48 protein-coding genes, 3 tRNA genes and 1 pseudogene (2 of these 52 running past the window's edge) are annotated in these 57,203 nt (G+C 66.2%); 20 read left to right on the top strand and 32 right to left on the bottom strand.

From position 1 onward, the window contains the following. The 3 genes and pseudogenes from ABRP17_RS03075 to ABRP17_RS03065 all read left to right on the top strand — a co-directional run. Nucleotides 1-492, top strand: partial view of an efflux transporter outer membrane subunit gene (locus tag ABRP17_RS03075; protein ID WP_349984828.1) — the 3' end only. Its footprint begins 1,002 nt before the window's first position; the window shows 492 of its 1,494 coding nt (coding positions 1,003-1,494); its start codon lies off the left edge, out of view; the stop codon is at nucleotides 490-492. Between the two features lie 11 nt (nucleotides 493-503). Continuing rightward, a pseudogene (gene emrA / locus ABRP17_RS03070) lies at nucleotides 504-1,664 on the top strand (multidrug efflux MFS transporter periplasmic adaptor subunit EmrA); the annotation flags it as partial. A gap of 96 nt (nucleotides 1,665-1,760) precedes the next feature. Beyond that, nucleotides 1,761-3,344 (top strand): DHA2 family efflux MFS transporter permease subunit, encoded by a 1,584-nt coding sequence (locus ABRP17_RS03065; RefSeq protein WP_349984827.1) that lies wholly within the window; start codon nucleotides 1,761-1,763, stop codon nucleotides 3,342-3,344. Between the two features lie 111 nt (nucleotides 3,345-3,455). Here ABRP17_RS03065 and ABRP17_RS03060 read toward each other — a convergent pair. Then, nucleotides 3,456-3,542, bottom strand: a tRNA-Leu gene (locus ABRP17_RS03060). Between the two features lie 64 nt (nucleotides 3,543-3,606). After that, complete coding sequence (locus tag ABRP17_RS03055; protein WP_349984826.1) at nucleotides 3,607-4,503, bottom strand: LysR substrate-binding domain-containing protein; 897 nt, start codon at nucleotides 4,501-4,503, stop codon at nucleotides 3,607-3,609. A 92-nt stretch (nucleotides 4,504-4,595) separates the two neighbouring features. Between ABRP17_RS03055 and ABRP17_RS03050 the strand changes: the two genes are divergently transcribed. Further along, nucleotides 4,596-5,342, top strand: a complete 747-nt coding sequence (locus ABRP17_RS03050) for a sulfite exporter TauE/SafE family protein (protein ID WP_349984825.1) — start codon at nucleotides 4,596-4,598, stop codon at nucleotides 5,340-5,342. A gap of 64 nt (nucleotides 5,343-5,406) precedes the next feature. On the opposite strand, the gene ABRP17_RS03045 is transcribed toward ABRP17_RS03050, so the two are convergent. Both ABRP17_RS03045 and ABRP17_RS03040 read right to left on the bottom strand, forming a co-directional pair. After that, nucleotides 5,407-5,493, bottom strand: a tRNA-Leu gene (locus ABRP17_RS03045). Between the two features lie 142 nt (nucleotides 5,494-5,635). Continuing rightward, a tRNA-Leu gene (locus ABRP17_RS03040) sits at nucleotides 5,636-5,722 on the bottom strand. A gap of 128 nt (nucleotides 5,723-5,850) precedes the next feature. Between ABRP17_RS03040 and rnr the strand changes: the two genes are divergently transcribed. From rnr to rlmB, 3 genes are read left to right on the top strand one after another with little or no spacing between them, the layout of a single operon-like run. Further along, nucleotides 5,851-8,319 (top strand): ribonuclease R, encoded by a 2,469-nt coding sequence (gene rnr / locus ABRP17_RS03035; protein WP_188324544.1) that lies wholly within the window; start codon nucleotides 5,851-5,853, stop codon nucleotides 8,317-8,319. Between the two features lie 56 nt (nucleotides 8,320-8,375). Next, nucleotides 8,376-8,858, top strand: a complete 483-nt coding sequence (locus ABRP17_RS03030) for a GFA family protein (RefSeq protein WP_349984824.1) — start codon at nucleotides 8,376-8,378, stop codon at nucleotides 8,856-8,858. Between the two features lie 55 nt (nucleotides 8,859-8,913). Then, nucleotides 8,914-9,660, top strand: a complete 747-nt coding sequence (rlmB, locus tag ABRP17_RS03025; protein WP_101099975.1) for a 23S rRNA (guanosine(2251)-2'-O)-methyltransferase RlmB — start codon at nucleotides 8,914-8,916, stop codon at nucleotides 9,658-9,660. A gap of 103 nt (nucleotides 9,661-9,763) precedes the next feature. Here rlmB and ABRP17_RS03020 read toward each other — a convergent pair whose 3' ends face one another. The 3 genes from ABRP17_RS03020 to ABRP17_RS03010 are packed head-to-tail and all read right to left on the bottom strand — an operon-like array spanning nucleotide 9,764 to nucleotide 14,411. Next, a complete protein-coding gene (locus tag ABRP17_RS03020; protein ID WP_349984823.1) occupies nucleotides 9,764-11,200 on the bottom strand; it encodes an efflux transporter outer membrane subunit in 1,437 nt (478 codons plus the stop codon). An 8-nt stretch (nucleotides 11,201-11,208) separates the two neighbouring features. Continuing rightward, nucleotides 11,209-13,176: a MacB family efflux pump subunit gene (locus tag ABRP17_RS03015; RefSeq protein WP_197973996.1), complete on the bottom strand. Its 1,968-nt coding sequence runs from the start codon at nucleotides 13,174-13,176 to the stop codon at nucleotides 11,209-11,211. Then, on the bottom strand, nucleotides 13,173-14,411 hold the full coding sequence (locus ABRP17_RS03010; RefSeq protein WP_349984822.1) for an efflux RND transporter periplasmic adaptor subunit: 1,239 nt from the start codon (nucleotides 14,409-14,411) through the stop codon (nucleotides 13,173-13,175). Before ABRP17_RS03010 ends, ABRP17_RS03015 begins: the two co-directional genes overlap by 4 nt. A gap of 202 nt (nucleotides 14,412-14,613) precedes the next feature. Between ABRP17_RS03010 and ABRP17_RS03005 the strand changes: the two genes are divergently transcribed. From ABRP17_RS03005 to ABRP17_RS02995, 3 genes are all read left to right on the top strand, one after another. Next, nucleotides 14,614-15,342 (top strand): response regulator, encoded by a 729-nt coding sequence (locus ABRP17_RS03005; protein ID WP_349984875.1) that lies wholly within the window; start codon nucleotides 14,614-14,616, stop codon nucleotides 15,340-15,342. Further along, the gene (locus tag ABRP17_RS03000; protein WP_188324540.1) at nucleotides 15,339-16,745 is read left to right on the top strand and encodes an ATP-binding protein; all 1,407 of its coding nucleotides are present in this window, start codon (nucleotides 15,339-15,341) and stop codon (nucleotides 16,743-16,745) included. The genes ABRP17_RS03005 and ABRP17_RS03000 overlap by 4 nt, the downstream gene beginning before the upstream one ends. 152 nt (nucleotides 16,746-16,897) lie before the next feature. After that, nucleotides 16,898-19,930 (top strand): two-component regulator propeller domain-containing protein, encoded by a 3,033-nt coding sequence (locus tag ABRP17_RS02995; protein ID WP_372486873.1) that lies wholly within the window; start codon nucleotides 16,898-16,900, stop codon nucleotides 19,928-19,930. Between the two features lie 51 nt (nucleotides 19,931-19,981). Here the strand turns inward: ABRP17_RS02995 and rnt are convergent, their stop codons facing one another. From rnt to ABRP17_RS02940, 11 genes are all read right to left on the bottom strand, one after another. Beyond that, entirely contained in the window at nucleotides 19,982-20,566 is a 585-nt protein-coding gene (gene rnt / locus ABRP17_RS02990) for a ribonuclease T (protein WP_188327320.1), read from the bottom strand. 257 nt (nucleotides 20,567-20,823) lie between these two features. Then, nucleotides 20,824-21,531, bottom strand: coding sequence for a phosphate signaling complex protein PhoU (gene phoU / locus ABRP17_RS02985; RefSeq protein ID WP_188324538.1), 708 nt, complete (start codon nucleotides 21,529-21,531; stop codon nucleotides 20,824-20,826). Between the two features lie 32 nt (nucleotides 21,532-21,563). After that, complete coding sequence (pstB, locus tag ABRP17_RS02980; protein WP_188324537.1) at nucleotides 21,564-22,394, bottom strand: phosphate ABC transporter ATP-binding protein PstB; 831 nt, start codon at nucleotides 22,392-22,394, stop codon at nucleotides 21,564-21,566. 19 nt (nucleotides 22,395-22,413) lie between these two features. Beyond that, nucleotides 22,414-23,277, bottom strand: a complete 864-nt coding sequence (pstA, locus tag ABRP17_RS02975; RefSeq protein WP_188324536.1) for a phosphate ABC transporter permease PstA — start codon at nucleotides 23,275-23,277, stop codon at nucleotides 22,414-22,416. Beyond that, on the bottom strand, nucleotides 23,277-24,245 hold the full coding sequence (gene pstC / locus ABRP17_RS02970; protein WP_188324535.1) for a phosphate ABC transporter permease subunit PstC: 969 nt from the start codon (nucleotides 24,243-24,245) through the stop codon (nucleotides 23,277-23,279). Before pstC ends, pstA begins: the two co-directional genes overlap by 1 nt. An 85-nt stretch (nucleotides 24,246-24,330) precedes the next feature. Beyond that, the gene (pstS, locus tag ABRP17_RS02965; protein WP_349984820.1) at nucleotides 24,331-25,422 is read right to left on the bottom strand and encodes a phosphate ABC transporter substrate-binding protein PstS; all 1,092 of its coding nucleotides are present in this window, start codon (nucleotides 25,420-25,422) and stop codon (nucleotides 24,331-24,333) included. Nucleotides 25,423-25,705: 283 nt separating this feature from the next. Beyond that, a complete protein-coding gene (pstS, locus tag ABRP17_RS02960) occupies nucleotides 25,706-26,725 on the bottom strand; it encodes a phosphate ABC transporter substrate-binding protein PstS (protein WP_188324533.1) in 1,020 nt (339 codons plus the stop codon). A gap of 297 nt (nucleotides 26,726-27,022) precedes the next feature. Then, nucleotides 27,023-28,234: an OprO/OprP family phosphate-selective porin gene (locus ABRP17_RS02955; protein ID WP_188324532.1), complete on the bottom strand. Its 1,212-nt coding sequence runs from the start codon at nucleotides 28,232-28,234 to the stop codon at nucleotides 27,023-27,025. 183 nt (nucleotides 28,235-28,417) lie between these two features. Then, on the bottom strand, nucleotides 28,418-29,056 hold the full coding sequence (gene nth / locus ABRP17_RS02950; protein ID WP_188324531.1) for an endonuclease III: 639 nt from the start codon (nucleotides 29,054-29,056) through the stop codon (nucleotides 28,418-28,420). A 50-nt stretch (nucleotides 29,057-29,106) separates the two neighbouring features. Next, nucleotides 29,107-29,463, bottom strand: a complete 357-nt coding sequence (locus ABRP17_RS02945; protein WP_349984819.1) for a hypothetical protein — start codon at nucleotides 29,461-29,463, stop codon at nucleotides 29,107-29,109. A gap of 3 nt (nucleotides 29,464-29,466) precedes the next feature. Then, nucleotides 29,467-30,249: an enoyl-CoA hydratase-related protein gene (locus ABRP17_RS02940; RefSeq protein WP_349984818.1), complete on the bottom strand. Its 783-nt coding sequence runs from the start codon at nucleotides 30,247-30,249 to the stop codon at nucleotides 29,467-29,469. A gap of 166 nt (nucleotides 30,250-30,415) precedes the next feature. Here ABRP17_RS02940 and ABRP17_RS02935 point away from each other — a divergent pair, with 166 nt between their 5' ends. The 3 genes from ABRP17_RS02935 to ABRP17_RS02925 all read left to right on the top strand — a co-directional run bounded on the left by ABRP17_RS02935 (nucleotide 30,416) and on the right by ABRP17_RS02925 (nucleotide 32,995). Further along, complete coding sequence (locus ABRP17_RS02935; RefSeq protein WP_349984817.1) at nucleotides 30,416-31,117, top strand: FKBP-type peptidyl-prolyl cis-trans isomerase; 702 nt, start codon at nucleotides 30,416-30,418, stop codon at nucleotides 31,115-31,117. Between the two features lie 163 nt (nucleotides 31,118-31,280). Then, complete coding sequence (locus ABRP17_RS02930; protein ID WP_349984816.1) at nucleotides 31,281-32,093, top strand: CoA pyrophosphatase; 813 nt, start codon at nucleotides 31,281-31,283, stop codon at nucleotides 32,091-32,093. Next, a complete protein-coding gene (locus ABRP17_RS02925) occupies nucleotides 32,090-32,995 on the top strand; it encodes a sulfurtransferase (protein WP_349984815.1) in 906 nt (301 codons plus the stop codon). Before ABRP17_RS02930 ends, ABRP17_RS02925 begins: the two co-directional genes overlap by 4 nt. 154 nt (nucleotides 32,996-33,149) lie before the next feature. On the opposite strand, the gene ABRP17_RS02920 is transcribed toward ABRP17_RS02925, so the two are convergent. Continuing rightward, a complete protein-coding gene (locus ABRP17_RS02920) occupies nucleotides 33,150-33,731 on the bottom strand; it encodes an N-acetylmuramoyl-L-alanine amidase (protein WP_349984814.1) in 582 nt (193 codons plus the stop codon). 22 nt (nucleotides 33,732-33,753) lie between these two features. On the opposite strand from ABRP17_RS02920, the gene ABRP17_RS02915 reads away from it, so the two are divergent. Next, nucleotides 33,754-34,299 (top strand): hypothetical protein, encoded by a 546-nt coding sequence (locus tag ABRP17_RS02915; RefSeq protein ID WP_192080415.1) that lies wholly within the window; start codon nucleotides 33,754-33,756, stop codon nucleotides 34,297-34,299. Between the two features lie 206 nt (nucleotides 34,300-34,505). Next, nucleotides 34,506-36,641 carry a bifunctional 23S rRNA (guanine(2069)-N(7))-methyltransferase RlmK/23S rRNA (guanine(2445)-N(2))-methyltransferase RlmL gene (gene rlmKL / locus ABRP17_RS02910; protein ID WP_188324523.1) on the top strand — a complete coding sequence of 712 codons (2,136 nt, stop codon included), beginning with the start codon at nucleotides 34,506-34,508 and terminating at the stop codon, nucleotides 36,639-36,641. Between the two features lie 140 nt (nucleotides 36,642-36,781). Here the strand turns inward: rlmKL and ABRP17_RS02905 are convergent, their stop codons facing one another. From ABRP17_RS02905 to ABRP17_RS02860, 10 genes are all read right to left on the bottom strand, one after another. Next, nucleotides 36,782-37,111, bottom strand: coding sequence for a DUF3325 domain-containing protein (locus ABRP17_RS02905; RefSeq protein ID WP_349984813.1), 330 nt, complete (start codon nucleotides 37,109-37,111; stop codon nucleotides 36,782-36,784). Next, nucleotides 37,108-38,730 (bottom strand): PepSY domain-containing protein, encoded by a 1,623-nt coding sequence (locus ABRP17_RS02900; protein WP_192080421.1) that lies wholly within the window; start codon nucleotides 38,728-38,730, stop codon nucleotides 37,108-37,110. Before ABRP17_RS02900 ends, ABRP17_RS02905 begins: the two co-directional genes overlap by 4 nt. After that, nucleotides 38,727-39,059: a DUF3649 domain-containing protein gene (locus ABRP17_RS02895; RefSeq protein ID WP_349984812.1), complete on the bottom strand. Its 333-nt coding sequence runs from the start codon at nucleotides 39,057-39,059 to the stop codon at nucleotides 38,727-38,729. The genes ABRP17_RS02900 and ABRP17_RS02895 overlap by 4 nt, the downstream gene beginning before the upstream one ends. Before the next feature lie 55 nt (nucleotides 39,060-39,114). Further along, complete coding sequence (locus ABRP17_RS02890) at nucleotides 39,115-41,337, bottom strand: TonB-dependent siderophore receptor (protein WP_349984811.1); 2,223 nt, start codon at nucleotides 41,335-41,337, stop codon at nucleotides 39,115-39,117. Between the two features lie 283 nt (nucleotides 41,338-41,620). Continuing rightward, the gene (locus tag ABRP17_RS02885; RefSeq protein ID WP_188324518.1) at nucleotides 41,621-42,007 is read right to left on the bottom strand and encodes a DUF4124 domain-containing protein; all 387 of its coding nucleotides are present in this window, start codon (nucleotides 42,005-42,007) and stop codon (nucleotides 41,621-41,623) included. Between the two features lie 66 nt (nucleotides 42,008-42,073). Next, the gene (locus tag ABRP17_RS02880) at nucleotides 42,074-43,213 is read right to left on the bottom strand and encodes a M23 family metallopeptidase (RefSeq protein WP_349984810.1); all 1,140 of its coding nucleotides are present in this window, start codon (nucleotides 43,211-43,213) and stop codon (nucleotides 42,074-42,076) included. Between the two features lie 273 nt (nucleotides 43,214-43,486). Further along, on the bottom strand, nucleotides 43,487-44,788 hold the full coding sequence (locus tag ABRP17_RS02875) for a DUF445 family protein (RefSeq protein WP_349984809.1): 1,302 nt from the start codon (nucleotides 44,786-44,788) through the stop codon (nucleotides 43,487-43,489). 301 nt (nucleotides 44,789-45,089) lie between these two features. Beyond that, nucleotides 45,090-45,956 carry a plasmid replication/partition related protein gene (locus ABRP17_RS02870; protein ID WP_349984808.1) on the bottom strand — a complete coding sequence of 289 codons (867 nt, stop codon included), beginning with the start codon at nucleotides 45,954-45,956 and terminating at the stop codon, nucleotides 45,090-45,092. A 63-nt stretch (nucleotides 45,957-46,019) separates the two neighbouring features. Continuing rightward, entirely contained in the window at nucleotides 46,020-47,384 is a 1,365-nt protein-coding gene (locus ABRP17_RS02865) for an aspartate aminotransferase family protein (RefSeq protein ID WP_372486948.1), read from the bottom strand. Between the two features lie 128 nt (nucleotides 47,385-47,512). Beyond that, nucleotides 47,513-47,926, bottom strand: a complete 414-nt coding sequence (locus ABRP17_RS02860) for a hypothetical protein (RefSeq protein ID WP_349984806.1) — start codon at nucleotides 47,924-47,926, stop codon at nucleotides 47,513-47,515. 524 nt (nucleotides 47,927-48,450) lie between these two features. Here ABRP17_RS02860 and ABRP17_RS02855 point away from each other — a divergent pair. Beyond that, nucleotides 48,451-49,743 (top strand): MFS transporter, encoded by a 1,293-nt coding sequence (locus ABRP17_RS02855; RefSeq protein ID WP_192080433.1) that lies wholly within the window; start codon nucleotides 48,451-48,453, stop codon nucleotides 49,741-49,743. On the opposite strand, the gene ABRP17_RS02850 is transcribed toward ABRP17_RS02855, so the two are convergent. From ABRP17_RS02850 to ABRP17_RS02840, 3 genes are all read right to left on the bottom strand, one after another. Continuing rightward, a complete protein-coding gene (locus ABRP17_RS02850) occupies nucleotides 49,744-50,205 on the bottom strand; it encodes a bacteriohemerythrin (protein WP_188324511.1) in 462 nt (153 codons plus the stop codon). It lies immediately after the preceding gene. A 137-nt stretch (nucleotides 50,206-50,342) separates the two neighbouring features. Continuing rightward, nucleotides 50,343-51,668 carry a diguanylate cyclase gene (locus tag ABRP17_RS02845; protein ID WP_188324510.1) on the bottom strand — a complete coding sequence of 442 codons (1,326 nt, stop codon included), beginning with the start codon at nucleotides 51,666-51,668 and terminating at the stop codon, nucleotides 50,343-50,345. 68 nt (nucleotides 51,669-51,736) lie between these two features. Further along, complete coding sequence (locus tag ABRP17_RS02840; protein ID WP_372486871.1) at nucleotides 51,737-53,044, bottom strand: NAD(P)/FAD-dependent oxidoreductase; 1,308 nt, start codon at nucleotides 53,042-53,044, stop codon at nucleotides 51,737-51,739. A gap of 96 nt (nucleotides 53,045-53,140) precedes the next feature. Between ABRP17_RS02840 and ABRP17_RS02835 the strand changes: the two genes are divergently transcribed. From ABRP17_RS02835 to ABRP17_RS02820, 4 genes are all read left to right on the top strand, one after another. Further along, complete coding sequence (locus ABRP17_RS02835; RefSeq protein ID WP_349984804.1) at nucleotides 53,141-53,902, top strand: gamma-glutamyl-gamma-aminobutyrate hydrolase family protein; 762 nt, start codon at nucleotides 53,141-53,143, stop codon at nucleotides 53,900-53,902. Next, nucleotides 53,899-55,296, top strand: coding sequence for a glutamine synthetase family protein (locus ABRP17_RS02830; protein WP_188324507.1), 1,398 nt, complete (start codon nucleotides 53,899-53,901; stop codon nucleotides 55,294-55,296). Before ABRP17_RS02835 ends, ABRP17_RS02830 begins: the two co-directional genes overlap by 4 nt. A gap of 347 nt (nucleotides 55,297-55,643) precedes the next feature. Further along, a complete protein-coding gene (locus ABRP17_RS02825; protein ID WP_188324506.1) occupies nucleotides 55,644-56,759 on the top strand; it encodes a polyamine ABC transporter substrate-binding protein in 1,116 nt (371 codons plus the stop codon). Nucleotides 56,760-56,967: 208 nt separating this feature from the next. Continuing rightward, nucleotides 56,968-57,203 carry the 5' end (the start) of an HlyD family secretion protein gene (locus tag ABRP17_RS02820; RefSeq protein ID WP_188324505.1) on the top strand. 940 nt of this gene lie beyond the right edge of the window, so the window shows 236 of its 1,176 coding nt (coding positions 1-236); its start codon is at nucleotides 56,968-56,970; its stop codon lies off the right edge, out of view.

Below are 57,203 nucleotides of genomic sequence, written 5' to 3'. Positions count from 1 at the left end.
GGCGTCGTCGCACCGAATCTCGGCGACCTGCTGCAACGCGAATCCACGTTTGCCTACATCGGCCCGGCGCTGAGTCTGCCGATCTTCGAGGGTGGGCGTCTGCGCGCGGGCCTGGACCGCCGTGACGCCGAGTACGATCTCGCCGTTGCCACGTACAACCAAGGGCTGGTGGACGCATTGCACCAGGTGGCCGACCAGGTCAACGCGGTGCGCTCGCTGCAGCAGCAGGCGCAGTCGCAGCAGCAGGCGGTGGATACCGCGCGCGCTGCGCACGGTCTGGCTGACCAGCGGTATCGCGCCGGCATCGGCGGCTATCTGGATGTACTGACCGCACAGTCCACCCTGCTGCAGGCGCAGCAGCGGCTGGCCGGCCTGCAGTCGCAGCAGCTGTTGTCATCGGTGCGTCTCAGCCAGGCGTTGGGCGGCGGCTTCCAGCCGGCTGCCGATGACACCGTGCGTGCTGCCCCTCTTTCCGATTCCTCGCATTCCTGAAGACATCTCCCATGAGCCAGACCTCTACCCCCGCGGCGCCCGCCGCTCCCAGCCGTCGCGGCAAGCTGCTGCGCGGACTGATTGTGATCGTGCTGCTGCTGATCGCCGCAGCGGCCCTGTGGTATTTCATGTTCGGCCGCTGGTTCGAAGAAACCGACGATGCCTACGTGGGCGGCAACCAGGTGCAGATCACGCCGCTGATCACCGGCACGGTGGTCGGTATCGCGGCCGACGATGGCATGCGTGTCGAGCGCGGCCAGTTGCTGGTACAGCTGGATCCAGCCGATACCGAGGTAGCGCTGCAACAGGCAGAAGCCCAGCTTGCCGGTACGGTCCGCCAGGTGCGTGGCCTGTACCGCAGCGCCGAAGGTGCACAGGCCGAGTTGAATGCACGGCAGGTCACGTTGAAGCGCGCACGCGATGATTTCGCCCGCCGCAAGGACCTGGCCGCCACCGGCGCCATTTCCGATGAAGAGCTGTCGCATGCGCGCAACGAACTGGCCGCTGCGGAAGCCGCCGTGGCCGGTTCGCGCGAAACGTTCGAACGCAGCCGCGCACTGGTCGATGACACGGTGATCGCCACCCAGCCCGACGTGCAGGCCGCCGCTGCGCAGCTGCGCCAGGCGTGGCTCAACAATGCGCGCGCCGGCATCGTCTCGCCGGTCACCGGCTACGTGGCGCGTCGCTCGGTGCAGGTCGGCCAGCGCGTGCAGCCGGGCAATGCGCTGATGGCGGTGGTGCCTACCGATCAGATGTGGGTGGAAGCCAACTTCAAGGAAACCCAGCTGCGGCACATGCGCCTGGGCCAGGAAGTGGAGCTGCGTTCGGATCTGTATGGCGGCGATGTCAGCTACAAGGGACGCCTGACCAGCCTGGGCATGGGCACCGGCTCGGCGTTCTCGCTGCTGCCGGCACAGAACGCCAGTGGCAACTGGATCAAGATCGTGCAGCGCGTGCCGGTGCGCATCGCCATCGATGCCAAGCAGTTGGCCGAGCACCCGCTGCGCATCGGCCTGTCGATGAAGGCCGAGGTCAGCCTGCGTGACCAGAAGGGCGAAGTGCTGCCCAGCCAGGCAGCGACCGGTTCGGTGTTTGACACAGACGTGTATGCCAAGCAGCTGCATGATGCCGACGACATGATCCATACGATCATCCAGGGCAACCTGCCGCAGACGGTCGGTGCGCCGGTGATGTCGGCTGCGGGCCGACCGTCGCCCTCCACCGCGCCGGCCACGCCGCCGCGCACAGCCAAGGCAGGCTGACGGCCCATGTCTTCCCAAGCCCCTGCCGCACCCGGTACGCCGGGTGCACCGGCGGCCCCGGTCGCTGGCTTCCTGCCACCCAACATCGCCTTGTGCACGGCGGGCCTGGCGATGGCGTCGTTCATGCAGGTGCTCGACACCACCATCGCCAATGTGTCGCTGCCGACCATCGCCGGCAATCTCGGCGCCAGCTCGCAGCAGGCGACGTGGGTCATCACCTCGTTCGCGGTCAGTACCGCGATCGCGCTGCCCTTGACCGGCTGGATGAGCCGCCGCTTCGGCGAAACCAAGCTGTTTGTATGGGCCACGCTGGCCTTCACCATTGCCTCGCTGTTGTGCGGCCTTGCCCAGAGCATGGGCATGCTGGTGGTGTCGCGCGCCCTGCAGGGCTTCGTTGCCGGCCCGATGTACCCGATCACCCAGTCGCTGCTGGTGTCGATCTATCCGCGTGAGAAACGCGGCCAGGCGCTGGCCCTGTTGGCCATGATCACCGTAGTGGCGCCCATCTGCGGGCCGATCCTGGGCGGCTGGATCACCGACAACTACAGCTGGGAATGGATCTTCCTGATCAACGTGCCGTTGGGCATTTTCGCGGCGCTGGTGGTCGGCAACCAGATGAAGGGGCGGCCGGAGCAGATCGAAAAGCCGAAGATGGATTACGTTGGACTGGTCACGCTGGTGATCGGCGTCGGCGCCTTGCAGTTGGTGCTGGACCTGGGCAACGACGAAGACTGGTTCAGTTCGCCGATGATCGTGGCGCTGGCGTGCGTGTCTGTCGTGGCCTTGGCGGTGTTCCTGATCTGGGAGCTGACCGACAAGGACCCCATCGTCGACCTGCGGTTGTTCCGCCATCGCAATTTCCGCGCGGGCACGATGGCGATGGTGGTGGCGTACGCCGCGTTCTTCAGCGTGTCGTTGCTCATTCCGCAGTGGTTGCAGCGGGACATGGGCTACACCGCGATCTGGGCCGGCCTGGCGACCGCGCCGATCGGCATCCTGCCGGTGATCATGACGCCGTTCGTGGGCAAGTACGCGTCGCGCTTCGACATGCGCATGCTGGCCACGGTGGCCTTTGTGTTCCTGTCCTTCACCAGCTTCATGCGTTCGGACTTCAACCTGCAGGTGGACTTCCAGCATGTAGCGGGCGTGCAGTTGTTGATGGGCGTTGGCGTGGCGCTGTTCTTCATGCCCGTGCTGCAGATCCTGCTGTCGGACCTGGACGGGCGCGAGATCGCTGCAGGTTCCGGGCTGGCCACCTTCCTGCGTACCTTGGGCGGCAGCTTTGCCGCGTCACTCACCACGTGGCTGTGGGCGCGCCGCACGCAAGTGCATCATGCGGACATCACCGAGCACATCTCCGTGTACCGGCCGGGCATGCAGGAACAGGTCACCGCGATGGGGCAGGGCGACCTGCAGCACGGCGCGGCAGCACTGAACACGATGATCAACCATCAGGCGTCGCAGATGGGCTTCAATGACATCTTCTTCCTGCTGGGCTGGATATTCCTGGCCATCATCGCGTTCCTGTGGCTGGCCAAGCCGCCGTTCGGCGCGGGCGCAGGCAGTTCCGCCGCCGCGGGCGGTCACTGATCCCGTATCCGTAGCGCCGAGCCCCGCTCGGCGCTTTTCTCCACCGGCATGAAACCCGAATGCCGGACATGAAAAAACCCGCTTGCGCGGGTTTGATCATTTTCTGAGTCGTGGTGCCCAGGAGAGGACTCGAACCTCCACGAAGTTGCCCCCGCTAGCACCTGAAGCTAGTGCGTCTACCAATTCCGCCACCTGGGCGACTCAGGAGGAGAATTATGGGCAACGAATTAATTCATGTCAACAGGATTTCAATGCCGTCCTGCTAGTCATCCACGGCATGCCCGCCGAGGTGCAGCAGCAGGCTCTGCATCGAACGCGACAGCCCGTTCCAGCGAACGAAGCACAGGCTCAGCTGGCGGCGTGCCCAGGCATCGTCCAGTGCGATGGCGTGGAAGCCGTAGCGACGCCGATGCTGCCGGCAGATTGATCGGGGTGCGATGCCAACGCCGATGCCGTGTCCGACCATCTCGCATACGCCTTCAAAGGTCTTCATGCGGATCCGGGGCGACAGCACGCGCCCCAAAGCGCGCGCGTGGTCTTCGATATGTTCCTGCAGCGCATTGCCATCGGCCAGCGCCACGAAGTCCTCACCGAGTACGTCCACGAATGAGAGCGAGGCGCGGTGGGCGAACCGATGGGCAGGCGGCACGATCAGCATCAGCGGATCATCCGCGACCGGCTGCAGGTGCAGGGGCGTACTGTCCACTGCATTGGAGGTGATGCCCGCTTCGGCTTGGCCGCCGCGCACGGCGCGCACGATTTCCACGCTGGTGCGTTCTTTCAGGTCGACCTGCAGGCGCGGGCGCGCGGCCATCCACGGCGCCAGCCGCCCCGGCAGAAAGGTGGTCAGCGCTCCGGTATTGGCATACAGGTGCAGGGTGCCGCGCGCGCCACTGGCGAACTCCTGCAGTTCCTCGCGCAACAGGGACTGCTGGCGCAGCATCAGGCGCGCATGGTGGGCAAGCGCTTCGCCGGCCTCGGTCGTGGTGACGCCACGCGGATGGCGTACAAGCAGCGCGATGCCGGCCTCGCGTTCCATCGTCCGCAGCCGTTCGCTTGCTGATGCCAGGGCCAGGTGGGCGCGGCTGGCGCCGGCAGTGATGGTGCCGGCGTCGACCACCAGCAAGAACAGGCGCAGATCCGCCAGGTCCATCCGCATGCTGGAACCTCGTGTCTGCCTTCGGTCCAGCCGAAGGCTCGGTGGGGAATCCCGCATTGTGCCAAAGGGGCAGGGAAGGTCCTAATGGCGCCATGAACGATTCGCTGTACTTCTATGTCCTGCTCATCGGGGTGTTCGTCCTGGCCGGGGTGGTCAAGGGCGTGACGGGGATGGGCCTGCCTACCGTGGCGATGGGCCTGCTGGGCAGTACGTTGTCCCCGGTGGCGGCGGCCTCCCTGCTGTTCGTTCCCACCTTGGTGACCAATGTGTGGCAGATCATCGCCGGACCTTCGCTCGGCCGCATCCTCCGGCGGCTGTGGCCGATGATGCTCGGCGTGGTGGTGGCGACCGTCGCTGGCGCTGCGCTGCTGGTCCGTGTCGAGCCGCGATGGTCGGGCATGGCGCTGGGCGTGGCGTTGATCCTCTATGCGGTGTACTCCGCCTTTGCTCCCGCGTTCCGGGTGCCCGCCAGCAAAGAACGCTGGCTGTCGCCGCTGGTCGGCGCGGTGTCTGGCGTGGTCACCGGCGCTACCGGCGTCTTTGTCATGCCGGCGGTGCCTTACCTGCAATCACTGGGGCTGGATCGGGACGAGCTGGTGCAGGCGCTGGGGCTGGCCTTCACGGTGTCCACGATTTCCTTGACCAGTGGTCTTCTGGTGCACGGCGCCTTTGGTGTGCAGCAGTTGGGCCTGAGTGCGCTGGCCATCGCGCCGGCGCTGGCGGGAATGTGGCTGGGGCAGAAAATCCGGGGCTGCATCAGCGCGAAGGCATTCCGCCTGTGCTTTCTGGGCTTCCTGTTGCTGCTCGGGATCGAACTGGCCACGCGTCCCTTCTGGTGACGTTGCACCCGACCGGGGAAAACAGGCAAAAAAAACCCCGCGTCAGCGGGGTTCTTTTTATCGATGGTGCCCAGGAGAGGACTCGAACCTCCACGAAGTTGCCCCCGCTAGCACCTGAAGCTAGTGCGTCTACCAATTCCGCCACCTGGGCATCGAGGGGGCGAATTATGAGGACGTGGGCAGGGGCTGTCAACACGTGTGAGCGCTGATGCGCGCGATCGGACGAAAGCGCGATCCAGGCTCCCGAATCGCGGCCAACAAAAAACCCCCGCTTCCGCGAGGGTTGTTTGTTTTGGTGCCCAGAAGAGGACTCGAACCTCCACGAAGTTGCCCCCGCTAGCACCTGAAGCTAGTGCGTCTACCAATTCCGCCATCTGGGCTTGCAGAACGGGCGATTTTGAAGATGCGGCGAGCCGTTGTCAACGGTTTTCGTCAAATTGCGGCGGCCATTCATTTACGGCCGGCCATGACCCGTTCTGCACGCCCACAGCGGCTACCATGGAGGGCGATGAATACCAAAAAACCAAGCAAGGGCGGGAAGAGCTCCCGCACGACGCCGCCCTCGGGCGCCCCCGCTGGCTCGCCCAAGGGCCCGAAGAAGAAGAGTCTGCCGCCGTGGATGCCGGACAGCCTGACCGGCAATGCCGGTGCTCCGGCCCCGTCGCGAGGCAACAGCCGACGCGGTCCGGCCCCGTCCACCCCGCGTGGCCGCCGCCCGTTGCCGCCACTGGGCGCGCCGGTCGATGATCCGCACGCCGCGCGCGAAGCAGAAAAGTACGAACAGCCCATCGCCAGCCGTGAGGCGATCCTTGCCCTGCTGGAGCGCTGCGAAGGCCCGCAGACCGCCGAGGAAGTCGGTGCCCGTCTCGGCCTGAGTGCTCCGGACCGTGCCGAGGCGCTGTCGCGCCGACTGGGTGCGATGGTCCGTGATGGCCAGCTGGTGCAGAACCGGCGCGGCGGGTTCGCGCCCATCCAGGCCTTGAACCTGGTTACTGGCGTGGTGATCGCCAACCCGGAAGGGTTCGGCTTCCTGCGCCCGGTGGAGGGTGGTGAGGATCTGTTCCTGCCGCCGTATGAAATGCGCAAGGTCATGCACGGCGACAAGGTGCTGGCCAACGTGACCGGTATCGATCACCGCGGCCGCCGCGAAGGCAGCATCGCCCGCGTGCTCGAGCGCGGCATGACCCGCCTGATCGGTCGCTTCAGCGTGGAAATGGGCATCAACTATGTGGTGCCTGATGACAAGCGCATCCAGCGCAACGTGCAGGTGCCGCCGGACCAGATCGGCGGCGCGCGTGACGGCCAGCTGGTGGTGTGCGAACTGACCCAGGCGCCGGACAGCCGTCGGCCGCCGATCGGGCGCATCATTGCCGTGCTGGGCGACAAGCTGACTGCCTCGCTGGTGGTGGAGACCGCCATCCATGGCCACGAACTGCCGTTCGAGTTCCCGCAGGAGGTGCTGGATGAGGCCGCCTCGGTGCCGTTGGTGGTCGAGCCGCAGATGATCGGCCATCGGGTGGACCTGCGCACGACGCCGCTGGTCACCATCGATGGCGAGGATGCGAAGGACTTTGATGACGCGGTGTTCTGCGAGCCCAATGCCAACGGATTCCGGCTGGTGGTGGCAATCGCCGATGTGTCCAATTATGTGCGGCCTGGCACGCCATTGGACGATGAAGCACAGAAGCGTGCGACCTCGGTGTACTTCCCGGGCTTCGTCGTGCCGATGTTGCCGGAAACCCTGTCCAACGGTATCTGCTCGTTGATGCCGAAGGTCGACCGCATGTGCTTCGTCTGTGACATGCAGGTGGATCGCGATGGCCAGGTCAGCAGCTCGAAATTCTACGAAGCGGTGATGAACTCACACGCGCGACTGACCTACACCCAGGTGTGGCAGGCCGTGGGTGAGGACGATGCCGGTGCCAAGGCAGTGATCGGTCCGCTTTTGCCGCAGGTCGAGCGCCTGTACCAGCTCTATCACGTGCTGGCCAAGGCACGCAGCAAGCGTGGTGCCATCGAGTTCGAATCCAGTGAAGTCCGCTTCGTGCTGGACAATACCGGTGAGGTCACGCAGGCCGGCATGCTGATGCGCAACGATGCGCACAAGCTGATCGAAGAATGCATGATCGCCGCCAACGTGGAGGCCGCGCGCTACCTGCTGGCCAACGGCGTACCGGCCCCGTACCGCGTGCATGACAAGCCGCCGGAGACCAAGTTCGCGGACCTGCTGGAGTTCCTGAAGGAATTCAAGCTGAGCCTGCCGCCGTGGTCGAAGGTGGTGCCGGGCGACTACACCAAGCTGTTGAAGAAGATCCGTGATCGCCCCGATGCGGCGCTGCTGGAGTCGGTGTTGCTGCGCAGCCAGAGCATGGCGGTGTACCACCCCGACAACAATGGCCACTTCGGGCTGGCCCTGGAGGCGTACGCGCACTTCACCTCGCCGATCCGTCGTTACCCCGATCTGCTGGTGCACCGTGCGATCAAGCATGCACTCACCGGCGCACGCGCGGACAAGTACCTCTACACCGCGCGCGAGATGGCCGCGCTGGCACTGCAGTGCTCCGAGCGCGAGCGCCGTGCGGACGAGGCCGAGCGCGAGGTGGATGAGCGCTACCGCGCTGCCTGGATGGAAAAGCATGTCGGCGGCCAGTTCGACGGCGTGATCAGTGGTGTCACCAGCTTCGGCCTGTTCGTCGAGCTGACCGATTCCAAGGTGCAGGGTCTGGTGCATGTTACCCAGCTGCCGCATGACTATTACAAGTTCGATGCGGTGCGCAAAACGCTGGGCGGCGAGCGTCGCGGCACGAGCTACCGGTTGGGCGACAGCGTCCGCGTACTGGTGCTCAAGGCCAGCATGGAAGAACGCAAGATCGACTTCCGTCTGGTCGAGCACAAGGGCGAGGAAGAAGAGGCGCCGCGCGCGGCACCGCTGCCCGAGCACGGCAAGCCGGCCAAGCGCAGCAAGAAGAAGTACTGAAACATCGCGGGAGCGCCGAGCTACGCTCGGCGTCCGCAGCAGAGGAGACGAGAACGATGCAGGGCCAACCCGAACAAAGTGGCGGTTGCCAGTGCGGTGCCGTCCGCTTCGAAGTCCGTGGCGAGCTGACGGACAGCTCGATCTGCCATTGCCGGATGTGCCAGAAGGCCTTCGGCGCGTATTACGCGCCGTTGGTGTCGGTACGCGGCGCGCAGTTCAGCTGGACCCGGGGCCAGCCGACCCATTTCCAATCGTCCAATCTGGTCCAGCGGGGGTTCTGTGCGCTCTGCGGGACGCCGCTGACCTACGAGGCCCCGGACGGGATTGCGGTGGCCGCCGGCGCGTTCGACCAGCCGGAGCGGTTGCCGCCGACCCGCCAATACGGCATGGAGGCGCAACTGCCGTTCGTCGACACGCTGGGCGCGCTGCCGTCCACGCGGACCGAGCAGGATGGGGAAGCGCTGGATTTCCTCGCCCGCATCGTGTCACACCAGCATCCAGACCACGACACACCGCACTGGCCGCCGCAGAGCCGCTGACCCCTGTCCGCCAGATGCTCTACCATACCCACCCCCCTTACCGGTCACGCCGCGCATGAGCAGCAAGAGCAGCCAGTGGATCGTCGGCGTCAACGCCGTCGCCTCTTCCATCGAGAACGACGCCGAGAACGTCCGCGAAGTCCTGGTCGAGGCCGGGGCGAAGAATCCGCGGCTGGTCGAGATCGAGGAGAACGCGCGCCGGAAGGGTATCGACGTGCGCAAGGTGAACAGCCAGGCGCTGGACGGTGTCGGCGGATCGGTGCGGCATCAAGGCGTGGCCGCGCGTTACGCGGCAGCGCGCACGTACAACGAGAATGAGCTGGAAGCCCTCGTGGAGGCAGCCGAGGGCAAGGCGCTGCTGCTGGTGCTGGACGAAGTACAGGATCCGCACAATCTCGGCGCCTGCCTGCGCAGTGCCGCCGCTGCGGGTGCGACGGCGGTGATCATTCCGAAGGACAAGTCGGCCACGGTCAACGCGACCGTGCGCAAGACCTCGGCCGGCGCGGCTGATCGGATACCGGTGGTAGCGGTGACCAACCTGTCGCGCTGCCTGAAGGACCTGCAGAAGCAGGGTGTGTGGATTTACGGTCTGGCCGGCGAAGCAACCGCGTCGCTGTACGATCTGGACCTGAAGGGCAACATCGCGCTGGTACTGGGCGGCGAAGCCGACGGCCTGCGCCGCCTGACCCGCGAGAACTGCGACGGTCTGGTCAAGATCCCGATGCCGGGTGAGATCGAGAGCCTGAACGTGTCGGTGGCCACCGGCGTGAGCCTGTTCGAAGTAGTGCGCCAGCGCGGTTGAGTGGCTGCGCCGGTAGCGCCGAGCCATGCTCGGCGAGCGCAGCGGTAACGCAGCAACGTGCGTCATCCATCAGGGCGAGAAGCCGGACGGCCAGCGGCCGTCACTACCGGGCTGCGCTGCCGCCCAATGCCTTGAACAGGGTGACATCGTTGATCAACTGGCTTCGCCGTACGCTTGCCAGCGCCAGCTCCGCACTGCGCCGGGTCTGTTGCGCCAGCAGCCAGTCGCGCAGGGCGGTGGCGCCGACGCGGTAACGCACCTCCTCGGCCCGCTCCACCGCCACGGCCTCATCGAACGAGGCCTGCGACGCCGCGACCTGGATCGCCAACTGATCCCGCGCCGACAGCGCGTTGTCCACTTCCGACAGGGCCGTGTACAGGGTCTTGCGGAAGCGGGTCGCGGCGATCTGGTAATCGGTACCGGCCAGATCGGTGTTCAGCTGCGCCCGTTGCAGGTTGAGGAAGGGCAGGGTGAGCCCCGCACCCAGCGTCGCCACGGGATTGCGCAGCACATCCCCCAAGGTCGGCCCGCTGGTGCCCACGCCACCGTTCAAGCTCAGCGTGGGGTAGTAGCTGGCAGCGGTCACCTTGATCTGTTTCAGGCTGTTGCGCAGACGCAACTCGGCGGCGCGCAGGTCCGGGCGGCGTGCCAGCAGGTCGGCGGGCAGGCCCGCTTCAAGGGGTGGACTGGTCGCGCCCGACAGGCTCTGCGGCTCATCCGCCTGCGGCCAGGCCTGGCCATCCAGCAGCACCGTCAGCGCGTTGCGCGCTTCCACCCGCTGCTGCTCCAACGCCGACTGCGTGGCGCGCTGTGCCTCCAGACCCTGTCGCGCCTGGCGCACTTCCAGGCCGGATGCAGCCCCCGCATCGAATCGCGCCTGCACCAGCTCCAGCGTTCTCGCCAGCCGCGCCATGTCTGCGGCAGCCGAAACAATCGACTGGTTGAGATAGGCGAGATTCCAGTAGTAGTTCACCGCGTCGCTGATCGCGATCAACGCGGTGTTCTGTCGGTCTTCTTCGCTGGCCTGCGCGGACCACACTGCGATATCGCGCTGCGTGCGCAGTTTGCCCCACAGGTCGACTTCCCACTGCAGCGATACGCGGGTGGCGTAGTCACCCGAACGCCGCCAGTCGTCACTGCGGTCGATGGCGCGCGAGGTGCTGGTAGCCAGTCCGGACAGCGAAGGGTCCGGCCAGAGTGCGTTGTTCGCCAGCCCGGCCTGCAGGCGTGCGCGCTGGACGTTGAGGACGGCGACGGCGAGGTCGTTGTTGGCGGCCAGCACCTGCGTGACCAGACGGTCGAGCCGCTCATCGCCGAATGCCGTCCACCAGCGGTCGGCGCGCACGTCGGCGCGCGGCCGGTCCAGTCCACTGGTGGGCAGGGTGCTGCCTGCAGCAAGGCTGGCACTGTCGGCACCGTAGCTGGACGGTACCGCTGCAGCCTGCACCGGATAGCGGCCCGCGGTGGCGCATGCGGCCAATGAAGTGAGCAGCGCGCTGGCCAACAGCACGCGCACAGGGGTCGAGCAGGAAAACGTCATGGTGGTCCTCATTCGCGTGCAAGGGCGTCGACCGGGTCCAGCTGCGCGGCGCTGCGCGCCGGCAGGAATCCGAAGGCGACGCCGATCAGGGTGGAGCAGGCAAACGCCGCCACGATGGAGCTGGTGGAGAACACCATCAGGTACTCGCTGGAGAGACGGCCGAAGGCCCATCCCAGCCCCAGCGCCAGGCTGACGCCGATCAGGCCGCCCAGCAGGCAGACCAGTACGGCTTCGATCAGGAACTGTTGGCGGATGTCGCTCTGGCGTGCGCCCACCGCCATGCGTACCCCGATCTCGCGGGTGCGCTCGGTCACCGACACCAGCATGATGTTCATGACACCGATGCCGCCGACCAGCAGCGCGATGGCGGCGATGGCGCCGATCAGCAAGGTCATCGTGCGCGTGGTCTGTTCGATGGTCTGGCGGATCTCCGCGCTGTTGCTGAGGAACACGTCCTCGGTGCCATGGCGCAGGGTGAGCAGGTTGGTGATCGCGGCCTGCGCAGCGTCCATCGGCGTATCGTCCTTCACCCGCACGGTGATGCCGGAGATATGGTTCTGCCCGAGCATGCGCGACATCGCGGTGGTGTAGGGCACCCAGACGCTCAGGCTGGTGCTGCCACCGAAGCCGAAGCTCTGCCGCTTTGCTACGCCAACCACCCGCGCCGGCACGTTGCCGAGCAGGATTACCTGGCCGATCGGATCGCTGTCGGGGAAGAACTGGGTCTTGGTGTTTTCGTCGATGACGGCCACCTGCGCCAGCGATCTCACCGCGTCCGCATCGAAGAAGCTGCCGCTTACCAGGCTGACGCCCTTGACCCGGAAGAACTGTTCGCCGACCCCGCTCACCGATGCGGTGGCGGACAGGTTGCGGAACCGCGCTGTCACCGATGTGGAGACGTTGGGCGTGGCGCTATCTACATAGCTTTGCTCGGCCAACGCGTAGGCATCGCTTGCCTTGAGCGTCTGCACCCGTGCCGAACGCATGTCACCGAAACCACGCCCTGGATAGACATCGATCGTGTTGGTGCCCAACGAGCTGATGTTCTGCAGGATCTGCTGCTGCGACCCGTTGCCCAGCGCCACGACCGAGACCACCGACGCGATGCCGATGATGATGCCGAGCATCGTCAGAAAGGTGCGCAGGCGATGCGCGTTCATCGCCAGCAGCGCCATGCGGAAGGCTTCGGTGAAACGGTCGCGGGCCGCGCGCCAGCTGTTGCCCTTGCCGGCGTCGATGCTCGGTGCGCGCTGTGCGCGGAAACGGGGCGCGTTCTCGTTGATGCGGTCGGCGATGATTTCGCCGTCGCGGATCTCGATGATGCGCTGGGCGTGCTCGGCCACGCTCATGTCGTGGGTGACGATGATGATGGTGTGGCCTTCGGCGTGCAGTTCGCCCAAGATGCCCATCACTTCCTCACCCGAGCGGGTATCCAGTGCGCCGGTCGGTTCGTCGGCCAGGATCACCTCGCCGCCGTTCATCAGCGCACGCGCGATGGACACGCGCTGCTGCTGGCCGCCGGACAGCTGCCCGGGCTTGTGCTGCATGCGGTCGCCAAGCCCCAGGCGCTGCAGCAGCTGCACCGCGCGCGCGCTGCGTTGTTCGCTGGGGTTGCCGGCATAGATCGCAGGAACCTCCACGTTGCCCCGTGCATCCAGGTCGCCCAACAGGTGATAGCGCTGGAAGATGAAACCGAAGTGCTCTCGACGCAGTTCGGCCAAGGCGTCCGGACCCATGCTGCCGGTCTCGCGACCAGCCACCTGATAACTGCCGCGCGTCGGCCGATCCAGGCAGCCCAGGATGTTCATCAGGGTGGATTTGCCCGAGCCGGACTGGCCGACGATGGCGACCATCTCACCGGCATGGATATCCAGGTTGACGTCGCGCAGCACGGCGATGGTTTCATCGCCGGCCGGGAATTCGCGGCGCAGGTCGCGCAGCCGCAGAAGGACGCTGGAAGAGCCCACGGTATTCATCGACGCGGCCCGCCGCCCATCCCCGGACCCATGCGCATGCTGGGACCACCGCGCGCACCGCCACCGCTCGCGGCCGCGCCGCCGCCTTCGCCGACCACCACGCGGTCGCCTTCGGCGAGCCCGGACAGGATCTCCGCGTTGGCACCGTTGTTGATGCCCACCTTCACCCGCCGCGGCTGCGGTTGGCCGTCCTCACCGACCACGCGGACCACCTGCTGTCCGTCGCGCGTCTTTGCACCCAATGCGACCGACGGCACCAGGATCACGCCCTTGGCTTGTTTGAGCAGTACCGAAACCTGCGCGGTCATGTCGATGCGCAGCGTGCCGTCGGGGTTTTCTACATCGAACAGCGCGTTGTAGTAGACCGCGCTGGACGAACTGGACGAACTGCTGGAGCTGGACGCGCTGTCGCTGGAGATGGAGGCCGGTGCCGGATTGATCTGCCGGAGTTTGGCGTGATACTTCCGGTCCGGCTCACCCAGGGTGGTGAAGTACACCGGCATGCCCGCCTTGATCTTGACCACGTCGGCTTCGGAGATTTCCGCATTGACCGTGACCAGGTCGAGGCGCGCCAGCATCACGATAGTCGGGGCGGTCTGGTTGGCGTTGACCGTGCGGCCTTCTTCGGTGACCACTGCCACCACGGTGCCATCCATCGGTGCGGTGATGCGGGTGTAGGCCAAATTGGCGCGCGCGGTCGCCACCTCGGTTTCGCTGCCCTTGATCTGGGCCTGGTTCGACTGGATCTGTGCGCGGGCCGTCTTCAGCGCGGCCTCGGCAGCATCGTATTCCTGTCGCGAGGTGGCTTCGGCGGCAAGCATCTCCTGCTGACGCGCGAAGTTCAGCTCGCTCTGCCGCAGGCTGGCCTGCTGCACCGCCAGCTGGGCGCGCTGCTGCTGCAGCGTGGCTTCTGCCCGCAGTACCGTGTTCTGCTGGGTCGTCGCGTCGATTTCGGCGATCAGGTCGCCTTCTTTCACCGTGTCGCCCAACTGGACCTTCAGTGACTTCACCTGGCCGGACGCCTGCGCGCCCACACTGACCAGCTTGTAGGCATCGATCACGCCGGTCGCCTCGACGGTCTGTTCGACATCGCCACGCGTGGCTGGCGAGGTCGCCAGGGCGGGTGCCGCGGGCTTGCGCAGGAAGAACCACGCGCCGATGGCAAGCAGCACCATCACGAGGAGGGACAGCAGCAGGCGACCGCGACGGGTTCTGGGCAGCAGGTGGAAGTTCACGATCGGTGATACTCGGCAGGCCGCTCCAGCGGCGTCGCGTCCATTGTGGTGACGCTTGCGCTGCAGGCTCAATCCTCAGCGTGTGTCCATGTGTAACATTGCAGCGCCTTGTCTGTTTCAATGTGTATCACGTATGCCGCTGGATACAGTGCAACGCATTGGCCTGCGTGCGGTTCAGCTGCCGACAGGGGATGATGCCGACATGGAGACCGCCAACCCGATGCACCGCCTGCTCATCGTCGATGACGACAACGACATCCGCAGCCTGCTGGCCGAGCAGCTGGGACGTGCCGGCTATCAGGTCAGTACCGCCGCCGACGGCGCTGCCATGCGCCAGGTGCTGGAGCGGGAGCACGTCGACCTGATCGTGCTTGATCTGAACCTGCCGCGCGAAGACGGCCTGACCCTGTGCCGCGATCTGCGCGCGCGATCCTCCACGCCCGTGATCATGCTGACCGCGCGTGCCGAACCGATCGATCGCGTGCTCGGCCTGGAGATGGGCGCCGACGATTACCTGGCCAAGCCGTTCGAACCGCGCGAGCTGCTGGCGCGCATCCGCAACGTACTGCGCCGGACCGAAGCCTTGCCTGCCAACCTGGAGCCGCTGGCGATCCGCCGTGCGCGCTTTTCGCGCTGGACGTTCGATCTGGAGCACCGCCATCTGGTGGATCCCGATGGGCGGGTGGTGGTGCTGTCCGGTGCCGAGTTCCGCCTGCTGCGGGTGTTCGTCGGCCATGCCAACAAGGTGCTGTCGCGGGAGCAGCTGGTGGCGCTCAGCAGCGGCCGCAACTATGAGTCGCAGGATCGGGCGATCGATCTGCAGGTCAGCCGGCTGCGCAACAAGCTGGCCGATGATGGCAGTCCGGATGGGCTGATCAAGACCGTGCGCAACGAAGGCTACGTACTGGCGGCGGCGGTGACCCTGGAATGAACCGGTTGCGCCGCTTCCTGTCCTCGATGGTGGGGCGCCTGTTCGTGATCCTGCTGCTGGGCATGGGCGTGGCGGCGATCGGTGCGACGATGCTGGCCGGTGCGAAACGCCAACAGGAGTTCGAGCGGCAGAACCTCAACCGCATCGCCGACCGGTTGCAGGGCTATGTGAACCTGCTGGACGGCAATCCGGAGCTGCGTGAGCGGTTGCTGGATGCCGGCGGCCCCAGTGTGCGCCGCCTGCTGCCGGACGCACGGCAGGGGCGACCGGACGACGCGTTGATGGGCGTACTGGCCGCACGTCCCGGACCGGTGGCCAGCGCGCAGGTCCGCTTCACCTCGTTCCGGGCCTGCCTGCCGCGGCTGAAAGATCTGCTGCCGCCGTCCGACGGGCATCGTGGCCGACCGCCCCGCGAGCGCGACCCCGCCTTCATCCCGCCGCGCTGCCGGTCGGTGCAACTGACGTTGTCCGACGGTGCGTCGTTGGCGCTGGCGCTGGAGTCGCCTGCGGTGGCACACAATGGCGTGCTGGCGGTCGACCCCTTGTTCCTGACGCTGCTGGTGTTGGCGATCGCGGTGCTGGCCTACGTGGTGGCACGGATGGCCAGCGCGCCTTTGCGGCGGTTGGCCGGTGCCGCGCAGGAACTGGGCGTGGACCTGCACCGGGCGCCGATGGCCGTCGCCGGCCCGCTGGAGGTCCAGCACGCCGCTGAAGCCTTCAATGCCATGCAGCAGCAGTTGCAGCGGCACCTTGCCGAGCGCACGCACATGCTGGCCGCGATCACCCATGACCTGCAGACGCCGGTGACCCGGCTGCGCCTGCGCCTGGAGAACGTAGAGGACGAGGGCCTGCGCGAGCGACTGGTCGCCGACCTGGCAGCGATGCAGGCCTTGATCCGCGAGGGCCTGGAGCTGGCCCGCAGCGCCGAAAGCGCCGAGCAGCGCGCGCCCTTGGACCTGGACTCGTTGCTGGAAAGTCTGGTGGAAGACGCGGCGGAGGCCGGCGCGGACGCGCGTTTCGAAAGTGGGTGTGCGGCGGTGCTAATGCTGCGCCCGCTGGCGATGCGGCGCCTGTTTTCCAACCTGCTCGACAACGCCCTGATGTATGGCCACAGCGCCAGCGTGCGCGCCGAGCGCGATGGCAAGGGCGTGCGGGTGGTAATCAGCGACCGCGGGCCGGGCCTGGCCGAGGATGAGCTGCTGAGCGTGTTCGATCCCTTCGTGCGGCTGGAAACCTCGCGCTCGCGGCAGACCGGTGGCGCTGGCCTGGGGCTGACCATTGCCCGCGCACTGGCGGGCAAGGACGGGGCGAAGGTCAGCCTGCACAACCGGGAAGGGGGCGGGCTGGATGCCGTGGTGTACTGGGCGGCACCGGTCGTGGCCGCGGCGCGCGGGCACGGTTGACACACGGCGGCGCGGATTTGCCTATCATGCGCACATCCTCCCAGCGTCAGCCCGATGAAAAACACCCTGTCCGCCCCTGCCAGCAAGGGTGCCCGGTGCGCCACCGTGTGTGTGCGCCGGTCCTGCGGCGTGCCCGGAGACACCGTGCGGCGATGAGGTGTCGGGGGAATCCAGCCACCGCGTGGCGGCGCGGTAGGCCATCAGCGGGCGTTCTGCGCCTGGGCCTGTGCGTCCTGCTCGCCATGCTGGCGCTGCTGGCCAGTGCGCGCACAGCGGCCCAGGAAGGCGGTTCACCGCCCCTGCGTGACTACGCCATCGACGTGTGGACCTCGCGCAACGGGCTGCCGCACAACTCACTGCGCGACATCGCGCAGACGCCGGAAGGCCATCTGTGGTTCGCCACCTGGGAAGGCCTGGTGCGCTACAACGGACTGGACTTCACCGTGTTCGACCGCAGCACGCGGCCGGGGCTGCTCGACAATGGCGTGGGTGCGCTGCTGGTCGATCGGCAGGGCGGGCTGTGGATCAGCGATTCACGCGGCAACATCACCCGTCGTTCCGCGGATGGCCGCTGGCAGGTATGGAAGCGCCAGGATGACACCCCCCAGGTGCTCGTGCAGGCCATGCAGATGGACAGCCACGGGCGCCTGTGGCTGTTGTACGAAGGCAAGGGCGTGGGGTATCTCGGCCCCGATGGGCAGATGGTCTACCAGCCGCCTCCTCCCGATCTGCCGCTGGCCCTCAATTTCACCAAGCTGGTCGTCGACGCGCAGGACAGGGTCTGGATCGGCACGCTGGACGGCCTGGTGCTGCGCGAGGCCGATGGCGAACTGAAGCGCGCGCCTGCGGCATGGGATCTGGGCCGCGGACTGGTCTGGCCGTATCGCGCGCCAGACGGCGTGATGTGGATCGTCGGCGGCGAGCGGATCTACCGGATGCAGGATGACGTGCCGCAGCTGATGCACCGCTTGCCCGGGCAGATCCACCTGACCGCCATGCTGCAGGATCGCCATGGCGACTTGTGGCTTGGCACGGAGAACCAGGGCCTGTTGCGGATTTCACGGCACGGACTCGAACGCCTGCCGGCGGGGCTCAACCTGCCGGGCGGCCGCGTGGTCAGCCTGCGCGAAGACGCCGAGGGCAGCATCTGGGTGGGCGCCAACGGCGGTCTGTACCGGCTGCGCGAGACCCTGTTTGCCAGTTACACCGAGCGCGACGGACTGAGCGGTGATTACATCCGCACGGTGCTGGAAGACCATGCGCGCGGCCTGTGGGTGGGCAGCGCCAGCGGCTTGGACCGGCGTGCGCCGGACGGTCACTTCGCGCCGGTGATCCTGCACAACCGCGGTGGCAAGGCCCCTTCGGTACTGAGCCTGGCGCAGGGTCGCGACGGTGACGTCTGGGTCGGCACGTTCGGTGACGGCGTGTTCCGTCTCGACGCGCAGGGCAGGCCAAAGCACACCTTCGATACCAGCGACGGCATGCCGGGGGGCAATGTGCGCGCCATCAGCATCGACGCGCAGGGCGAGGTATGGGCCGGTACCCAGAAAGGCGTCGTGCGGATCGATGCGCAGGGCGTCAGCGTGCCGCGGGTGCCGGGCATGCCGGGCGGCCTGGTGACCGCCTTGGCGCACGACAGGCAGGGCAACCTGTGGATCGGCACGATCGAAGGCGTCAAGGTATTGCGGGGGGATCACGTGCAGTCCATCGACCTGGCCCCATTGGGCGGCGGTCGCAGCGTGTTCGGCTTCCAGCAGATCGGCGATGCGATGTGGATCAGCAGCGATCGCGGCCTGTACCGCTATCAGGACGGAAAGCTGTCGCGGGTCGGCCTGGAGCAGGGCATGCCGGTGGACACCGTATTCCAGCTGGTCCCTGATCGGGTCGGCAACGTCTGGATCAGCAGCAACCGCGGCGTGCTGCGCACCGACATGGGCATGCTCAACGAGGTCGCCGACGGTCGCGCGCCGCGCGTGGACGTAGAGCGTTACAACGAAATCGACGGCATGGCCAATTCGCAGGCCAACGGCAGCTCGGGCCCCGCCGCCCTGTTACGTCAGGACGGGACGTTCTGGGTCGTCACCGCCGGCGGACTCAGTACGGTGGATCCCCTGCGCCTGCAGCGGTTCCGCGAGCGGCTGGCGCCTCCTGCCGCCATCGAAAGCGTGCAGGTGGACGGCGCGCCTATCCACTGGGAGGGGGCCGAACGCAACCACATTGAAGGGGGGCGCCGACTGACCGTGAGCTTCGTTGGACTGAGCTACCTGATGTCCGAACGCATCCGCTACCGCACGCGTCTGGAAGGCCTGGACAACGGATGGGTGGAGCGCGGGCAGCAGCGCAGCGTCGAATTCATCGGCCTGCCACCGGGCACCTACACGCTGCATGTCTCCGCCGCCCACCCCGGCGGTGTCTGGAGTGACAGCGAGGCAGTGTGGAATTTCAGTGTCGAACCGTTCTGGTGGCAGCGACACAGTGTGCAGGCCGTGGCGGCCCTGCTGCTGTTGGCCGCGCTGGTGGCGTTGTACCGGTTCCTGATCAACCGCTACAAGCGGTCGAACATCCGCTTGGCGAAGCTGGTGGATGAGGCGACGCGTGACCTGCAGGCACAGACCGTCCACCTGCAGGCGCTGAACTCGGAGAAGACCCAGCTGGTGGATCGCCTGGCACTGCAATCCGAGCAGTTCGAACGGCAGGCGCGCGAGGACGCGCTGACTGGACTGCCGAACCGGCGGGCGTTCGACGAAACGCTGGCGCGTGACTTCGCCCGCTCACAGCGCAGCGGCCATCCCCTGTGCTTGGTGGTACTGGATGTGGATCACTTCAAGGCCGTCAACGATCAGTACTCGCACAGCGTGGGCGACGTCGTGCTGGCCGAGGTCGCGCAGCTGCTGGCGTCGGCATGCCGGGATTCGGACATGCCGGCGCGCACCGGGGGCGAGGAGTTCGCGCTGCTGCTCAACGACACCCGGCTGGGCGAAGCCGAACAGGTCTGCGCGCGTCTGCACGGTCTGTTCCACGCGCACCCGGACTGGGCCGGCATCGCCGACCTGCGGGTGACCTTCAGTGCGGGCCTGGTTGAACTGGACGCCACTGACCGCACGCCCAAACTGCTGTACCAGCGCGCTGACCGGGCCCTCTACAGCGCCAAGCGCGACGGCCGCGACCGGACCAGCGTCGGCTGATCCACTCGGGTCAGCCCATGCTGGTCCACACATTCCATCTTATCCCCGCGCTCAGCGCGGCCAGGCGTTGGCGATGGTGCAGAACAGCTTGGCGGTCTGCTCGGTGTCATACACCGCACTGTGGGCCTCGTCCGCATCCCACCCCAGCCCGGCCGCTGTCGCGGCGCGCGCCAGCACGGTCTGACCGTAGGCGATACCGGCCAGGGTGACGGTGTCGAACACGCTGAAGGGGTGGAAGGGGTTGCGCTTGTGGCCAACACGCTCGACGGCGGCGTTGACGAAGCCCAGGTCGAAATGGGCGTTGTGACCGACCAGGATCGCGCGCTGGCAGCCGTACTTCTTCATCGCCGCACGCACCGGGCTGAAAATGTGGTCCAGCGCAGGTTTTTCTTCCTTGGCCAGGCGGAACGGGTGGTCAAGGATGATGCCGGTGATTTCCAGCGATTTCGGATCGATCTCCAGCCCCGGGGCGGGCACGACATGCGCGCTTGCGGTCTCGCCGGGATACAGCAGGCCGTTCTCGTCCATTTCGATGGGCACCGCCGCGATCTCCAGCAGCGCATTGCGCCGGCAGTCGAACCCGCCGGTTTCCACGTCCACCACGACGGGCAGGAAGCCTCGGAAGCGCTGGGACATCACCCGGTGCATGGCAGCAGGTGGGGCATCGGAGGGAGCGGGTACAGGCAGGGGGACATCGTTCATGGGTGAATTCTAACAGAGCGGCCTCGCAGACCCTGTGTCAGTACGGGCCATCTACGTGCGCCAGCGCGCCTTTGCGGCCGCTGCCCTGCGAGCGACGATGCGCTGCGCATCCCCCGGCCGCAGGCGGAGGGCGTGCCATCGCGCCCCCCACGGGCCGCGCCGTGGAGGCGCGGTTGCAGACCTTCCAGCGCTCAGGGTTCCCCGGCGCTGGAGGTTTCGTCGCGCTTCTCGCGCGGCGGCAGCGGTTGCTCGCCATGCACCAGGAACCACACGTTCTCGGCGATGTTGGTGGCGTGGTCGCCCACACGCTCCAGGTTCTTGGCCATGAACAGCAGGTGGGTACATGGGGTGATGTTGCGCGGGTCTTCCATCATGTAGGTCAGCAGCTCGCGGAACAGCGCGGTGTACTGTGCGTCCAGTCGTGCATCGTCTTCGCGCAGCGCCAGCGCCGCTTCGACGTCATTGTCGCGATACGCCTCGATGGCGCGACGGACCTGCACTGCCGCCAACCGGCCCAGTGCACGCAGGCCCTGGATCTGCGGCAACGGCGGGACCTTGCCCAGCGCGATGGAGCGCTTGGCGACGTTGGCCGCGTAGTCGCCGATGCGCTCGATATCGGCCGGAATGCGCAGGCCGGCCAGGATCTCGCGCAGGTCGCGGGCCATCGGGCCACGCAGCGACAAGCGCATGACGTCATGGCTGATCTGCTGCTCCAGCGCATCGATGGCTTCGTCGTTGGCGATGATGCGGCGGGCGGCACTTTCGTCGCGCTTCTCGATGACGTCCATCGACGCCTCCAGCTGCGCGACGGCCATCTCGCCCATGCGCACGATCTCGGCCACCAGGCGCTGCTGCTCTTCGTCGTAGCTCTTGACGATGTGGTCGTTGGGTAGATTCATGTCGGTGCTCTCGGATGGGGTGGTTCGACGGATCAGCCGAACCGGCCGGTGATGTAGTCTTCGGTCTGCTGCTTGCTTGGCTGCGAGAAGATCACTTCGGTGCGGTCGTGCTCGATCAGGTCGCCCAGGTACATGAAGGCGGTGTAATCGGAAACGCGCGCGGCCTGCTGCATGTTGTGGGTGACGATGACGATGGTGTAGTCGTGCTTCAACTCTTCCACCAGCTGCTCGATGCGGCTGGTGGAAATCGGGTCGAGCGCGGACGTCGGCTCGTCCAGCAACAGCACGTCCGGACGCAGGGCGACGGCACGTGCGATGCACAGGCGCTGCTGCTGACCGCCGGACAGGCCCAGCGCACTCTGGCCCAGCTTGTCCTTCACTTCATCCCACAACGCGCCCTGGCGCAGCGCGCTTTCCACACGGTCATTCATGTCCGACTTGGACAGTTTCTCGTGGTGGCGGATGCCGTAGGCCACGTTCTCGAAGATGGTCATCGGGAACGGCACCGGCTTCTGGAACACCATGCCGACCTTGCTGCGCAGTCGGTTCATCGGATACTTCGGCGACAGGATGTCTTCGCCGTCCAACAGCACTTCGCCACGCGCTTCCAGCTTCGGATACAGCGCATAGATGCGGTTGAAGATGCGCAGCAGGGTGGACTTGCCGCAGCCGGACGGTCCGATCAGCGCGGTGACGCGCTTCTCCGGCACTTCCAGGTTGATGCCCTTCAGGGCATGGAACTTGTCGTAGTAGAAGTCCAGCCCGCGCGCAGCCAGCTTGACCGGCGCCGGGGTGGCAAGCGATTCATGCGAGGCCGGGACCACGATGCGCTGCATCGGCACGGCATTGGAAAGATCGTTCATGGCAGTGTCCGCGGAAAGGTCAGTCATGGGAGATACGATTGCGCAGCAGGATGCCGCGTGCGCTGAGGCTGATGAGCAGCACGAAGACGGTCAGCACCAGGGCGCCGGCCCAGGCCAGCACCTGCCAGGATTCGTACGGGCTGCCGGCGAACTGGTTCATCACCACCGGCACCGAGGCCATCGGCTGGAACACGTTGCTGCTCCAGTACTGGTTGCCGAAGGCAGTGAACAGCAGCGGGGCGGTTTCGCCGGAAATGCGCGCCAGGGCCAGCAGGATGCCGGTGACGATGCCAGCGGATGCACTGCGGTACAGCACCTGCACGGTGACCTTCCACTGCGGGATGCCCAGCGAAAGGGCCGCTTCGCGCATCTGCGAGGGCACCAGGCGCAGCATCTCGTCGGTCGTGCGCACCACCACCGGCAGCACGATGAAGGCCAGTGCCAGCGCACCGGCGAAGGCGGAGAAGCTGCCGCCGGTCTGCATCACGAACAGCGTGTAGACGAACAGGCCGAGCACGATGGACGGGGCCGACAGCAGGATATCGTTGACGAAACGCACGACAGTGCCCGCCTTGCGGAAGTTGCCGTATTCGGCCAGCCAGGTGCCGGCCAGCACGCCCAGCGGGGTGCCGATGCCGATGGCCATGGCACACATCACGGCGGTGCCATAGAAGGCATTGGCCAGGCCGCCTTCTTGCATGGGCGGCGGGGTGGACTGGGTGAACAGTGCCCAGTTGATGCCCGGGAGACCCTTGGAAAACAGCGTCCACAGGATCCAGCCCAGGAAGAAGAGGCCGAACAGCGCCGTGGCCACCGACATCAGGATCGCAACGATATTGCCGATGCGGCGGCGCAGGTACAGGGATTGAGCGGCGGTGGACATCAGTTGCCCTCCTTGCGGGACAGACGCATCAACATCAGGCGGGCGATGGCCAGCACCACGAAGGTGACGATGAACAGCACGAAGCCGAGCAGCAGCAGGGCGGAGCGGTAGGTCTCGGTGGCCTCGCCGAAGTCATTGGCGATCAACGCGGCGATGGTGGTGCCCGGCTCCAGCAGCGACGGCGACAAGCGCACGCTGTTGCCGATGACGAAGGCGACTGCCATGGTCTCGCCCAGAGCGCGGCCCAGGCCCAGGAAGATGCCGCCGATCACCGCCGAGCGGGTGTAGGGCAGCACGATGTCCCAGCTGACTTCCCACTTGGTCGAGCCCAACGCATACGCCGATTCCTTCAGGCGGGTAGGCACGGTCAGGAACACTTCGCGCATCACCGAAGAGATGAAGGGGATCACCATGATCGCCAGCACGAAGCCGGCGGTCAGCATGCCGATGCCGAGCGGTGGGCCCTGGAACATCGGCCCGATGATCGGCCACTCGCCCAGTGTCTCGTTGAGGAACGGCGTCACGTACTCGGTCATCACCGGCACCAGCACGAACAAGCCCCACATGCCGTAGATGATCGAGGGGATGCCGGCCAGCAGTTCGATGGCGGTACCGACCGGCCCACGCAACCAGCGCGGGGCGACTTCGGTGAGGAAGAAGGCGATGCCGAAGCTCACCGGCACGGCGATGACCATCGCGATCAGCGCGGTCACCAGGGTGCCGTAGATCGGCGCGAGTGCGCCGAACTTGTTCTCCACCGGATTCCATTCGGCGGAATAGAAGAAACTCAGGCCTTGGGCTTCCAGGGCATGACGGCCGCCCCAGAGCATCGACAGCGCGGCGCAGGCGAGGGCAGCGAGGACGAAAATGACGGTGCCGACCAGCACCCATCGGAACAGGCGGTCGTTGCGGGCATCACGCGTATCACGCGTGGAAGGTGCGGCTGCAGGCTGTGCGATGGCATTCATGGGATGGGCGACGCGGCCAGTAGGGGGCGGGGTGACGCGGGGTGGAAAAGGACGGTGCCCGCGCAGGGCGGGCACCGTTCCTGCATCACTTCAGTTCGGTACCCCAGTAGGCTTCGATCTGGGTGACCAGTTCGGCCGGCAGCGGTACGTAGTGCAGTTCGTTGGCCTGCGTCTGGCCGCTTTCGAAGGCCCACTTGAAGAACGCCAGGGCATCCTGGTTGCGCTTGGCGTCCTTCGGCTTCTTCTGCATCAGCATGAAGTTGGTCGCCGTGATCGGCCATGCCTGCTCGCCCGGCGCATTGGTGATGACCAGGTTGAAGTCCTTGGCACTCGCCCAATCGGCGCTGGCGGCCGCGGCGGCGAAGGTTTCAGCACTCGGCTGCACCCAGCTGCCCGCAGCGTTCTGCATCGCGCTGTACGGCATGCTGTTCTGCAGCGCATAGGCCAGCTCGACATAGCCGATGGAGCCCTTGATCTGCTTCACGTACGAGGCGACGCCTTCGTTGCCCTTGCCGCCCACGCCGTCGGGCCACTGTACCGACGTGCCTTCGCCGACCTTGCCCTTCCAGTCCGCACTGACCTTGGACAGGTAGTTGGTGAAGTTGAAGGTGGTGCCCGAACCGTCCGAACGGTGGACCAGGGTGATCTTGCCGTCAGGCAAGGTGACGCCCGGGTTCGCGGCGACGATGGCCGGGTCGTTCCAGGTCTTGATCTTGCCCAGGAAGATGTCCGCCAGCAGGGTGCCGCTCAGGCGCAGCTTGCCCGGCTCCAGGCCCTCGATGTTGACGACCGGCACCACGCCGCCGATGGCGGACGGGAACTGGGCCAGGCCGGCCTGCGCCAGCTCTTCGCTGCTCAGCGGCTTGTCGGAGGAACCGAAGTCGACGGTGCCGGCCTTGATCTGGGCGATGCCGCCGCCGGAGCCGATGGACTGATAGTTGATCTTGGCGCCGGTGGCGGCGTTGTAATCGGCCGACCACTTGGACACCAGCGGGAAGATGAAGGAAGCGCCGGCACCGGACACTTCGGCGCTGACCTTGTCACCGGCGGCCGGGGCGGCGGCGGTGGCACCGCCGGCGGGCTGCTGGGCGGTCGGCGACTCGCTGCCGCCGCAGGCCGACAGGCCGAGGGCGATGGCCAGGGAAAGGGTGGCCAGGCCGGCCTTCTGCAGATTCATGCGTCACTCCATAGCGGGAAGTTGCCGGTCCATCCGGCGGTTGCGGCTATGAAATGATGTTTTTGTTACAGCCTGATGACTCAGGTCACGGGCGAAGCCCACGCCACGGTTTGACGGGCTTTTCACGGTGTTGGCGGGTGCTGGACGCAGCGGGGAAGCGGTCGAACTGCGCGGATTCGAGCGCGTCCTGGAACAAAAAAAGGCGCGGGATCCTGATGGATCGCGCGCCCGGTGGAGCCAGCGGAGGGAGAGAGTCTCCGCTGGCCCCGTGCCCTTGGATGTATCAGTACTTCAGGTTCTGCGTCCAGTAGGTCTCGATCTGGCGGACCAGGGTGTCCGGCAGCGGCACGTAGTCCAGCTGCTTGGCCTGCTCGTCACCGCTCTTGTAGATCCAGCGGAAGAAGTCCTGCGTTGCCTTCGCGTTGGCCACGTTGCGCGGCTGCTTGCGCACCAGGATGAAGTTGGTGGCGGTGATCGGCCAGGCCTGGGCGCCCGGTGCATTGGTCATCACCAGGTAGAAATCCTTGGCGTTTGCCCAATCGGCGCTGGCGGCTGCGGCGGCGAAGGTGGTGTCCGACGGCTGCACGACGTTGCCAGCGGCATTCTTCATCGACGCATAGGACATCTTGTTCTGCAGCGCGTAGGACAGCTCGACGTAGCCGATGCCGCCCTTGATCTGCTTCACGTACGCGGCGACGCCTTCGTTGCCCTTGCCACCGATGCCGGCCGGCCACTGGACCGAGGTGCCTTCACCGACCTTGGTCTTCCACTCCGGGCTGACCTTGGACAGATAGTTGACGAAGTTGAAGGTGGTGCCCGAACCGTCGGAGCGGTGCACGATGGTGACCTTGGCCGACGGCAGGGTCAGGCCCGGGTTCAGCGCGGCGATGGCCGGGTCGTTCCAAGTCTTGATCTTGCCGAGGAAGATGTTGGCCAGGGTGGGGCCATCCAGCTTAAGCGCGCCCGGTGCGACACCGGCCACGTTGAGCACCGGCACCACGCCGCCGATCACCGACGGGAACTGGGCCAGGCCGGCAGCAGCGAGTTCTTCCGGCTTCAACGGGGCGTCGGACGAGCCGAAGTCCACCGTGGCGGCCTTGATCTGCGCGATGCCACCACCGGAGCCGATGGACTGGTAGTTGACCTTCTTGCCGGTGGCCACGGTGTAGTCGGCCGACCACTTGGACATCACCGGGAAGATGAAGGACGCGCCGGCACCGGTCACATCGGCAGCGTTGGCGGCGAAGACGGACGACGCGGCGAGGATGGCAACGGCGGCGCGCGACTTGAAGGCGTGGATCACGGGAATGGCTCCTGGGTGGTAGACGGGCGATTACCCGTCGTGTCGGTGCACATTCCATAACGATTGCGTGACACCGCCGCGTCTGTCACATGACGCATCGATGACAGCGTCGCCAGAGGCGGGGATAGCCAGGGGTAAAGCCGACTTCAGTCGGCTGGCGCAGCCGCCAGGGTAGAGCCGACTTCAGTCGGCTGGCCGCCGCAGCCGACTGAAGTGGGCTCTACCAAACGCGGGGGCCGCAAACGCGGAAGGGCACGGCGTCATGCCGTGCCCTTCCGTTTTCACTTGCTGCAGGTCTTACCAGAAGAACTGCGCGCGGGCTTCCAGGATGTTCGGATCGTCATTGACGAAGCCGCGTGCGCTGGAGCTGTACTTCTGGCTGTCCACCATCACGTAGTTCAGGGCGAACTTGGTGTTGGAACGCCAGTAATAGTTCACGCCCACCGTCCAGATATCCATCTTGCCGCCCAGCACGCCGTCCACGATCGGCGGACGACCGGCGACCGGGTTCGCGCTCAGGTTGCCGTCGTTGAGATCCATATGGTCGAAGCGCGCGCCCAGCTGCCACATGCCACCGGCGGGGTTGTCCGGCAGGCCGGTGCCCGGTACGCCACCCTTGTAGCCCCAGCTTTCGCCGGTGATGTTCCACAGGCCGCTGACGTAGTAACCGTCACTGGTGTAGTTGTCGTTGGCCAGGCGCTTGGCCTTGCTGCTGTAGTACTCGCTCTGGGCCTTGAAAGGGCCGCCGATGTACATCGCTTCCAGGCCCAGCGTGGTCACGCGGTCGGTGTCGACCATGTTGCCGCTGTCGACCAGGCGCACGGTGGCCAGGTCGGCGTTGGGACGGGCACGCACGCGCAGGGTATCGGCGTCGGTGTCATACGCCACGTAGCTCAGGCCGAAATGCAGGACCTGGCCCTTTTCATTGATCGGCGCGAAGGTACCGCGTGCACCGTAGCCGCTGCCGTGCGCAAGGTTGCGGGTCAGCTCGCGACCGAACGCGCTGGCCGTCACCGACCAGTTGTCCTGTGCATAGCCCCACGCGCCACCGAGGCGACGGGCCACGGCGTAGGTGTTGGTCACGGCGGCCTTCGAGATGAAGTCGTTGTTCTTGGTGCTGGACAGTTCTTCCAGGCTGTTGGGCTGCTTGTACTGGCCCAGCTGCACGAAGTGGTTGCTGTTGCCGCCCAGCTTGTACTTGACGTTGGTGTCGAGGAACTTGTCGGCCTTGGCGTCATACCCGACCACCCATTCCACGTTGCCCGGGCCCTTGCCCTTGAGCACCAGCTCGGCACGGCGCAGCTCGAATTCGCTGTCCTTGCCGTTGGCTGCATCGCCGCCATTGAGGTCGGCTACATCGTTGTCGAACCAGTTGCCGTCGGCCTGGACGAGGCCTTCGAAGGTGATCTCCGAACCGCCGATCACATCGATGGCCACTTCAGCGTGGGCGGCCGGCACGAACAGCGCAGCCGCAACGGCCGCAGTGAGAAGTTGGCGATGCAGTTTCATGGAGAGAGTAGCCTTGCAGGCAGGTGGGAAGATGCGCGCAGGCTAGAACGTGAAGATTGCGTAAATGTGACAGTTTGCGAACGCCGTGCGCCCGCAGCACCCCTTGCGCCTCTTCGCCGGGGCCATTGATGCCCTGTGGTTGTGACGTCCGGATGGCGCGGCGATGGCAGTCTGCGCGGCGGATCAGACCGACGCGGTCTTGTCCTTGAAGCGGCAGAGGTCACGGATGACGCACTGCGGACAATCGGGTTTGCGCGCTTTGCACACGTACCGTCCATGCAGGATCAGCCAGTGATGCGCGTCAAGCAAAAATTCGGCAGGGATGGCTTTCATCAGACCGTCTTCGACCGCACGCACGTCTTTGCCCGGAGCAAGGCCGGTGCGGTTGGATACGCGGAAAATGTGGGTGTCGACGGCCATCGTCGGCTGGCCGAACGCCGTATTGAGTACCACGTTGGCCGTCTTGCGCCCCACTCCCGGCAGGGCCTCCAATGCGGCACGATCCTCCGGCACCACGCTGCCGTGCTGCTCCACCAGCAGCCTGCAGGCGGCGATCACATTCTTCGCTTTGGCGTTGAACAAACCGATGGTGGAGATATACGGCTTCAGCCCTTCCTCCCCCAGGTCGAGAATCGCCTGTGGCGTGTTGGCCACCGGAAAAAGACGCCGGGTCGCCTTGTTGACGCCGACATCGGTGGCCTGCGCAGACAGCGCGACGGCCACCAGCAGTTCGAACGGACTGCTGTATTCCAGCTCGGTTTTCGGATGTGGGTTGAGTTCGCGCAGCCGGGTGAACATTTCCAGCACGTCGGCGCGTGGCATCTTCGTCGTGCGCCGCGCAGCTGTGCGCGTGGGCAAACCCGCAACCGCCATCACGACCCCCGCGGCGCGGCCGCACGCCCCTTCGCCCGCGCCAGGATGGCGGCAGCGGCAGAGGGCAGGGCGGGGGTGTGATCGGGGGCAGGGGGCGGCGAACGCCGCGCATCGCGTTGGGCATCACGTCGCGCCAGCCGGACGGCACGGTCGCGGTACCGTTCTCGTGCCTGCCAGGCGCGCTGCAACTGGCGCTGCACCGCCTGCAGGCGATCGGGCAGGTCCGCGTGGCCGGGGAGCTGGCAGGCATCGGCCGCGTCGGGCACGTAGTCCATCAGCCCGGCCAGCAGCGCACCGTCCAGGTCATCAGCCTGCAGCCGCTCGTACAGCGCCACGGGGTCCGGTCGGCGGGCCATCCGTCAGCGACCCTCGAAGTGGGCGGGACGACGCTCAAGGAAGGCGCGGGTGCCCTCGCGCATGTCATCGGTGGCAAACAGCAGGCCGAACTGCGCACTTTCGTAGTCCAGGCCCGCCTCCAGGCTGCATTCGCCGCCCACGTGAACCGCGTCCAGCAGCGCCCGGACGGCCAATGGCGCGGCGCGCGCCAACTGGTCGGCGCGCTCATCCACCCGCGCATCCAGCGCGTCGGCGGCAACTACCTCGTTGACCAGACCGAGGTGAAGCGCTCGGTTGGCGTCAACCGGGCTGCCCAGCAGGCACAGTTCCAGCGTGGCCGCGCGCCCGCACAGGCGCAGCAGGCGCTGGCTGCCGCCGAACCCGGGAATCAGGCCGAGAGTAATCTCGGGCAGGCCCAATCTGGCGCTATCGGCCGCGATGCGCAGATGGCAGGCCATCGCCAACTCCAACCCACCCCCCAGCGCGAAGCCGTTGATCCGGGCCATCACGGGCTTGGGCATGCGCTCGATCTGACGCATCAGGCGCTGTCCCAGCAGCGAGAAATCGCGTCCCTGCACAGCGCTGAGTCCGTTCATTTCACTGATGTCGGCGCCGGCCACGAATGCCTTCTGCCCCGCGCCGGTCAGCACCACGACCCTTACGCTGTCAGCCTCGCAGGCGGCGGTGAAGGCCTCCGACAGCGCCCGCAGGGTCGCGCCGTCGAGGGCATTCAGCTTGTCCGGTCGGTTCACGGTCAGCGTGCGCACGGCACCGCGGTCAGCGACGATGATCGGGGAATGTGACACGCAGGTGCTCCTGAACGTTAAAAAACAGTGATGTTGAACTCTTGAAACGCAGACAGGTCAAAGCCTACGTCGTCAGTAGCGGATCACCCGTGCGACCGCTATCCTAACCCGTCGCCTCAGGGCGGCGAAAACGCCCCCTGAGTTACCACCCCTGGAGAATTGTTTGATGAAGTTGCGTTCTATCGCGGTCGCCGTTGCGGCCCTGGCCCTGACGGGCAATGCCTTCGCCCAGGACGTCGCGTCCGAAAAGGGCAAGCTGAGCTATTACTTCGGTTATGACTACGGCAACAACCTTGCGGAGCTGACCGGTCGCGGTGAGCAGCTGGACATCAACTCGGTGGTGAAGGGTCTGCAGGACGCCTACGCCAAGAAGCAGCCGGCGATCACCGCCGACCAGCTGAAGCCGGCCGTTGAAGCGTTCCAGAAGCGCGAGCAGGGTCGTGCACAGGCCGCCAAGGCCGAGTACGACAAGGCTGCGGCTGAGAACAAGACCAAGAGCACGCAGTTCCTGGCCACCAACAAGGCCAAGTCTGGCGTGCAGACGCTTGCCAGCGGCGTGCAGTACCGCGTGATCGAAGCCGGCACCGGCGCCAAGCCGACCCAGGCCAGCAGCGTGCAGCTGGAAGTGGCCGGCCCGTTCCCGTTCGGCCAGCGCCCGACCGAAGCCCGCCCGGCCCAGCAGATTCCTGCCATGAAGCTGAGCGAAGTGGAAATGAAGGCCATGCGCGAAACGCTGCTGCAGATGCCGGCCGGCTCGAAGTGGGAAGTCACCCTGCCGCCGGAACAGGCCTACGGTGCCGACCCGCGTACCCCGTTCCCGCCGAACGTGGCCGTGCAGTTCGAGATCAAGCTGGTCAGCGTCAAGTAATCCGCATCACCGTTTGACCCGACGCGCCGGTGGCTTCCACCGGCGCGTTTTTTTATGCCGCGCGGCATCTCGGTAGATCCGACCGGTAGAGCCGACTGGTAGAGCCGACTTCAGTCGGCTGCCCCCCCATCCCTCCCTCGCCGTTTCGCGGTAAATTACATCGGTGCAGACCACGGAAGAAAACACGCGTGCGGTGCCCAGTCCCTGCGTTGGAAAATGCGAGCTTGATCATCATCGATCCTGCATCGGCTGCCTGCGCGATATCGACGAAATTGCGCGATGGTCGTCGATGAGCGAGCGCGAACGCCACCACGTGCTGCATCACCGCCTGCCCCTGCGTGAGCAGCTTCGGGCGTCACTGTCTGGAACACTGGCCGACGATGGACGGCTGATGCGCGCGCTGCATCCTCTGCACGCGCCGCCGATGGGCGACGGCTGGAATCGCAGTGAGCTCGACGATCTGCTGCCAGACGGTCCGTTGGTGGAAGCGGCGGTGCTGGCCGGCATCGTGCCGCGTGGCACCGGGGCCCAGGTCATCCTCACCCGACGCACGGAAACCCTTCGCCAGCATGGCGGGCAGGTGGGGTTTCCTGGCGGGCGCACCGAGCCGGACGATGCCGACGCGGTCGCCGCCGCCCTGCGCGAAAGCAACGAGGAAATCGCACTCCCCGCCGAGCAGGTACAGGCGCTGGGCTATCTGGATCCGTTCGTCACCATTACCGGTTATCGGGTGACGCCGGTGGTGGCGGTCGTCGATCCGCACTTCACGCCGGTGCCTTCACCGGACGAAGTGGCTGATGTCTTCGAAGTGCCGCTCGACTACCTGATGACCGCCGACAACCTGCGGCACGTGGAAATAGTCCATCGTGGCCGCGTCCGCCATGTGCTGGAGTACGGCTGGCCGAGCCACCGCATCTGGGGGGCTACGGCGGCCATCCTGTACAACCTGCGTCGACGTCTGGAGCAACTGCAATGAGCGTGATCGATACCCCCTGGACCACCGTGGTGGACGTAGCGTCCCTGCGGGCTGGATTGACGCAGGAAGGTGTGCGCCTGGTGGATGCGCGCGCGACGCCGGGCACGGCCCTGCGTATCGTTGATGCGCGGTTTTCCCTCGCAGATCCCCAATCGGGCGCGGCACAGTTTGCTGTCGGCCATCTGCCGGGTGCCGTCCACGCCGACCTGGATCGCGACCTGTCAGACAAGAGCACGATCGGCCACGGCCGTCATCCGCTCCCGGACAGTGACGTGTTCGCGGCCACCCTGGGGCGCTGGGGGATTGGCCCTGACACGCAGGTGGTGGTCTATGACGGTGCCGAAGGCAGCATGGCCGCCGCCCGCCTGTGGTGGCTGCTGCGCCTGATGGGACATCGGCAGGTAGCCGTGCTGGATGGCGGGGCGGCGGCATGGCAGCGCGCCGGATTGCCACTGGTGACCGATGCGGTCGCACCTGAGCCCTTGCCTCCGTATCCCGGACGCCTGGATGTCAGCCAGGTCGCGAGCGCAGACGAAGTCACCGCGCGTCTGAAACACAGTCCCGGGTGGTTGGTGGATGCGCGTGCGAACGAACGTTTCCGGGGCGAAGTCGAACCCTTGGACCCGATTGCCGGTCACGTGCCAGGCGCGGTCAACCGCCCCTTCGCGTTGAATGTGGTCGACGGCCATCTGCGGCCGGCGGAGGAGTTGCGCGCGGAGCTGCAGCAGGTGATCGGCCAGCACGAACCGTCTCAGGTGGTGCTGATGTGTGGGTCGGGCGTTACCGCCTGCCATCTGTTGCTGGCGATGGAATCGGCCGGGTTGGGCGGTGCGCGTATCTACGCGGATTCGTGGAGTGGCTGGATCAGCGACGAAGGCCGCCCCGTGGCGACGGGCGCCTGAGCCGATAACACCCATGCCGCTGCGCTCGCCGAGCATGGCTCGGCGCTACCGGGGCTCGGATGTCGTGACCAGTGCCGTGATTCCGTAGCGCCGACCCATGGTCGGCGAGCGCAGCGGCGGCCTGATCGCGCACTCCGCCGAGCATGGCTCGGCGCTACCGGGGCTGCGGGGTCGTGTCGCGGACGAGCGATAGGGTCGCCAGCACGGTGTCCCACGGGAACAACGGGCCGGGATCCCGCTTGCGCGGCACGGTTACCTGGGCATTGTCCGTGGCCGGCACCCGCTCCAGGTCCAGCTCGTCGTGGCCGGCAATCCGCCGCAGCGAAGGATAGCGTGCGCACAGTGCATGCAGCAGCCGCAGCAGCGACGCGATCTGTGCCTCGGGGTACGCCTCGTGCATCTGCTGACGACGGCTGTCGAACCACGCGGGGTAGCGTCCGCTGTTGACCAGTTCAATGCCGATCGACTGCGCATTGAGCCCGCGCACATGGTGCGCGCTGCGATCCGGGGCTACGTACTGGTGCACGCTGCCATCGCGGTCGATATAGAAATGGCCGCTGTTGCCCGTGCCGCTGGGATAGAGCGCCTTCTCGCCGTATTCCCGCGCCGTCGCCAGGTCCGGCAGTTCAGTGCAATGGATCACCACCATGTCCAGCGCATCTGTCGCGCGGAGGGGCAGCAGGTCGTGATAAGGCAGGGGCGCGACCCGCAGGTCGGGGAGCAGAAGACTCGGCATGCGCCGATGCTAGCATTGCGTCATGAATCATGATCTCCCAGACAGTACCGGCCATTGCATTCTCTCGCATGGCTTTGAAAGCGGCCCGGAGGCCACCAAGGTGACCGCATTGGCAGAGGTCGCCACCCGCCTGGGCTGGAGCCACGAGCGGCCCGATTACACCGATCTGGACGCGAAGTCCGACATCAGTCGCGTGGGTGATGTGCCGGCCCGGTTGCAGCGCCTGATCGCGCTGGCTGCGTCGGCCGCCGCGCGCGGCCCGGTGGTCCTGGCCGGGTCCAGCCTCGGGGCCTATGTGTCCGCGCTTGCATCGCTGCATGTGCCGGTGAAGGGGTTGTTCCTGATGGTGCCGCCTACGTCCATGGGCCCCATGCCCGCGTTGGATGCGGCCGATGTGCCGACCAGCGTGGTGCACGCGTGGCATGACGAACTGATCCCCGCAGCGGAGGTCATCGCCTGGGCGGGTGCCCGCTCTGCGTCGCTGCTGCTGGTCAACGACGGCCACCGCCTGAATGACCACGTCGCCGAGTCGGCCGCCGCGTTCGAGGCCTTGCTGCGCCGGATCTGAGGTAAAGGGCGCAGAGGGCGGGACCCGGCCGATGCGCGAGGCAACGTGACCCGGCCGCCTGCGTTGCCATACCGCGGGCCGGACCGGTAGGGGCGCCAGCGATTACAATGGGGTCCCCGTGCCGCCGGCATGGGCGCGGGCCTGTTGCCAGGGCCTGCCCGTTCCTGCGCCGCGCAAGCGGCTGCCCCACCTGCGAAACCGATCCTGTGAATTTCTTCGTCTCCTGCGCCAAGGGCCTGGAATACCTGCTTGCCGACGAACTGTCGGCCCTGGGCCTTGCCAAGGCCACTGCCACCATCGCCGGTGCCAATGCCGAGGGCGATCTGGCCCAGGCGCAGCGGGTCATATTGTGGTCGCGTCTGGCCAGCCGCGTGCTGTGGCCCCTGGCCGAGTTCGAGTGCCCGGATGAGCAGGCCCTGTACGACGGCGTGCACCTGATGCCGTGGCAGGACCACATGAAGCCGGAAATGACCCTGGCCGTGGACGCGCATGTATCCGGCGACAAGATCACCCACGCCCGCTTCGCCGCGCAGCGGATCAAGGATGCGGTCGTCGATCGCATGCGCAGTGAGGGACTGGAACGTCCGTCGGTCAACACCGACCTGCCGGATATCCGCATCAACCTGTCCTTGCGCAAGGGACGTGCGACGATCTCCATCGATCTCGGTGGCGGCCCGCTGCATCGCCGGGGTTGGCGCGGCGCGGCGCATGAGGCGCCGCTGCGTGAGAACCTGGCGGCGGCCGTGCTGCTGCGCGGTCAGTGGCCGCGCCTGCATGCGGCCGGTGGCGGCCTGCTGGATCCCATGTGCGGCAGCGGCACCCTGCTGATCGAAGGTGCCCTGATGGCCGCCGACGTGGCGCCCGGTCTGATGCGCCACGGCAGCCTGCCGCCGAGCCGTTGGCTGGGTTTTGACAAGGACAACTGGAAGACCCTGCTGGCCGAAGCCCGTGAGCGTGAAACCGCAGGCCTGGCCGCGCTGAAGCCGGTGGTGTTCGGCAGCGACATCGATCCGCTCGCCATCGCCGCCGCACGCGAGAACGCGGAAGTGGCCGGTGTTTCGCATGCCATCACCTTCACCCGCGCCGACATCGTCGACCTGCCGGCACCCCCGCTGGACATCGGTACGGTGGTCTGCAACCCGCCCTATGACGAGCGCTTGGCGGCCGATCCGGCGCTGTACCGCCGCCTCGGCGACGCCTTGCAGAAGGCGGTGCCGCAATGGCGGGCCAGCCTGCTGTGCGGCAATGACGATCTGGCGTTCGCTACCGGCCTGCGTGCTGGCAAGAAATACCAGATGTTCAATGGCGCACTGGAATGTGCGCTGATCGTCTGCGATCCGGTCGCCGTGCCGAAGCGTGACCCGGCCATTCCGCGCGAGCTGAGCGAAGGCGCGCAGATGGTGGCCAACCGCATCCGCAAGAACCTGAAGAAATTCAAGACGTGGCGTGGCCGTGAGCAGATCACCTGCTATCGTGCCTACGATGCCGACCTGCCGGAATATGCGGCCGCCATCGACGTATACGAAGAGGACGGCGGCAAGGGCCGCACGTTCCTGCATGTGCAGGAGTACGCCGCGCCGGCGACCATTCCCGAGCATGACGTGCGCCGTCGCCGCAACGAGCTGCTGTCGGCCGCGCGCGAGGTATTCCAGGTGCCGCCGGAACAGGTAGCGCTGAAGTCGCGCGAGCGCGGCAAGGGCGGCAGCAAGTACGGCCGCTTCGAGCGTCGGGATGAGTTCCTGGTCGTGCGCGAAAACGATGCGCTGCTGCGGGTGAACCTGTTCGATTACCTGGACACCGGTCTGTTCCTGGACCACCGCCCGCTGCGCCGGACGATGGCCGAACAGATCCGCGGCAAGCACTTCCTCAATCTGTTCTGCTACACCGGCGTCGCCAGTGTGCAGGCGGCGGTGGCGGGGGCGGCCAGCACGACCAGCGTGGATCTGTCCGCCACGTACCTGCAGTGGTGCTACGACAACCTGGCGTTGAACGGGCAGGGTGGCAACCAGCACCTGCTGGTGCAGGCCGACGCCATGGCGTGGCTGGAGGCCGATGAAGGGTTGTACGACGTGATCTTCTGCGATCCGCCGACCTTCTCCAACTCGGCTCGTGCGGAAGACTTCGATGTCCAGCGCGAGCAGGTGCGGATGCTGCGTGCGGCCGTTGCGCGCCTCGCGCCCGGTGGTGTTCTGTATTTCTCCAACAACTTCCGTCGCTTCAAGCTGGAAGAAAATGCGATTGCCGAGTTCGCCAATTGCCGGGAGATCAGCCCGCGCACCATCGGACCGGATTTCGAGCGCAACGCGCGCATCCACCGCGCGTGGGAACTGCGCGCACTGTGACCAGCTCAGTGACGGCCGGCGGCCGTCACTGCCGTCCCACATGACGCATGACGGCCAGTGGCCGTCATGGGGTTACACGGTGGTAGCGCCGAGCCATGCTCGGCGAGCGCAGCGGCGCCGTGGTCAGACCATCGCCTTGGTCAGAGCACCGCCGCGACCAGGCCCATCACCGGCAACGCCACGGCCAGCGGCACGATCCAGCGCGGCTTCCACGGGTACAGGCCAAACGCCAGCAGCAGGCCCCCCAGGGTCATCGCGCCCAGCCACAGCACCGGGCCCAGCGCCCAGCCATGATCGACCACGCACAGGGCGAAGGCTGCCGCCAGCAGCAGCCAGCCCAGCACGGACCACATGCGTCGCCGTGACACCGGTGCGGCCTGCCGTCCATGGAGGTCCATCTGGTGCTTTTCCATCGCCAGCGACAGCGCGGTGAACGCACTGAAGGACAGGCACAGGGCGAGCAGCATCATGCCTGCGCCTCCGCTGCAACGGCGGCTGCGGCAGCGCGCTTCTTCTTCTCCGCGGCCGTCAGTGGCGGCGTCCAGCGCTGCATGCGCCAGCCACACATCGCCAGCATGGCGCCGAACGCCAGCATCACCAGGTCAAAGCCGGCCAGCACCCAGTCACCGGCCGGAATCGTGACGCCCAGGTGGGCGTGGGTGGTCAGAGCGTTGAGCAGCGGCAACAGCGCGAACAGCGCCGCACCCAGGTACAACTGCCACGTCCACATCACCCGCTTGGGCCAGATGAAGGCGGCCAACAAGGCGGTGCCCCACGCATAGAAGAACACGCTCACTTCCGCATCGGCGCGCTCGGCGGTCTGCAGCGGCAGCAGCCGGTTGGCCCAGAAGTACGACGCGAACGCGATCGGCAGGCCGGCCACCGCCCCGATGTTCAATGCATCGACGAGGCGCAGGCCGAAGCCGATCCTGCCGGTCTTCGCATGCTTGGGACGCTCCTTGACCGCCCACAACACCACGCCGCTGGCCACCATCAGGCAGCCGGTCAGCCCGGACAGGAAGAACAGGGCACGCAGGCCCCAGTCGGCGAAGCGCGCCAGGTGCAGGCCATACATCACGCCACGGGTGGCGGTGGCCGCGCCGGATGCCGGCGTCTCCATCAGCAGTTCGCCGCTGACCATGTCATAGCGCAGCGCCGGCGTATCGGTGGACAGGCGACGGCCATCGCGCTGGCGGATGTCGATCACCGCGTTGGCCGCGCCAGGGCTGGTGACGCTGAACCCGGACACGTCCACGCCCTTCCAATGCGTCCGCGCGCTGTCGAGCAGTTGCTGGATCGGCAGGGCGGCAGCGCGTCCTTCGGCCGGCGCACTGATCTCGGGCATGCCACCGAAGGCCTCGCTGAAGAACGCGTCTTCGTCGGTCGGGTAGGCCACTTTGACGCCCCACGGCAGGTACATCACCATCAGGGTGACGATGCCGGTATAGGTGATCATCGCGTGGTACGGCAGCGCCATCACCGCGCTGACGTTGTGGAAATCCAGCCAGGAGCGCAGCCCCTTGTCTTTGCGGAAGGTGAAGAAGTCCTTGAATATCTTCTTGTGCGTGATGACACCGGTGATGATCGCCACCAGCATGAACATCGCGCAGAAACCGACCAGGTAGCGCGCCCACAACACCGGGATGTAATGAAGGTCGAAATGCAGGCGGTAGAAGAACTCGCCGCCGCGGGTCTCGCGTGCTTCCAGTTTTTCGCCGGTGTTCGGATCGATGGTCGCATCGCCGAAACGACCGCCGCCACGCCGCCGTCGCTCGCCTTCCACCGGCGGCTTGACCATCGATTCGGGGTTGCGCCAGAACATCCGCATGGCCGGGTTGCGCGGATCGGGCAGGGTGACGAACCACGTTTCGGCCTGGCCGGCATGGGTCTGCAGGTAACCCACTGCCCGTTCGGCGGCGACATCGGTACTGACCGTGGTGGCCGGCAGCTCAGGGCGCATCCAGCGGCTGATTTCCTCGCGGTAATAGCTGGCCGTGCCGGCCATGAAAATCAACAGCAGCAGCCAGCCGACCAGCAGTCCGGTCCAGGTATGCAGCCATGCCATCGACTGACGGAATCCGTTCTTCATGCCCATGCTCCCAGTGCACGTGCCACCGCCGCCATGAGCAGGGTGGGCAGCAGAATCCCGACCCACGCCCGCAGCGCGGTGCGGGTGGCGAACGCCCACAAGGCCGCGCAGGCGCAGACCACGATGGCAACCAGCATGCCGGTCAACACGGCCTGGCCGCGCGGGCCGGGCACGACGAGCGCACAGAACACGCTGGTCACTGCGGCCAGCGCGTAGCCGCCTAAAATGGCCGCCATGCTGCGCGAAAACACGCCCCAGCCGGGGCGGGCGAAGAACGCGGCCAGGCGGGGGCTGGCGGTCGTGCTGGCGGAAGTTGGCGAGCGGTCCACGGTGATCCTGCGTTGCGGTTGGAGGCAGTGCTGCCCCATGGAAACGTGAGGGGGTTCAGAGCTTCCAGCGCAGCGTCACGGTGACGTTGCGCGGCTCGCCCCAATAAACGCCCTGGTAGAAGCCGACATTGTTGTAGTACGCCTTATCCAGCAGGTTGTTGATATTGAGCTGGGCACTGAAGTTCTCGTTGAAGCGATAGCCCGCCGACAGGTTGACCAGGTAGAACGCGTCCTGTTCGATGCGCGCGGTTTCGGTCCGACCCGTGGTCAGGTAATCCGCGCGCGGCTTGCTGCTGTTGTTCCAGATGCCGCTCTGCCAGGTGACCCCACCGCCCAGCCAGAACCGGCCTTCGATGCCGCCCGGACGCCAGCTGGTGTTGAGGCGGAACGTATCCTGCGGCGTCGTGGTTTTCTGCAGCACGCCGGCACGGTTGCGGATGGTGGTATGGGCGAAGCCGGCGGACAGGTTCCAGTGCTCGCCGATGCTGCCCTGGGTCTCCAGTTCCCACCCCTTCACCTTGTTGCCCTTGCCGGTGGATCGATAGGCCTGGCTGCCATCGGGCAGCGACGACGGCGGCACCGAATCATCGATCTCCGCCACGTTGTCCTGCTCGCCCTCGAAGACCGCGGCCGATGCATTGAGCAAGCCATCGAAGAACTCCGCCTTCAGGCCGCCCTCCCACATGTTGCCGACCACAGGCTCCAGGTAATCACCGTCGCGGTCGCGGTAGTTCTGCGGCTGGAAGATGTCGGTGTAGCTGACATAACCGCTGAAGTTGCGATTGAAGTCGTAGACCAGGCCGAGATACGGGGTCAGGGAGTCGTCGGGCTTGTAGCCCGTGCGCGTGGTGGCGGTGAGCGCGCCCGCTGTGTCGTGCGTATAGCGCCAGCTCGTGGTTTCCCAGCTGCCGTAGCGCGCACCGACCACCGCCAGCAGCGGATCGGCCAGCTGCAGGCGTGCGGCCACATAGGCAGCGCGCTGCTTCAGCTCGTTCTCCGAAGCGAGATAGCCCAGGCGGGTCACCGGCAGACGCGGAACCTCGCCGGTCCAGTGTCGCCAGTCCGGCACCCTGGCGTAGGCATCGCTGTAGTCGAAATCGATGGCATCCGATTCGCCCTTGCGCACCGACTGGCCCACGCCGAACACCAGTTCATGGTCCCGTCCGAACAGCTTGAACGGCCCACTGACGTTGAGGTCGAACACCGACATCGTGCTCTTTTCGTTGAAGTGCGAGATGTAGGCCACCACGCCGGTGCCATCGGGGCGCGGGTAACCGGATGCGCCGTACCAGACGCTGCCGTCGGTATCGCGGTCGGCATGGGTGACGTTGGCCTTGGCCGACCAGCCATTGCCGAGCTGCTGTTCCAGGCGGACGAAACGCGTCTTCTCGATGATCGGCCAGCTGCTCCACGAGGCGGACAGGTTGGTCGAGCGCGGCAGGTTCGCCGGCGTGCCATCGGCGCCCCAGTACGGCACCACGCCCCACGTCACACCGCGGGTATGCGGTGACTGGTACTCGTAGCCCAGTTCAAGCAGTGTGCTGTCAGTGACGTCGGCCTGCACGATGCCGTAGAACACGTCTTTGTCCAGTGTGTAGACATCGCGGAAGGAATCGCTCTGCTGCTTGGCCGCGACCACGCGCGCGCGGACGCGACCGTCCAGCGCCACCGGGCCGCCGAGATCGGCTTCCAGGCGTTGGTTGCCCCAGCGGCCCAGGGTCAGGTTGGCCCCGGCCTGGAAGGTGTCGGTCGGGCGCTTGCGCACGAAGCTGATGGTGCCCGACGGATCGCCGGCACCCGTGGTCAGGCCGGTGGCACCGCGGATCACCTCGATACGCTCGTAGATCACGCTGTCGGTGTTGGTCTTGATCGAACCGCCGAAAGTGTTGAGCATCCCATCGATCTGGAAATTGGTGATGTTGTAGCCACGCGACACATAGTTGATGCGTTCGCTGTCGGTGACCGACACATGCACGCCGGTAACCTGGGCCATCACATCGGACAGGGCGAACAGGCCCATGTCGTCCAGGCGCTGGCGGGTGATCACGGTCACCGACTGCGGGGTTTCGCGCAGCGACAGGTCCAGCTTGGTCGCGGTCCGCGCGTGCTTCACCGTATAGCCGTTGTCGATTTCACCGTCGGCGGTCACCTGTACGGCATCGAGGGTGCGCGCGGCATTGGCAGCAGGCGCCTCGGCGTGGGCGGTGGCGGCCATCAGCAGGCTGGTGATGGCGACGGCGAGGCGCGATGGGGCGGGTGCAACGAACGGGGACGACATGAGGGATGCGTATCCATGCAGGTAAAAAAGCCGGCGATGGAAGCGGCCGCGTGGACGCGTGCGCTCAGCGCTGCAGTCAGCGCCCGCTCCCATCGTCGCCGCGCGGGCGCAGGGCCCGAGCGGCAGACAGTGGTGTGGGTACACGGGGCGGCGGAGACGGAAGCAGAGCATCCGCAACTGACTGGCTGGGCGTACGACAATGCTTAAATGATAAGTATTCGCATTTAGTTAAGCAAGCGTTTTCAGTACGGTCCCATGGACGAACGGATGGCGCATCAGTCGGTCAGCGAACCGCGCACGCGCGGTGGATTTCCTTGTTGACGCGTTCGGGCGCCGTGCGTCCCGTGAACACCTCGGTCATTTCCTTGCGGACGCGCGCGTCCTCGCACGCTTCCGCATCGACGACGTTGTCGATGACCGTGCCGCGTATGTCCGGCTGGTCATAGCCGACGCTTTCGCGGACCCAACGGCGCGCCTGCGACGTCTCGCGGGCCACACGCACGCGGTCGGCGGAGGTCAGGTTGGGGTCGCGCACGATAGGGCGGCTGACGCCGGTGTCCAGCTCTTTCGGGCACGGCACGGACTGGTAGATGGTCTGCTTGCCGTCGCTGCATTTGTACACGCGTTGCGCATGCGCCTGCGTTGCCAGCGCGCACAGCGCCAGCGTCACCAACATCCTGGTCATGGTTCCCCCGGCGCACCGCCTTGGCGCGCGATGCGCGGGAGAATACCCTATTCAGGGAGCGTCGACACCTATGTTGGTGTAGACGCCGGCGCAGTAGCGTTTACCGTTCCGGCTGAGATTGAAGCGTTGGCAATTGGTGTCGTAACTACTGCCCGTGGCAGTGATCACGTAGCTGGACAGGGTGACCCCGTTCAGATGGTGTTGGCTTCCGTTGGACTTCAGTGACCAATGCTGGTGTGGGCCGGTTGATGCACCCCCGTTGCACAATGCCTGACCCCGGGTATTCGCCGGATTCGCGATGGGGTCGTTGGCCGTCACGGAGTCGCCGGTGGCGGGACGGATATTCATCAGGTGGTAGTAGGTGGTGGACCAGCCACCGTCATGCACGATTTCAGCCATGCACGAAGAGTGGCGTTTGAATTTTCCGGCGGCGGATGCAGATACCCAGTTGCGGCTCTGGTTGCTGCCCCACCACCCGCCCACGCCCATGTCCAGCGAAGACATCGGGAATCTGCCGCTACCGGAATTGGTGTGTGCCCCTCCGACGCGCCAGCGGGCTTTGAGCGGGTAGGGGAACTGCAGCAGGTTTTTCGGTGGAGCGTCGGCGCGGGGCTGCGCCGTGCGCGATACCTGCTTTGGCTCGGTTCCGAACAGACGGCGGTAGACATCAACGAATCCGATATCCGCCAACTGCGTCGCACGCGCGCTTTCGGTTCCTGACAGCGCATACAGCGTGCGCAGCGGATTGCCGGCAGCAAGCGCAACAGGGCCACGGGTGCTTCTGTCAGCAGCGTCGTACATCGCATCGCGCAGCGTTTCGGCAACATCGCGCAACTGCGCACTGAAACCCGTCGTGGCGACAAGCGTGCCAAACGGCCGCTCCAGGCTCGCCGAACTTGGCTGGGGAGAGCTCACCACGCCCGTCTGCAGCTCCATCAGCGCAAGCAGCACACGCGGACTGATCCCGCTGTAGCCCGACCAATGAGAAAGCGTTTCTGCCTGCACAGCCAGCGTTGGCGCATGCGTTTCCAGCCACTCGCCGATATCGAAATCAAACATTTCGTCGTACTGGTAGACAAGGTCCTCGCTGTGCAGTGTGGGCGCGCCAGCGTGCGCAATCGACAGCGTGGACGCAGCACAGAGAACAGCAAGCAGGAGAGGTCTGAACAGACGACGGTTGTGGTCGATCATGGTTAGGATCCGGTTTGAGGACGAGCGGCAGGAATGTTCAGGCCGCAACGTCTCCTGGCCCTGCGCAAAGCGGGCCTTTCAGGTCAATCAAGGACTGGCTCGCCGCTGCCGCTGTTGGCGGGCGAGCACGGCAATGCTAGGCAGGTGCGACGGCGCGGAGTTTGTCGCTAATCACAAAGCGGATGGCGTCGAAAAGATCGATCGCAGGCAGCAGTCTCTGCTTCAGGATCAATCGGTGGCGCGGCCCTGCGCGCGCGCCGTACGCAACGCGGCTTACCCAGGCAGGAACGTGGTGGCGGCATGCAGCAACAGACCGATCAGCCCACCGACCAGCGTGCCGTTGAAGCGGATGAACTGCAGGTCGCGGCCAACGCTCAGCTCCAGCTGCTCCACCAGGTGGCGCTCGTCCCAGCCTTTTACCGTTTGGGCGATATGCGTGGTGACCCCATCGCGCAGGCGCGAAGTCAACCGCTGGGCACCTTCCAGCAGATGCTGGTTGAGCGCATCACGCAGCGCCGGGTCCGATGACAGGCTGCGGCCCAGCGCCGCCATGCTGCGTTCCAGATAGCCTGCCAACGCGGAGGTCTCACTCTGCAGATCCGCGCGCAGGCTGGCGTGGATGCGCGACCACAGCCCCTGCACATAGTCCTGCAGGGCCGGGTGGTCGATCATTTCCTGCTTCAACTGCTCGATGCGTTCGGCCAGCGACGGGTCTTCGCGCAGCCGCTGTACGTAATTGCCCAGCCAAGCCTCGTAATCCTGGCGCAGCGGATGCATCGGTTCGGCGAGCACCTGCTGCATTTCTTCAAGCACTGCACCTGCCAGTCGCTCGGCCAGGCTGTCGCCGATCTCATCGATCGGCTTGATCCAGTTCACGGTGCTGGACAGGGTGGGCCACTCACGCTGGATGTAGCGCACGATCAGCTGCGATGCGCGCTCCTTTACTTCCGGCTGCTCCAGCCATCGTGCGACGCGTTGCAGGCCTTCGTCCAGTACGCGCTGATGGCGGCCATCGGCGGTCAGCAGGGCCAGCAGCTCACCCGCGGTGGAGGCCGCATTCCACTGCCGCAACTGCTGCACCACGAACGCGTGCAGTTGCCGCCGTACGGCCGTTTCATCGAAGAAGTCCAGCGCCTGCAGCGCCCACGTGCGCGCCATATCGGCCAGCATGCGTACCTGTTCCGGCGCGGACAGCCAACTGCCGAGGCGTGCCGCCGGATCAAACACCTTCAATCGTGCCAGCAGCATGTCCGGGGCGAGGAACTGATCGCGCACGAATACAGCCAGACTGTCGCCGATGCGTTCCTTGCTGCGCGGGATGATGGCGGTGTGCGGAATCGGCAGGCCCATGGGGCGGCGGAACAGTGCCACCACGGCGAACCAGTCCGCCATCGCGCCGACGGCGGCCGCCTCGCAGAACGCCGAGACCCATGCCCAGGCGCCGCGCTCTCCCTGCCAGTGGCTGACGGCGAATCCGGCCAGCATGACCAGCAACATGCCGAAGGCGATGGCCTTCAACCGGCGCAGTTGGGCGCGGCGAGGATCGTGGGGAGCAGGGGGCGGGGTGGGCTTCATGCGCGCAGTCTAACGGGGTGGATGTTGGGCGCAGTTGACGGCCTGCGGCGGGGCGGTGGGTGAAGGTGGGGCCGACCGATGCGGCTGACGGTGATGGCCGATGGGTGGGGTCGACCGATGTGGCTGACGGTGACGGCCGACGGGTGGGGTCGACCGATGCGGCTGCCGGTGATGGCCGACGGGTGGGGTCGACCGACGTCAGCCGACGGGTAGAGCCGACTTCAGTCGGCTGCTGTTTGTACGAGGTAACGAGCATCAGCCGACTGAAGTCGGCTCTACCAGTCGGGTCCACCGCTCGGCTTTACGCCAACTGGGCGCGCAGGGACGCCAGCTGCTGGCGCAGGGCGTCGTTCTCACGCGTCAGGCTGACAATCCGGGCGCGCAGTGCGGGCGGGCCTTCACCCAGCTGCTCCAGGGCGGTGAGCACTTCGGCATCGCGCAGCGCCTGCTCATCCTCGCTGACCGCGTCAGCCTCGACCACCGCGTCCGGCTTGGCGGCGCGTGGCTTGCGGTTGGCTTCGCGCGCGCGCTTGGCGGCCTGCTTCAGGTCGTCCTTGCCACCGGTGGCGGCTGCACGTTGTTCGTCTTCCGGCAGCGACGACACGGCCGCTGCCGCGCTGATCGACAGCTGGCCGTTCTTCACCGCTTCGACCACTTCCGGCGCAGCCTGCGCACGGATGCGTTCGATCATGCTGATCTGGTTGCTGCTCAGCTTGGCTTCGCGGGCCAGTTCGGCACGGCTGAACGTCGGTGCCGGGTCCCACGGGGGGCTGTCCTGGTCCTCATCCTGGCCCTCGCTGGTGCCGTCGCTCTCGCGCTGCAGCTGCTCCTGCTCGATGCGCTTGCGCGCAGCCAGGATCTCACGCTTGCGCAGCGCCAGTTCGCCACGCTGGAAGTCGGACACGCTGCGTCGGCCCAGGTGCTGCTCGATCATCCACAGGTGGACATCATCCATGCTCTGGAAGCGGGTGTTCTGCACGGTATTGAAGGGCAGGTCGTGCTTCTGGCAGATGCCGTACCGGTTGTGTCCGTCCACCAGTACATCACCCCACAGCACCAGCGCATCGCGGCAGCCTTCGGCGAGGATGCTGCGCTCCAGCGCTTCGTACTCGTCCGCGGTGAGCGGGTCGATGTAGGCTTTGAGTTCTTCTTTGACGACGATGTTCATGGGCAACGGGCGGTCGTGGAGCGGAACCGCCCATTGTACCGGCTCGTGCCGGCGCGTCCCGGCTCAGGCGGTGGCGCGGATCATGGCCCCCAGCACGTCGGCGATCCGGTCGATCTGCGCCGGTTCCACGATCAAGGGCGGCGACAACGCGATGATGTCGCCGGTCTGGCGCACCAGCAGGTCGCCATCATGGAAGCATCGCCGGAACACCTCGTGGCCGCGGCTGCCAGGGGCATCTCGGCGCGGCGCAAGCTCCACGGCGCCCACCAGGCCGAAGTTGCGGATGTCGATCACGTTGGGAAGGTCGTGCAGGCGATGCAGGGCCTGCTGCCAGTTGTCACCCAGTTCGATCGCACGCTCGAACAGGCGCTCTTCGGCATACACTTCCAGCGTGGCCAAGGCGGCCGCGCAGGCCAATGGATGGCCGGAATACGTATAGCCGTGGAACAGATCGATCGATTGGGCCGGGCCCTGCTGCAGGCTGGCATGGATGGCATCGGCCACCAGCACGCCGCCCAGTGGCACCGCGCCGTTGCTGGCCGCCTTGGCGAAGGTGATCAGGTCAGGGGTGACGCCGAAACGCTGTGCCGCGAAGGGCATCCCGACGCGGCCAAAGCCGGTGATGACTTCATCGAACACCAGCACGATGCCATGGTGGTCGCAGATTTCGCGCAGCCGCTGCAGGTAGCCGGGCGCGGGCAGGATGACACCGGCCGACCCGGCGATGGGTTCAACGAACACCGCGGCGATGGTGGACGCGTCGTGCAGCGCGATCAGTCGCTCCAGTGCGTCGGCCAGCTCGGTGCCATGCCGAGGCAGGCCCTGCGTGAACGCGTTGCGCTGCAGATCGAGGGTGTGTGGAAGGTGGGCGGTGCCGCCAAGCTGCAGGCCGAACTGACGGCGGTTGTTGGCCAAGCCGCCGATCGCCATGCCGCCGAAGCCGACGCCGTGATAGGCCTTTTCCCGCCCGATGAAGCGCGTGCGCTGGCCCTCGCCGCGCGCGCGATGGTGGGCGAGGATGATCTTCATCGCGCTGTCCACCGCTTCCGAGCCGGAATTGGTGAAGAACACATGGTTCAATCCTGCCGGCGCCAGCGCGGCGAGCCGTTGTGCGAGCACGAACGGCAAAGGCGACCCCATCTGGAAGGTGGGTGCGAAGTCCAGCGTGCCGGCCTGTTCGGCAATCGCCTGGACGATCTTCTTCCGACCATGGCCGGCGTTGCAGCACCACAGCCCGGCCGTGCCATCCAGGATATGCCGACCGTCCACGTCTTCGTAGTACATGCCTTCGGCGCGTACCAGCATGCGCGGCGCGCCTTTGTACTGCGCGTTGGCGGTGAACGGCATCCAGAACGCGTCCAGCGTCTCCGGTTGTGTGGTGGCCAGCGTGGTGAGGGAGGCGGCGGAAGAAGGCATCGAACGCTCCAGCGGGGCAGGTAGGCGCACGGTACCGCTGCGCGGGTCGAGGCGCTGTCTGCACTGTGCGAGGCGCATGAGGGCCGCGTTCCCGCGCGACACGAACGCGTTGCCCCGCCGAAGGACGCCGCTACACGGGATCACCGCGCGCTGGGCGCGGCCTCCCGGACCAGCTGCCGTCCCGCGACGATCAGGCCCTCGACCAGACGCTCGCACAGCAGCACCTCGTTGGAGCCATCGTGCTGGCTGTCGTGTACCGCGTGCAGGATTTCCAGGATCGCGTCCAATGCCTGGCGGGTGCCCTCCTGCAGGCCGGGTACTGCGCGTTCGGGCAACGTCACAGCGGACGCTGCGCGTTGCGTTGCGTCGCCGTCGCGGCGGTCAGTGCAGGCAGACACGAACTGCAGAGCAGGGCGCTGACCCGCTGCCGGGTGCGGCACGCCATTGGCCATCAGGATGCGCTCCAGCGTGTCGATGAAGGGGCGGGGCAGGTCGTGCATGCGGTCGCCCAGCAGGGAATGCAGGCGTGCACCGCTCAGGAGTTGGTCGGACATCGGTCAACCTCGCTCGGCAGGAAGGCCACCTGCGCCGAAGCGAGGGTGGCGGACGATGCGGGTTGGCATACCGGTCGTGTGATCCAAAAGCCGGCGGATACGGGGATCCCCACGCACCGTCCGCCGTATGAAGGGCGAGACAATGCATTCTCCGCCGGGCCCGTGAGGGCAGCAACAGAGTGCAAAGGACCACACGATCCGGGATGCCAATCCCGGCTGACGCTTCTACGTCGTCAGCGTCATCATCGTGCGGACGTGACCCTGCCTGCGTCTATGGGCAAAGTTGCGGTTCGTAGGTGGCGCTTAGCGCGTTGGAGGCATGTCCCGATCGGTGTGTGCGGCGGGTGCGCCAATCCGCGCGGGGTGACGCGGTACGTTCGGCGGTGGGGCCCGCTGCGCTCGCCGAGCATGGGTCGGCGCTACCGGGCGTGTGGTGCGGGCGGTGTCGGCTGAAACCAATGTGCCCCCCGGCCGGGAGCCCATGGCAGAATCCGGAACGCTTCCTGCCCAGCGATTCCCCTTCCATGTCGTCCACCGTTGCACCTGCTCCACCCACACCCGTGCCGGCCAATTCGCCGCGGCGCGTGCTGCTGGCCAGCCTGATCGGCACCACCATCGAGTTCTTCGACTTCTACATCTACGCGACGGCGGCGGTGCTGGTGTTTCCGCACCTGTTCTTCCCCGAGAGCAGTGACCAGGCCGCGCTGCTGCAGTCGCTGGCCACCTTCGCGGTCGCGTTCATCGCGCGTCCGGTGGGCTCGGCGGTGTTTGGCCACTTCGGTGACCGGATCGGTCGCAAGGCCACGCTGGTCGCTGCGCTGCTGACGATGGGGCTGTCCACGGTACTGATCGGACTGTTGCCTACGCACGCGCAGATCGGCTTGTGGGCACCGGCGCTGCTGGCGCTGTGCCGGTTCGGCCAAGGCCTGGGGCTGGGCGGGGAGTGGGGCGGGGCGGTGCTGCTGGCAACCGAGAACGCGCCCCCGGGCAAACGCGCGTGGTATGGCATGTTCCCGCAGTTGGGTGCGCCGCTGGGCTTTCTGTTGTCGGCGGGCATTTTCCTGTTGCTGGGGCGGCTGTTGTCGACCGACGACTTCCTGCAGTGGGGCTGGCGCATTCCGTTCATCGCCAGCGCGCTGCTGGTCGGGCTGGGACTGTGGGTGCGCCTGAACATCCACGAGACGCCGGCGTTCCAGAAAGCGCTCGATACCCATGCGCGGGTCAAGCTGCCGATGATGACCGTGCTGCGCGAGCACGCCGTGCCGATGGTGCTGGGCACGCTGGGCGTGTTCGCCACCTTCGTGCTGTTCTACCTGATGACGGTGTTCGCGCTGGGTCATGGCACGTCCGTGCTGGGCTACAGCCGCGAGCAGTTCCTGCTGCTGCAGATGGTCGGCATCCTGTTCTTCGCCGCCGGTATTCCCATTTCCGCGCGCTACGGCGACCGCTGGGGCACGCGCCGCACGATGATCATCGCCAGCGGCCTGATCGTGGGCTTCGGGGTGTTGCTGGCGCCGCTGTTCCAGGCCGGCAGTCCGTGGATGGTGCTGGGCTTCCTGTCGCTGGGCCTGTTCCTGATGGGGCTCACCTACGGTCCGTGCGGCACCTTCCTGGCCGAGATCTATCCGGTGGAGGTGCGTTACACCGGGGCCTCGTTGTCGTTCAACCTGGCCGGCATCCTGGGTGCGGCCCCCGCGCCCTACCTGGCCACGTGGCTGGCCGAACGCTTCGGTCTGGTGGCCGTCGGCTACTACCTTTGCATTGCCGCGCTGATCACCATCTGTGCCCTGTTGGCGCTGCAGCGGCGCGTGCGCTGATCAGCTGAAGAAGCGTTTCAAGGTGCGGCCCAGCCACGTGCCGCCCTGGTGCTGGCGGGTGAACTGGTTGAGGTGCTGTTTCACCTGCTCGGCGTACGCCTTGTCATCGCCGCGGATATGGTTGAACAGCCAACGCGACAGCATGCTGCGCAGTTCATCGGTGACATCTTCCCCCGCCTGGAAACGCAGACGGTAATCCGACACGCGCTTACCGAATATCTCGTGCACGCGTTTGTGTGCGGCACAGAACGGGTAGCCGGCCTCTTCCATCAGCTCCTCTTCGAAGGCGAAATGGGACATGGTGTAATCCACCAGTTCCCCCATCACGTCCGCCACGGCAGCGCGCTGCACCCCCTGCTGGGCAACATGCAGCTGGTTGAGCATCTCCACGATCCGCATGTGCTGATGATCGATGACGTCGATGCCGATGTTGAGGTCGTCCTGCCAGACCAGTAGTGCCATGTGCGCGCTCCATGTGACCGATGGCGCGAGTGTCGACGGCTGTAGAGCGCCGGGCACTGATCTGGATCAAAGCGGATGACGGCGTGGCGACGTGACCGGTAGCGCCGGGCAGTGCGCGGCACTACCGAGCGTCTGCCTCAGGCGGCCGTGGCGGCCGCGTTGGCGCCGCATACGCGGTTGCGGCCACCGGCCTTGGCCAGGTAAAGCTGGCGGTCGGCTTCGGTGATCAATGCATGCAGGCTGTCACGGCGTGGCCGCAGGCAGCACAAGCCGATGCTGACGGTCATGCGCAGCGTGGTGTCGCCGATCGGCACGCGCAGCATCGCGATCGCATGGCGCAACGCTTCGAAGTAGGAGACCGCAGCTTCCGGGTCCAGCCCCGGCACCATCAGGCAGAACTCTTCGCCACCGAAACGCGCCACCAGGTCGCCGCTGCGTGCATGCGCCGCGACGGCATCGGCGCAGGCGCGCAGTGCTTCGTCGCCGCCATCGTGGCCGAAGCTGTCGTTGATGTGCTTGAAATGGTCGATATCGACCATCGCCACTGCCACCCACTCGTCGTCCTGCTGCAACTGCGGCAGCTGGCGCTGGCTGTGTTCCAGGAAATAACGGCGGTTGGGCAGGCCGGTCAGGAAGTCGCGCGTGGCCAGGTCCTGCAGCGTACCGATCAGCTCAAGCTGGTCCACGTTCTGCGAAACCCGGCAGAAGAATTCTTCGCGCGAGAACGGCTTGCGCAGGAAGTCGTTGGCCCCGTTCTTCAGGAAGCGCGGAATCAGGGTGACATCGGTGTTGCCGGACAGGCCGATCACCGCCACCTTGTCGCGCGAACGCTGCATGCGCAGCCGACGGGTGAACTCCACGCCCTGCATGCCAGGCATTTCCTGGTCCACTACGGCCAGCCGGATCGCCGGATGGGCCTCGATGGCGGCCAGGCCCTGCTCGCCGTCCGCGGCTTCGTACACTTCATGGCCGTACATGCGCAGCAGCGCGGCGGCATAACCGCGCGCGGACGGTGAATCGTCCACCACCAGTGCGGCGATGCGCCGGTTGCGGTCCAGCCGCTGCACCAGCCACACCAGGTAATCCACGCTACCCGGTGTGTTCTTGAGCACGTAATCGATGACTTTCTGTTCCAGTACGCGTCGGCGCACGTCCTCGTCGTACACGCCGCTGACCACGACGGTCGGCATGCCGCGGGACACGAAGAAGTCCACCACCCCGTCGCGGTCGCCATCGGCGAGCACCAGGCCGGTCAATACCAGGAACCAGCCCTGTTGTTCTTCCAGCAGCCGGCCGGCTTCGGCCAGCGTGGAGGCCACGGTCACGGTCACATCGAGCCGCTGCTCGATGGCCTCACGCACCAGGGTGGTGAACGTGCGGGAGTTTTCCACCAGCAGGACGCGCTGGGGCAGGGGGTCAACACCGGGGTCGCTTTCGAAAGCGCCCTGCAGCAAGGCGGGCATGAGGCGTGCGCTCGGAACGGGCTGGGTCGTAGGTACTAGCGGCCTGCGGCTCAAAAACTTGAACTCCATCACCAAATTAAATTGCGCAGCTTCACAAATGCCATGGTCGCTACGAGCAGCGGCGTCCGCAGCAGCCGGCCGCCCGGGAAGGGGCGTTGGGGGATGCGTTCGAACACATCCAGTCGTCCCGCCTGGCCTGCGATGGCCTCGGCGATGACCTGACCGGCCAGGTTGGCCGCCGCTACGCCATGGCCGGAAAACCCTTGGGCAAAGTAGATGTCCGGGGTGAGTCGTCCCCAATGCGGTGCGCGGCGGGTGGTGATGTCGACATAGCCGCCCCACAGGTACTCCATCGGTACGCCATGCAGCTGCGGGAACACCTGCCACAGGCGGCGCTGCATCACCTGTGCCAGCCCCGGTGGTGGCCGCGAGGAATAGCTGGCACCGCCGCCGAACACCACGCGGTGGTCGTGGCTGAGCCTGAAGTAGTCCAGCACCAGGCCCGTATCGGATACGGCCATGTCGTTGCGGATCAACGCGCGCGCACGCTCGGCGCCGAGCACCGGCGTCGCGCCGATGTAGGTCCCCACCGGCATGATGTAGCGCTCGAGTTCGGGCGCGATGCCTTCCAGCCAGGCGTTGCCCGCCAGCAGCACGTGGTCGGCGTGTACGGTGCCGGTGGCCGTGCGCAGCGCCGGTCGCGGATGCCGTTGCAGTTCGAGGACCGGCGTCTGCTCGTGGACGGTGGCGCCTGCGGCCAGGGCGGCGTCGGCCAGGCCATGCGCGAACGCCAACGGGTGCAGGTGACCACTGAGCGGATCGAACATGGCACCCCGGTAGCGGGGGCTGTCCAGCTGCTCGCGCAGGGTGGCCTGGTCCCACCATTGCATCGGGTAATCGTAGTGCCCGGTCAGCCGCTCCATGTCGTGATGCAGGGTGCGCGCCTGGCGTGCGGTGATCGGCACGTTGGCGTGGCCTGCAACCCAGTGACAGTCGATGCCGTGGTGGGCGATGCGATCACGCACCAGTTGCACGCCTTGGCGTGAGTGATCGAACAAGGTACGCGCATCGTCCGGGCCGACCAGCGATTCCAGCACATCGACTTCGCAGCCATAGCCGGACAGCACCTGGCCACCGTTGCGGCCCGAGGCCCCCCAGCCTACCCGACAGCTTTCCAGCACCACCACCTTGAGTCCGCGCGATGCCAGCTCGAGCGCGGCGGACAGCCCGGTGTAGCCTGCGCCCAGGATGGCGACATCGGCATGGGTATCGCCATCCAGTGCGGGCAATGGCGTGCGCGGCGCGACGCTGGCGGCATACCAGCTGGGCGGCAGGGAAGGGTCTTCGCGCAGGGGATGCGTAGGGTCCATCCGCATAGTCTGGCGCAGATGGCGCGGCAAGGGTGTGACTATGCCGCGCTTGCTGGCGTCATCATGCGGCGCTACCGTGTCGGCAGCGCCGAGGACTTGCAGATGCGCCTTCCTCCCCTTGTGGGATTGCCGACCGATAGCACGTTGCAGGGACATCACCGCTTCTTGATGGCCGGCGAGAAGTATGTGCGCGCTCTGGTCGATGGCGCTGCGGTGACGCCGGTGATGCTGCCCTCCCTGCAGCCCGCGCTGCCTGCCGGCGACTGGCTCGGGCGGCTGCACGGCCTGCTGCTGACCGGTGCCGTCAGCAACATCGAACCCCATCATTACCCTGGCGGGCAGACCTGGCCCGGCAACCTGCATGATGCGGCGCGCGACGCAGGTGCGTTTTCGCTGCTGGAACATGCGTTGCGCATCGACCTGCCGGTGTTGGCGATCTGTCGTGGTTTCCAGGAACTCAACGTGGCGCTGGGTGGCAGCCTGCATCCCAGGCTGCACCGGGTGGAGGGTCTGCATGACCACCGCGAGGATTCTGCGGCGTCCGCCGAGTCGCAGTATGGCCCCGCGCACAGCATTTCACTGGTTGCTGGTGGCTGGCTGTCGCACTGGCACGGCAGCCGCTCGGCAGTGGTCAATTCCGTGCATGGGCAGGGCGTCGCCGTGCTGGCCGACGGCTTGGTGGCCGAGGCGCACGCCGATGATGGACTGGTCGAAGCGGCACGCAGTCACCGTCATGGTTTCGTGCTCGGCGTGCAGTGGCATCCCGAATGGCGGGTGACCCACAATCCCTTCTATCACGCTGTGTTCCGCGCATTCGGCGATGCTTGTCGGCAGCGTCAACGACTTCAACAGGATTCCCCATGAGTACGGACACCCGCTCGCGAAAACCGCCGACCGTGGACGACGGACAGGAAAGCAGCCTGCTGCGCTGGTTGAAAGAGCGGCGCATCACCGAGGTGGAGTGCCTGGTGCCGGACATCACCGGCATCGCGCGCGGCAAGATCATCCCGGCGGACAAGTTCTCGCACGATTACGGCACGCGGTTGCCGGAGGGTATCTTCGCCACCACGGTGACCGGCGACTACCCCGATGACTATTACGAGCTGACTTCGCCGTCGGATTCAGACATGGTGCTGCGGCCCGATCCCGAGACCGTGCGGGTGGTCCCGTGGGCGACCGACCCGACCGCGCAGATCATCCACGACTGCTACACCAAGGACGGCAAGCCGCATGAGCTGGCCCCGCGCAATGTGCTGCGTCGGGTGCTGGATGCGTACGAGGAACTCGGCCTACGACCGGTCGTCGCACCGGAGCTGGAGTTCTTCCTGGTGCAGAAGAACACCGATCCGGATTTTCCGCTGCTGCCGCCGGCGGGCCGTTCAGGACGGCCGGAAACAGCACGGCAGTCGTACTCCATCGATGCGGTAAACGAGTTCGATCCGATCCTGGACCTGATGTATGACTACGCGGATGCGATGAAGCTGGACGTGGATACGCTGATCCACGAGTCCGGTGCAGCGCAGCTGGAAGTCAATTTCACCCACGCCGATGCGATGAACCTGGCCGACCAGGTCTTCCTGTTCAAGCGCACCATGCGCGAGGCGGCGATGCGCCACGGGGTGTATGCCACGTTCCTGGCCAAGCCGATGGAAAACGAGCCGGGCAGTGCGATGCACATCCACCAGAGCCTGCTCCGTCGCAGTGATGGCAGCAATGTGTTTGCCGGCGAAGGCAATGCCGAGGGCGAGTTCAGTCCGGTGTTCGGTCATTACCTGGGCGGGCTGCAGAAGTTCGCCCCGCAGGCGATGGCGTTCTTCGCGCCGAATGTGAATTCCTACCGGCGGCTGGTGTTTGGCGAGGTATCGCCGAGCAACGTGCATTGGGGGTTCGACAACCGCACCTGCGGCCTGCGGGTCCCGATGGATACACCGGACAACATGCGGGTGGAGAGTCGGTTTGCCGGCTCCGATGCCAATCCCTATCTGGCGATGGCGGCGACGCTGGCCTGTGGGCTGCTGGGGCTGCGCGGCCAGCTGGCGCCGGACGCCCCGGTCAGTGGCAGTGCCAAGGAGCTGGGCTACAACCTCCCGCGCTCGCTGGGTGAGGCGCTGGACGGGCTGGAGCGCTGCAGTGAGCTGCAGGCGTTGTTGGGTGAGCGATTCTGCAAGGCCTACATCTCGGTGAAGCGGAAGGAATACGAGACGTTCTTCCGGGTGATCAGCTCGTGGGAACGTGAGTTCCTGCTGCTGAATGTCTAGACATTGAAAGCGGATGCCCGTTGGCCCGTGCTCCGGTTACGTCCCGCCGAGCATGGCTCGGCGCTACAGAGCGGGCAGCATTCCGTTGTAGCGCCGAGCCACGCTCGGCGGAATCCGTCGGGCACCGCGATGCCTGCCACAGGCCGCGCTGCGCGCTCGCCGAGCATGGCTCGGCGCTACCGATTCCGGTTTTATTCGGTGGGGCCACCGGACGTGTCACCGGGCCGCCCAAGGCGCCGTCGCCAATCCGTCACCCGTGCGTCACTGGATGATCCGGCGTCCGGGCGTTAGGCTGGGTCCGTCTGTTGGCCGGAATCGGCCCCCATCCTTTTCTGGAGCCCCCTCCCATGAAGCTGCGTACCCTCACGCTCGGTCTGTCCGTTGCCCTGCTTGCTGCCTGTGGCGGCGGTGATGGCGCGGGAAGCACGCAGGACAGCAAGGTCCTGAACGTCTACAACTACAGCGATTACATCGCCGAAAACACGATCCCGGATTTCGAGAAGCAGAGCGGGATCAAGGTCACCTACGATGTGTTCGACAGTGACGAGATGGTCGAGACCAAGCTGCTGGCCGGCAACAGTGGCTACGACGTGGTGGTGCCGACGCTGAATTTCTTCGGCCGGCAGATCCAGGCCGGCGTGTTCCTGCCGCTGGACAAGGCGAAGATCCCGAACCTGGCCAAGCTGGACCCGAAGGTGATGGAGCGCATCGCCACCCAGGATCCGGACAACAAGTACGGCGTGCCGTACATGATCGGCACCACCGGCATCGGCTACAACGTGGACATGGTGAAGGAGCGCTTCGGCGGCAGCGCCGACATCGCCAACAGTTGGGACCTGATCTTCAAGCCGGAGAACATCGCCAAGATGAAGGACTGCGGCGTGACCCTCCTGGACACGCCCGCCGACATGATCCCGGTGGCGATGCATTACCTGGGGCTGGACCCGCACAGCAACAACCCGGCCGACATCCAGAAAGCGGCCGAACTGCTGAAATCGATCCGCCCGTACGTGCAGAACTTCCACTCTTCGCAGTACGTGGGGTCGCTGGCCAACGGCGGCACCTGCCTGGTGGTGGGCTGGTCGGGCGACATCATCCAGGCGCGTGATCGTGCCGAGGAAGCGGCCAACGGCGTCCACGTGGCGTACTCGATTCCGCGCGAAGGCGCGCCGCAGTGGTTCGACATGCTGGCGATCCCGAAGGATGCCAAGCACCCCGAGGCAGCCTACGCCTTCATCAATTACCTGCTGGAACCGAAGGTCGCGGCGGCCAACACCAACTTCATCCACTACGCCAATCCGGTGACCGATGCCACCGCGCTGGTCGATGAAGCGATCCGCACCGATCCGACCATCTATCCGCCGGCGGACGTTGCGGAAAAGATGTTCACCTACTCGATCAATACGCCGGAAACCGACAAGCTTTACACCCGCTTGTGGACGGAAATCAAAACCGGCCGTTGAGTCATCGGTAGCGCCGAGCGACGCTCGGCGGGATGCCGGGGCCGCGCGATCTGCTCGCGGCCCGGCCCGGCAGCCCTGCACACGAATCCCTTCCCCTCGGTGGAAGGGATCCGTTTCAACGGCATGTGCTCGGCCCGGCACTTCACGTTTTCTGTGCATCGCTTCCCCTACTGTCGCGTATGGACCTGACCACCCCCGCGACCAGACGATGAGCGAACAGCCCAGCCGGCACGACGATGCGCCCGCGCAGCAGGACCCGCCCGATCACGAGGCGGAAGAAAAGAAACCCTCGCCGCTGAAGAATCCCAAAGTGCGCTGGGCGCTGATCATCGGCGTAAATGTGGTGCTCGCCGTGCTGGTCATATGGCTGTTCTACCACCTGCTGATCGGGCGATACCTGCAGGACACCAACAACGCGTATCTGCAGGCGGACGCGGTCGCCGT

Origin of the sequence: Stenotrophomonas sp. WHRI 8082, assembly GCF_040223995.2 — a bacterium.
GTDB lineage: Bacteria > Pseudomonadota > Gammaproteobacteria > Xanthomonadales > Xanthomonadaceae > Stenotrophomonas.
Note: the sequence above shows the minus strand (reverse complement) of the source record. Positions and strands in the feature narration are given on the sequence as shown.

Coding starts and splice junctions, on each gene's coding strand:
- ABRP17_RS03065 (WP_349984827.1), top strand. CDS start 1,761: ATGTCTTCCCAAGCCCCTGCCGCACCCGGTACGCCGGGTGCACCGGCG.
- ABRP17_RS03055 (WP_349984826.1), bottom strand. CDS start 4,503: ATGCGGATGGACCTGGCGGATCTGCGCCTGTTCTTGCTGGTGGTCGAC.
- ABRP17_RS03050 (WP_349984825.1), top strand. CDS start 4,596: ATGAACGATTCGCTGTACTTCTATGTCCTGCTCATCGGGGTGTTCGTC.
- rnr (WP_188324544.1), top strand. CDS start 5,851: ATGAATACCAAAAAACCAAGCAAGGGCGGGAAGAGCTCCCGCACGACG.
- ABRP17_RS03030 (WP_349984824.1), top strand. CDS start 8,376: ATGCAGGGCCAACCCGAACAAAGTGGCGGTTGCCAGTGCGGTGCCGTC.
- rlmB (WP_101099975.1), top strand. CDS start 8,914: ATGAGCAGCAAGAGCAGCCAGTGGATCGTCGGCGTCAACGCCGTCGCC.
- ABRP17_RS03020 (WP_349984823.1), bottom strand. CDS start 11,200: ATGACGTTTTCCTGCTCGACCCCTGTGCGCGTGCTGTTGGCCAGCGCG.
- ABRP17_RS03015 (WP_197973996.1), bottom strand. CDS start 13,176: ATGAATACCGTGGGCTCTTCCAGCGTCCTTCTGCGGCTGCGCGACCTG.
- ABRP17_RS03005 (WP_349984875.1), top strand. CDS start 14,614: ATGGAGACCGCCAACCCGATGCACCGCCTGCTCATCGTCGATGACGAC.
- ABRP17_RS03000 (WP_188324540.1), top strand. CDS start 15,339: ATGAACCGGTTGCGCCGCTTCCTGTCCTCGATGGTGGGGCGCCTGTTC.
- ABRP17_RS02995 (WP_372486873.1), top strand. CDS start 16,898: ATGAGGTGTCGGGGGAATCCAGCCACCGCGTGGCGGCGCGGTAGGCCA.
- rnt (WP_188327320.1), bottom strand. CDS start 20,566: ATGTCCCAGCGCTTCCGAGGCTTCCTGCCCGTCGTGGTGGACGTGGAA.
- phoU (WP_188324538.1), bottom strand. CDS start 21,531: ATGAATCTACCCAACGACCACATCGTCAAGAGCTACGACGAAGAGCAG.
- pstB (WP_188324537.1), bottom strand. CDS start 22,394: ATGAACGATCTTTCCAATGCCGTGCCGATGCAGCGCATCGTGGTCCCG.
- pstA (WP_188324536.1), bottom strand. CDS start 23,277: ATGTCCACCGCCGCTCAATCCCTGTACCTGCGCCGCCGCATCGGCAAT.
- pstC (WP_188324535.1), bottom strand. CDS start 24,245: ATGAATGCCATCGCACAGCCTGCAGCCGCACCTTCCACGCGTGATACG.
- pstS (WP_349984820.1), bottom strand. CDS start 25,422: ATGAATCTGCAGAAGGCCGGCCTGGCCACCCTTTCCCTGGCCATCGCC.
- ABRP17_RS02955 (WP_188324532.1), bottom strand. CDS start 28,234: ATGAAACTGCATCGCCAACTTCTCACTGCGGCCGTTGCGGCTGCGCTG.
- nth (WP_188324531.1), bottom strand. CDS start 29,056: ATGCCACGCGCCGACGTGCTGGAAATGTTCACCCGGCTGCGCGAACTC.
- ABRP17_RS02945 (WP_349984819.1), bottom strand. CDS start 29,463: ATGGCCCGCCGACCGGACCCCGTGGCGCTGTACGAGCGGCTGCAGGCT.
- ABRP17_RS02935 (WP_349984817.1), top strand. CDS start 30,416: ATGAAGTTGCGTTCTATCGCGGTCGCCGTTGCGGCCCTGGCCCTGACG.
- ABRP17_RS02925 (WP_349984815.1), top strand. CDS start 32,090: ATGAGCGTGATCGATACCCCCTGGACCACCGTGGTGGACGTAGCGTCC.
- ABRP17_RS02920 (WP_349984814.1), bottom strand. CDS start 33,731: ATGCCGAGTCTTCTGCTCCCCGACCTGCGGGTCGCGCCCCTGCCTTAT.
- ABRP17_RS02915 (WP_192080415.1), top strand. CDS start 33,754: ATGAATCATGATCTCCCAGACAGTACCGGCCATTGCATTCTCTCGCAT.
- ABRP17_RS02905 (WP_349984813.1), bottom strand. CDS start 37,111: ATGATGCTGCTCGCCCTGTGCCTGTCCTTCAGTGCGTTCACCGCGCTG.
- ABRP17_RS02900 (WP_192080421.1), bottom strand. CDS start 38,730: ATGAAGAACGGATTCCGTCAGTCGATGGCATGGCTGCATACCTGGACC.
- ABRP17_RS02890 (WP_349984811.1), bottom strand. CDS start 41,337: ATGTCGTCCCCGTTCGTTGCACCCGCCCCATCGCGCCTCGCCGTCGCC.
- ABRP17_RS02880 (WP_349984810.1), bottom strand. CDS start 43,213: ATGATCGACCACAACCGTCGTCTGTTCAGACCTCTCCTGCTTGCTGTT.
- ABRP17_RS02875 (WP_349984809.1), bottom strand. CDS start 44,788: ATGAAGCCCACCCCGCCCCCTGCTCCCCACGATCCTCGCCGCGCCCAA.
- ABRP17_RS02870 (WP_349984808.1), bottom strand. CDS start 45,956: ATGAACATCGTCGTCAAAGAAGAACTCAAAGCCTACATCGACCCGCTC.
- ABRP17_RS02860 (WP_349984806.1), bottom strand. CDS start 47,926: ATGTCCGACCAACTCCTGAGCGGTGCACGCCTGCATTCCCTGCTGGGC.
- ABRP17_RS02855 (WP_192080433.1), top strand. CDS start 48,451: ATGTCGTCCACCGTTGCACCTGCTCCACCCACACCCGTGCCGGCCAAT.
- ABRP17_RS02850 (WP_188324511.1), bottom strand. CDS start 50,205: ATGGCACTACTGGTCTGGCAGGACGACCTCAACATCGGCATCGACGTC.
- ABRP17_RS02845 (WP_188324510.1), bottom strand. CDS start 51,668: ATGCCCGCCTTGCTGCAGGGCGCTTTCGAAAGCGACCCCGGTGTTGAC.
- ABRP17_RS02840 (WP_372486871.1), bottom strand. CDS start 53,044: ATGCGGATGGACCCTACGCATCCCCTGCGCGAAGACCCTTCCCTGCCG.
- ABRP17_RS02835 (WP_349984804.1), top strand. CDS start 53,141: ATGCGCCTTCCTCCCCTTGTGGGATTGCCGACCGATAGCACGTTGCAG.
- ABRP17_RS02830 (WP_188324507.1), top strand. CDS start 53,899: ATGAGTACGGACACCCGCTCGCGAAAACCGCCGACCGTGGACGACGGA.
- ABRP17_RS02825 (WP_188324506.1), top strand. CDS start 55,644: ATGAAGCTGCGTACCCTCACGCTCGGTCTGTCCGTTGCCCTGCTTGCT.